Annotated in this window: 49 protein-coding genes and 1 tRNA gene (2 of these 50 only partly in view); 23 read left to right on the top strand and 27 right to left on the bottom strand. The window is 72.1% G+C overall.

Features of this window, described 5'->3' with window-relative positions; translation table 11 throughout:
- The 4 genes from AB0B29_RS13440 to AB0B29_RS13425 all read right to left on the bottom strand — a co-directional run.
- A protein-coding gene (locus AB0B29_RS13440) for an ABC transporter ATP-binding protein (protein WP_362238098.1) crosses the window boundary here: on the bottom strand, positions 1–483 show its 5' portion. The gene continues 372 nt to the left of window position 1, outside the view; the window shows 483 of its 855 coding nt (coding positions 1–483); it begins with the start codon at positions 481–483; the stop codon falls past the left edge of the window.
- Between the two features lie 39 nt (positions 484–522).
- The gene (locus tag AB0B29_RS13435) at positions 523–1,584 is read right to left on the bottom strand and encodes a FecCD family ABC transporter permease (RefSeq protein ID WP_362238096.1); all 1,062 of its coding nucleotides are present in this window, start codon (positions 1,582–1,584) and stop codon (positions 523–525) included.
- Positions 1,581–2,642, bottom strand: a complete 1,062-nt coding sequence (locus AB0B29_RS13430) for a FecCD family ABC transporter permease (protein WP_362238094.1) — start codon at positions 2,640–2,642, stop codon at positions 1,581–1,583. The genes AB0B29_RS13435 and AB0B29_RS13430 overlap by 4 nt, the downstream gene beginning before the upstream one ends.
- Positions 2,643–2,782: 140 nt before the next feature.
- Positions 2,783–4,138, bottom strand: a complete 1,356-nt coding sequence (locus AB0B29_RS13425) for a lysine N(6)-hydroxylase/L-ornithine N(5)-oxygenase family protein (RefSeq protein ID WP_362238092.1) — start codon at positions 4,136–4,138, stop codon at positions 2,783–2,785.
- A 250-nt stretch (positions 4,139–4,388) separates the two neighbouring features.
- Between AB0B29_RS13425 and AB0B29_RS13420 the strand changes: the two genes are divergently transcribed.
- Both AB0B29_RS13420 and AB0B29_RS13415 read left to right on the top strand, forming a co-directional pair.
- On the top strand, positions 4,389–5,336 hold the full coding sequence (locus tag AB0B29_RS13420; RefSeq protein ID WP_362238090.1) for a methionyl-tRNA formyltransferase: 948 nt from the start codon (positions 4,389–4,391) through the stop codon (positions 5,334–5,336).
- Between the two features lie 162 nt (positions 5,337–5,498).
- A complete protein-coding gene (locus AB0B29_RS13415; protein ID WP_362238087.1) occupies positions 5,499–5,750 on the top strand; it encodes a hypothetical protein in 252 nt (83 codons plus the stop codon).
- 4 nt (positions 5,751–5,754) lie between these two features.
- Here the strand turns inward: AB0B29_RS13415 and AB0B29_RS13410 are convergent, their stop codons facing one another.
- The 4 genes from AB0B29_RS13410 to AB0B29_RS13395 all read right to left on the bottom strand — a co-directional run bounded on the left by AB0B29_RS13410 (position 5,755) and on the right by AB0B29_RS13395 (position 10,699).
- Positions 5,755–6,456 (bottom strand): response regulator, encoded by a 702-nt coding sequence (locus AB0B29_RS13410; protein WP_362238084.1) that lies wholly within the window; start codon positions 6,454–6,456, stop codon positions 5,755–5,757.
- On the bottom strand, positions 6,453–8,081 hold the full coding sequence (locus tag AB0B29_RS13405) for a sensor histidine kinase (protein WP_362238081.1): 1,629 nt from the start codon (positions 8,079–8,081) through the stop codon (positions 6,453–6,455). Before AB0B29_RS13405 ends, AB0B29_RS13410 begins: the two co-directional genes overlap by 4 nt.
- Positions 8,082–8,196: 115 nt before the next feature.
- The gene (locus AB0B29_RS13400; protein WP_362238078.1) at positions 8,197–8,700 is read right to left on the bottom strand and encodes a hypothetical protein; all 504 of its coding nucleotides are present in this window, start codon (positions 8,698–8,700) and stop codon (positions 8,197–8,199) included.
- Between the two features lie 103 nt (positions 8,701–8,803).
- Positions 8,804–10,699, bottom strand: coding sequence for an ABC transporter ATP-binding protein (locus AB0B29_RS13395; protein ID WP_362238701.1), 1,896 nt, complete (start codon positions 10,697–10,699; stop codon positions 8,804–8,806).
- A 215-nt stretch (positions 10,700–10,914) separates the two neighbouring features.
- Here AB0B29_RS13395 and AB0B29_RS13390 point away from each other — a divergent pair, with 215 nt between their 5' ends.
- Together AB0B29_RS13390 and AB0B29_RS13385 are read left to right on the top strand one after the other, a co-directional pair.
- Positions 10,915–11,898: a lysylphosphatidylglycerol synthase transmembrane domain-containing protein gene (locus AB0B29_RS13390; protein ID WP_436845838.1), complete on the top strand. Its 984-nt coding sequence runs from the start codon at positions 10,915–10,917 to the stop codon at positions 11,896–11,898.
- Between the two features lie 241 nt (positions 11,899–12,139).
- Positions 12,140–13,237 carry a mechanosensitive ion channel family protein gene (locus tag AB0B29_RS13385; protein WP_362238076.1) on the top strand — a complete coding sequence of 366 codons (1,098 nt, stop codon included), beginning with the start codon at positions 12,140–12,142 and terminating at the stop codon, positions 13,235–13,237.
- Between the two features lie 106 nt (positions 13,238–13,343).
- Here AB0B29_RS13385 and AB0B29_RS13380 read toward each other — a convergent pair whose 3' ends face one another.
- Complete coding sequence (locus AB0B29_RS13380; RefSeq protein WP_362238073.1) at positions 13,344–14,888, bottom strand: M1 family metallopeptidase; 1,545 nt, start codon at positions 14,886–14,888, stop codon at positions 13,344–13,346.
- 187 nt (positions 14,889–15,075) lie between these two features.
- Here AB0B29_RS13380 and AB0B29_RS13375 point away from each other — a divergent pair, with 187 nt between their 5' ends.
- The 6 genes from AB0B29_RS13375 (at position 15,076) to AB0B29_RS13350 (ending at position 24,538) form a co-directional block, all read left to right on the top strand.
- Entirely contained in the window at positions 15,076–17,295 is a 2,220-nt protein-coding gene (locus tag AB0B29_RS13375) for an NADP-dependent isocitrate dehydrogenase (RefSeq protein ID WP_362238071.1), read from the top strand.
- Positions 17,296–17,440: 145 nt separating this feature from the next.
- On the top strand, positions 17,441–18,229 hold the full coding sequence (locus tag AB0B29_RS13370) for an N-formylglutamate amidohydrolase (RefSeq protein ID WP_362238068.1): 789 nt from the start codon (positions 17,441–17,443) through the stop codon (positions 18,227–18,229).
- Positions 18,230–18,767: 538 nt separating this feature from the next.
- Positions 18,768–20,021, top strand: coding sequence for a cation:proton antiporter (locus AB0B29_RS13365; RefSeq protein WP_362238065.1), 1,254 nt, complete (start codon positions 18,768–18,770; stop codon positions 20,019–20,021).
- Between the two features lie 55 nt (positions 20,022–20,076).
- Positions 20,077–21,108 carry a hypothetical protein gene (locus AB0B29_RS13360; RefSeq protein WP_362238063.1) on the top strand — a complete coding sequence of 344 codons (1,032 nt, stop codon included), beginning with the start codon at positions 20,077–20,079 and terminating at the stop codon, positions 21,106–21,108.
- Entirely contained in the window at positions 21,105–22,214 is a 1,110-nt protein-coding gene (locus AB0B29_RS13355; protein WP_362238060.1) for a hypothetical protein, read from the top strand. The genes AB0B29_RS13360 and AB0B29_RS13355 overlap by 4 nt, the downstream gene beginning before the upstream one ends.
- A 47-nt stretch (positions 22,215–22,261) precedes the next feature.
- Positions 22,262–24,538: a hypothetical protein gene (locus AB0B29_RS13350; protein WP_362238057.1), complete on the top strand. Its 2,277-nt coding sequence runs from the start codon at positions 22,262–22,264 to the stop codon at positions 24,536–24,538.
- On the opposite strand, the gene AB0B29_RS13345 is transcribed toward AB0B29_RS13350, so the two are convergent.
- The 3 genes from AB0B29_RS13345 to fxsA all read right to left on the bottom strand — a co-directional run bounded on the left by AB0B29_RS13345 (position 24,516) and on the right by fxsA (position 29,504).
- Positions 24,516–25,388: a hypothetical protein gene (locus tag AB0B29_RS13345; RefSeq protein ID WP_362238054.1), complete on the bottom strand. Its 873-nt coding sequence runs from the start codon at positions 25,386–25,388 to the stop codon at positions 24,516–24,518. The two genes, AB0B29_RS13350 and AB0B29_RS13345, sit on opposite strands and share 23 nt — an antisense overlap.
- 168 nt (positions 25,389–25,556) lie before the next feature.
- A complete protein-coding gene (fxsT, locus tag AB0B29_RS13340) occupies positions 25,557–29,183 on the bottom strand; it encodes an FxSxx-COOH system tetratricopeptide repeat protein (protein WP_362238051.1) in 3,627 nt (1,208 codons plus the stop codon).
- Between the two features lie 126 nt (positions 29,184–29,309).
- Positions 29,310–29,504: an FxSxx-COOH cyclophane-containing RiPP peptide gene (fxsA, locus tag AB0B29_RS13335; protein ID WP_104780466.1), complete on the bottom strand. Its 195-nt coding sequence runs from the start codon at positions 29,502–29,504 to the stop codon at positions 29,310–29,312.
- 257 nt (positions 29,505–29,761) lie between these two features.
- Here fxsA and AB0B29_RS13330 point away from each other — a divergent pair, with 257 nt between their 5' ends.
- The gene (locus AB0B29_RS13330; protein ID WP_362238048.1) at positions 29,762–30,985 is read left to right on the top strand and encodes an FxsB family cyclophane-forming radical SAM/SPASM peptide maturase; all 1,224 of its coding nucleotides are present in this window, start codon (positions 29,762–29,764) and stop codon (positions 30,983–30,985) included.
- Between the two features lie 8 nt (positions 30,986–30,993).
- Positions 30,994–32,349: an HEXXH motif domain-containing protein gene (locus AB0B29_RS13325; protein WP_362238046.1), complete on the top strand. Its 1,356-nt coding sequence runs from the start codon at positions 30,994–30,996 to the stop codon at positions 32,347–32,349.
- Positions 32,350–32,444: 95 nt separating this feature from the next.
- Here the strand turns inward: AB0B29_RS13325 and AB0B29_RS37755 are convergent, their stop codons facing one another.
- The 3 genes from AB0B29_RS37755 to AB0B29_RS13315 form a co-directional block, all read right to left on the bottom strand.
- The gene (locus AB0B29_RS37755) at positions 32,445–32,522 is read right to left on the bottom strand and encodes a 50S ribosomal protein bL37 (protein WP_370443954.1); all 78 of its coding nucleotides are present in this window, start codon (positions 32,520–32,522) and stop codon (positions 32,445–32,447) included.
- Positions 32,523–32,774: 252 nt separating this feature from the next.
- Positions 32,775–32,848 (bottom strand) — tRNA-Pro (locus AB0B29_RS13320).
- Positions 32,849–32,892: 44 nt separating this feature from the next.
- On the bottom strand, positions 32,893–33,198 hold the full coding sequence (locus AB0B29_RS13315) for a hypothetical protein (RefSeq protein ID WP_362238043.1): 306 nt from the start codon (positions 33,196–33,198) through the stop codon (positions 32,893–32,895).
- 274 nt (positions 33,199–33,472) lie between these two features.
- On the opposite strand from AB0B29_RS13315, the gene AB0B29_RS13310 reads away from it, so the two are divergent.
- The gene (locus AB0B29_RS13310; protein ID WP_030840645.1) at positions 33,473–33,817 is read left to right on the top strand and encodes a cupin domain-containing protein; all 345 of its coding nucleotides are present in this window, start codon (positions 33,473–33,475) and stop codon (positions 33,815–33,817) included.
- A 13-nt stretch (positions 33,818–33,830) separates the two neighbouring features.
- Here the strand turns inward: AB0B29_RS13310 and AB0B29_RS13305 are convergent, their stop codons facing one another.
- Complete coding sequence (locus AB0B29_RS13305) at positions 33,831–34,829, bottom strand: LacI family DNA-binding transcriptional regulator (protein ID WP_362238040.1); 999 nt, start codon at positions 34,827–34,829, stop codon at positions 33,831–33,833.
- A gap of 111 nt (positions 34,830–34,940) precedes the next feature.
- On the opposite strand from AB0B29_RS13305, the gene AB0B29_RS13300 reads away from it, so the two are divergent.
- Positions 34,941–36,104: a Gfo/Idh/MocA family protein gene (locus tag AB0B29_RS13300; RefSeq protein WP_362238037.1), complete on the top strand. Its 1,164-nt coding sequence runs from the start codon at positions 34,941–34,943 to the stop codon at positions 36,102–36,104.
- Between the two features lie 35 nt (positions 36,105–36,139).
- On the opposite strand, the gene AB0B29_RS13295 is transcribed toward AB0B29_RS13300, so the two are convergent.
- Complete coding sequence (locus AB0B29_RS13295) at positions 36,140–36,751, bottom strand: TMEM175 family protein (RefSeq protein WP_362238034.1); 612 nt, start codon at positions 36,749–36,751, stop codon at positions 36,140–36,142.
- A 63-nt stretch (positions 36,752–36,814) separates the two neighbouring features.
- A complete protein-coding gene (locus AB0B29_RS13290) occupies positions 36,815–37,846 on the bottom strand; it encodes a LacI family DNA-binding transcriptional regulator (RefSeq protein ID WP_362238031.1) in 1,032 nt (343 codons plus the stop codon).
- A 108-nt stretch (positions 37,847–37,954) separates the two neighbouring features.
- On the opposite strand from AB0B29_RS13290, the gene AB0B29_RS13285 reads away from it, so the two are divergent.
- From AB0B29_RS13285 to AB0B29_RS13275, 3 genes are all read left to right on the top strand, one after another.
- Positions 37,955–39,112, top strand: a complete 1,158-nt coding sequence (locus AB0B29_RS13285) for a phytanoyl-CoA dioxygenase family protein (RefSeq protein ID WP_362238029.1) — start codon at positions 37,955–37,957, stop codon at positions 39,110–39,112.
- A 9-nt stretch (positions 39,113–39,121) separates the two neighbouring features.
- Positions 39,122–39,898: an SDR family oxidoreductase gene (locus AB0B29_RS13280; RefSeq protein WP_362238026.1), complete on the top strand. Its 777-nt coding sequence runs from the start codon at positions 39,122–39,124 to the stop codon at positions 39,896–39,898.
- Positions 39,899–40,044: 146 nt separating this feature from the next.
- Positions 40,045–41,049, top strand: a complete 1,005-nt coding sequence (locus tag AB0B29_RS13275) for a Gfo/Idh/MocA family protein (RefSeq protein WP_362238024.1) — start codon at positions 40,045–40,047, stop codon at positions 41,047–41,049.
- Between the two features lie 72 nt (positions 41,050–41,121).
- Here AB0B29_RS13275 and AB0B29_RS13270 read toward each other — a convergent pair whose 3' ends face one another.
- From AB0B29_RS13270 to AB0B29_RS13245, 6 genes are all read right to left on the bottom strand, one after another.
- Entirely contained in the window at positions 41,122–41,724 is a 603-nt protein-coding gene (locus tag AB0B29_RS13270; RefSeq protein WP_362238021.1) for a GOLPH3/VPS74 family protein, read from the bottom strand.
- 127 nt (positions 41,725–41,851) lie between these two features.
- Positions 41,852–42,874, bottom strand: a complete 1,023-nt coding sequence (locus tag AB0B29_RS13265; RefSeq protein WP_362238018.1) for a Gfo/Idh/MocA family protein — start codon at positions 42,872–42,874, stop codon at positions 41,852–41,854.
- Positions 42,875–42,892: 18 nt separating this feature from the next.
- Positions 42,893–43,795, bottom strand: a complete 903-nt coding sequence (locus AB0B29_RS13260; RefSeq protein WP_362238016.1) for a sugar phosphate isomerase/epimerase family protein — start codon at positions 43,793–43,795, stop codon at positions 42,893–42,895.
- Position 43,796: 1 nt separating this feature from the next.
- The gene (locus AB0B29_RS13255; RefSeq protein WP_362238013.1) at positions 43,797–44,708 is read right to left on the bottom strand and encodes an ATP-binding cassette domain-containing protein; all 912 of its coding nucleotides are present in this window, start codon (positions 44,706–44,708) and stop codon (positions 43,797–43,799) included.
- A gap of 5 nt (positions 44,709–44,713) precedes the next feature.
- Positions 44,714–45,790, bottom strand: a complete 1,077-nt coding sequence (locus tag AB0B29_RS13250) for an ABC transporter permease (RefSeq protein ID WP_362238010.1) — start codon at positions 45,788–45,790, stop codon at positions 44,714–44,716.
- Positions 45,790–46,809, bottom strand: a complete 1,020-nt coding sequence (locus AB0B29_RS13245; RefSeq protein WP_362238007.1) for a sugar ABC transporter substrate-binding protein — start codon at positions 46,807–46,809, stop codon at positions 45,790–45,792. The genes AB0B29_RS13250 and AB0B29_RS13245 overlap by 1 nt, the downstream gene beginning before the upstream one ends.
- Positions 46,810–47,131: 322 nt before the next feature.
- On the opposite strand from AB0B29_RS13245, the gene iolC reads away from it, so the two are divergent.
- From iolC to AB0B29_RS13215, 6 genes are all read left to right on the top strand, one after another.
- Positions 47,132–48,109, top strand: a complete 978-nt coding sequence (gene iolC / locus AB0B29_RS13240; RefSeq protein WP_362238005.1) for a 5-dehydro-2-deoxygluconokinase — start codon at positions 47,132–47,134, stop codon at positions 48,107–48,109.
- A gap of 65 nt (positions 48,110–48,174) precedes the next feature.
- Positions 48,175–49,053 (top strand): Cgl0159 family (beta/alpha)8-fold protein, encoded by an 879-nt coding sequence (locus AB0B29_RS13235; protein WP_362238002.1) that lies wholly within the window; start codon positions 48,175–48,177, stop codon positions 49,051–49,053.
- 43 nt (positions 49,054–49,096) lie between these two features.
- Complete coding sequence (gene iolB, locus AB0B29_RS13230) at positions 49,097–49,990, top strand: 5-deoxy-glucuronate isomerase (RefSeq protein ID WP_362238000.1); 894 nt, start codon at positions 49,097–49,099, stop codon at positions 49,988–49,990.
- Complete coding sequence (gene iolD / locus AB0B29_RS13225; RefSeq protein WP_362237997.1) at positions 49,987–51,858, top strand: 3D-(3,5/4)-trihydroxycyclohexane-1,2-dione acylhydrolase (decyclizing); 1,872 nt, start codon at positions 49,987–49,989, stop codon at positions 51,856–51,858. The genes iolB and iolD overlap by 4 nt, the downstream gene beginning before the upstream one ends.
- Positions 51,859–51,901: 43 nt before the next feature.
- Positions 51,902–53,395: a CoA-acylating methylmalonate-semialdehyde dehydrogenase gene (locus AB0B29_RS13220; protein WP_362238696.1), complete on the top strand. Its 1,494-nt coding sequence runs from the start codon at positions 51,902–51,904 to the stop codon at positions 53,393–53,395.
- A gap of 21 nt (positions 53,396–53,416) precedes the next feature.
- On the top strand, positions 53,417–54,202 hold the full coding sequence (locus AB0B29_RS13215; RefSeq protein ID WP_362237994.1) for a GntR family transcriptional regulator: 786 nt from the start codon (positions 53,417–53,419) through the stop codon (positions 54,200–54,202).
- A 72-nt stretch (positions 54,203–54,274) separates the two neighbouring features.
- Here AB0B29_RS13215 and AB0B29_RS13210 read toward each other — a convergent pair whose 3' ends face one another.
- The 3 genes from AB0B29_RS13210 to AB0B29_RS13200 form a co-directional block, all read right to left on the bottom strand.
- Positions 54,275–55,099 carry a DUF427 domain-containing protein gene (locus AB0B29_RS13210; protein ID WP_362237991.1) on the bottom strand — a complete coding sequence of 275 codons (825 nt, stop codon included), beginning with the start codon at positions 55,097–55,099 and terminating at the stop codon, positions 54,275–54,277.
- Between the two features lie 200 nt (positions 55,100–55,299).
- Positions 55,300–56,487: an ABC transporter ATP-binding protein gene (locus tag AB0B29_RS13205; protein WP_362237988.1), complete on the bottom strand. Its 1,188-nt coding sequence runs from the start codon at positions 56,485–56,487 to the stop codon at positions 55,300–55,302.
- 26 nt (positions 56,488–56,513) lie between these two features.
- Positions 56,514–56,651 carry the 3' end of a carbohydrate ABC transporter permease gene (locus tag AB0B29_RS13200; RefSeq protein WP_362237985.1) on the bottom strand. 696 nt of this gene lie beyond the right edge of the window, so 138 of the gene's 834 nt are visible here — the last part of the coding sequence; its start codon lies off the right edge, out of view; it ends in the stop codon at positions 56,514–56,516.

The raw sequence follows: 56,651 nt of genomic DNA, 5'->3' as shown, positions 1-56,651 counted from the left end.
GACGCGCTGGCGCTGCCCGCCGGACAGCGCGTCGACCGGGCGGTCGGCGAGGTCGGACACCCCGGTCATGGCCAGGGCGCGCGCCACCACGTCGGCGTCGTCGGACGACCACTGCCGCAGCCAGCTCTGGTGGGGGTGACGGCCCCTGGCGACCAGGTCGGCCACCGTCAGCCCCTCCGGCGCGACGGGCGCCTGCGGCAGCAGCCCCAGCTTCTTCGCCACGTCCCGGGTCCGGAGCCCGCCGATGTCCTCGCCGTCCAGGACGACCGTCCCGCCGGCCGGCTTGAGCAGCCGTGACAACGTGCGCAACAGGGTCGATTTACCGCAGCCGTTGGGGCCGATGATCGTGGTGATCACGCCCGGCGGTATCGCCACGTCGAGCTTGTCGATGACGACCCGGCCGCCGTAGCCGACCGTGACACCTCGGGCTGCGAGCCGCGAAGCGCCGTCGGCCGCGGCCTCGGTGACGGACTGTGCGACCACGGGTCCCCCCTTGTTCGGGTTCAGCTGACTCTTGTACATCTACCGCAGGTTCGCCCGTACCAGCAGATAGACGAGGAAGGGCCCGCCGATCGCGGCGGTGACCACGCCGACCGGGAGCGAAACGGGCAGCGCCGTGCGCGCGACGAGGTCCGAGCCGGTCAGCAGCAGCGCGCCCGTCAGGCCCGAGGCCACCATCGGCGGTGTGGGGCAGCGCGCCAGACGCATCGCCACCTGCGGTGCCACCAGCGCGACGAACGGCACGGGGCCCGCCGCGCTCACCGCCACACCGGCCAGCAGCACCGCGCACAGCAGCAGGACCGCCCGCACCCTCGCGTAGCGCACGCCCAGGCCCGCGGCGATCTCGTCGCCGAAGTGCATCGGCCCGAACTGGAAGGCGACGCAGGAGACGACGGCCAGGAGGACGAGCCCGCACCACAGGGCCGTCCAGACCTCGCCCCAGGAGCGGTCCTCCAGGGAGCCGACCAGCCACGCCTGGGCCCGGGCCACGTCCCTGATGTCGGCCGTGACCAGCAGCCAGGCCGTGATCGCCTCCATCACGGCGCTCACCGAGATGCCGATGAGAATGAGCCGGAAGCCGTCCACCCCGCGCCGCCAGGCCAGGAAGTACACCAGCAGGCCCGTGCCGAGCCCGCCCGCGAGCGCCGCGGCCGACAGTCCCACGGAGTTGGCGATCGCCGCGGCGGTCCCGCCCGAGACCGTCACCAGGAACACCGCCACGGCACTGGCACCCGAGGTGATGCCCAGGACGTCCGGGCTTGCGAGCGGGTTGCGGGCGATGGACTGCGTGAGCGCCCCGGACACCCCGAGGGCGACGCCCACGACGAGTCCGGCCAGGGCGCGCGGCATCCGCAGGTCCATGATGACGAACTCGTCGACCCGCTCGCCCCGCCCGAAGAGTGTGGCGATCACCTGCGGGAGGCCTACGGGGAAGTCCCCGACGCCGATGGACACGCAGAACGCCAGGAAGGCCGCCGCCGCGAGCAGCAGCGTGACGCACAGCAGCCAGGGCCGCCAGACGAACGACACCCGGCCGAGCCGCACGCCCGGCGGCAGGGACGGCTTCACCCCGGTCACGTTCATGCTTTCCTGAGCTTTCCGCGCCACACGAGGACCGCGAAGAAGGGGGCGCCGAGCAGCGCCACGAGAACACCGGCGTCCAACTCGCCCGGCCGCACGACCAGTCGGCCGACGATGTCGCACAGCAGCAGCACGACGGCCCCGAGCAGACCGGCGTACGGCACGAGCCAGCGGTAGTCCGGGCCGGTCAGGTACCGGGCCACGTGGGCGACCATGAGGCCGAGGAAGGCGATGGGGCCGCACGCGGCCGTCGCCGCGCCGGCCAGCAGGGTGATGGCGGTGATGCCGACGGTCCGGTTCAGCGCGATGTTCACGCCCAGGCCCCTGGCCACGTCGTCGCCGAGGTTGAGCAGGTTGAGGGAGGGCAGCGTGGTCAGGGCCAGCAAGAGCCCGGCACCGATGAAGGCGGTCACCGGCCGGATGACGTCGAATCCGGCACCGGCGAGGGAGCCGGCGTTCCAGAACCGCAGGGCGTTCAGCGCCGCCTTGTCCGACAGCGCGACGGCGGTGGTCATCGCCGCGAGGAACACCGTGACGCCCTGGCCGGCCAGGGCGAGGGTCAGCGGGTTGCCGGCCCCGCGCCCGATGCTCGCGAGAGCGAACACCACGACACCGGCGACGGCCGCCCCGGCGAAGGCGAACCAGACGTACTGGAAGGGGTTGCCGAGCCCGAACACGGAGATCGCCACCACCACCGCGAACGAGGCGCCGGAGTTCACGCCCAGCAGGCCGGTGTCGGCGATCGGGTTGCGGGTGAACCCCTGCATCAGCGCCCCGCCGACGCCGAGGGCGACGCCCGCCACGACCCCGAGGACCGTGCGGGGTACGCGTACGGTCTCGACGATGAGCCTGATCTCCGTGAGCCGCCGGTCGGGGTCCGGGGCGCCGAACAGTCCGTGCCACACCTCGGCGGGGCTCAACGCGCGTGCCCCGACGGCCAGCGACAGGACGCCGGCGATCACGAGGACCGTCAGAAGGGTGCCGAGACCCACGACCCGCCGGTGACGGGTCGCTGTCGAGCCCTTGACCGGGGGCCGCTCCACTGCAGCAGTCGTGCCCATGTCGACGTACGTTATCCCTTGCGTAATGGGCGAGTTGACCGGATGGCGCCTGCGACTCCCCCAAGGAACCGGGGAGAGGGCGCGACCGGTCATGGCGGCGCCGGCGCCGATCCTTGGCACCGGCACCCGCAGCGAAGCGCCTAGCGGGCGGCGCTGCCCGTGCCGTCGGCGACCGTGTGCGTCCGGTCGGCGGCGGGCTCGGCCCTGCGGCCGAGGAGGGAGTCCAGGATCTCGCCCACCCTGATGGCGGTGTTGGAGAGCAGCGACGAGGTGATGCCGTGCGTGTGCTCCGTGCCGCCCTGGAGGTAGATGCCGCAGCGCAGGGCGGGGTCGGCCGCGATGCGCCAGTCGCGCTCGACGCGGACGCGGCCCTCGTCGTCGCGCAGGCAGCGGTCGGCGACCTCCCCGAGCAGGCTCGTGGGGTCGACGGGGCTGTAGCCGGTGGCGAAGACCACGACGTCCGCGTCGAGATCGGTTTCCTCGCCGGTGACCAGGGACGTCACCGTGGCGCGGACGCTCGACGGGGTCTCCTTGACGCCGGTGAGCCGGGAGACGTTGAGGAACCGCAGCCGCTCGGTGCCGAGCACCTTCTCCTGGTACGACTGCCGGTAGAGGTCGTCGATGAGGTCGATGTCCACCACGGAGTAGTTGGTGTTGCCGTGGTAGTCCATCAGCCGGCGCTTGACGTCCGCGGGGGCGGCGAAGTACGCGTCGACGGCCTGCGGGTCGAAGATCCGGTTGGCGAAGCTGCTGTCGTCGGCGGGGCTGTAGCCGTAGCGGGAGAAGACGGCGCAGACCTCGGCCTCGGGGAAGCGGCGGTGCAGGTAGGCGACGTTCTCGGCGGCGCTCTGGCCGGCGCCCACGACGACGAAGCGGGAGGGCGAGGTTCCCCTCAACTCGTCTACTTTCGCGAGCAGTTCGGAGTTGTGCCAGACCCGTTCGCCGCGCTCCACACCCTCGGGCACGAGCGGACGCAGTCCGGTGCCGATGACGAGGTTGCGGGCCCGGTGGACCTCGAGGCCGCCGCCGGAGCGGACGGTCACCTCCAGGTGGTCCACGACACCGTCCCGGGTCACGGGCGCGACGCCGACGACCTCGTGGCCGTAGGAGACCATGTCCTCGACCTGCGCCGCGGCCCACTCGAAGTAGTCGTGGAACTCCACCCGCAGCGGGAACAGGTTCTTGTGGTTGATGAAGTCGATCAGCCGGCCCTTGCTCTGCAGGTAGCACAGGAAGCTGTACTGGCTGGCCGGGTTCCGCAGCGTCACCAGGTCCTTGAGGAAGGAGACCTGCATGGTGGCGTCGTCGATGAGCATGCCGCGGTGCCAGCCGAAGCGGGGCTGCTGCTCGAAGAAGTGAGCGGCGATCGCCTCCTGCCCGCCGACGCGGGTGTTGTGCTCGCGGAGCGCGATCGCCATGGCCACGTTGGACGGCCCGAAGCCGATACCGATCAGGTCGTGGACCGGCGATGCGCCATCGGGAAGAACCTGCGACATGTCACTCCCATCGTGCGGGGCAGCCGCGCGTGTCAGGTGTGGAGGGAACGGGAGACGGGCATGCCGACGACGCAGCACGCCAACGAACTTAGGTGAGCCTAAGCTAAACCCGCAGAGGTGTCGACAGGGCAAAACGGACACGGATCGAAGGTGAGTCTCGCCAACTCACCGACCGCGCACACCCGTTGCGCACTAAGGTAAGCCTTGCTTTACTTGCGTCGGCCAACACCTTGCTCTGAGGAGGAACCCCATGCGGGTCGTCATGTTCGGTTACCAGACCTGGGGGCACCGCACCCTGCAAGCCCTCCTGGAGTCCGAGCACGACGTGGTGCTGGTCGTGACCCACCCCAAGAGCGAGCACGCCTACGAGAAGATCTGGAGCGACTCGGTCGCCGACCTCGCCGAGGAGCACGGCGTCCCGGTGCTGATCCGCAACCGCCCCGACGACGAGGAGCTGTTCGAGCGCCTCAAGGAGGCCGACCCGGACATCATCGTGGCCAACAACTGGCGCACCTGGATCCCCCCGCGCATCTTCGGACTGCCCCGCCACGGCACGCTGAACGTGCACGACTCGCTGCTGCCGAAGTACGCCGGCTTCTCACCGCTGATCTGGGCACTCATCAACGGCGAGTCCGAAGTGGGCGTCACGGCGCACATGATGAACGACGAACTCGACGCCGGCGACATCGTGCGGCAGGAGGCGGTGCCGGTCGGCCCGGCGGACACCGCGACCGACCTCTTCCACAAGACCGTCGACCTCATCGCCCCGGTCACCATCGGCGCACTCGGCCTGATCGCCTCGGGGCAGACCGAGTTCACCCGGCAGGACCGCTCCCAGGCGTCCTTCTTCCACAAGCGGGCCGACGAGGACAGCCGCATCGACTGGAGCTGGCCCGCGGAGGACCTGGAGCGCCTGGTGCGCGCCCAGTCGGAGCCGTACCCGAGCGCCTACACCTTCCACCGGGGCAAGCGGCTCGACGTCCTGGCCTCGTTCGTGTCCGAGGGGCGCTACGGCGGCACCCCCGGCCGGATCTTCTACCGCGAGGGCGACGGTGTGGTGATCGTCGCGGGCGCCGACGCCCGCAGGGGACGCAACCACGGCCTGGCCATCACCCGCGTACGCACCGAGGACGGCCGGGAGTTGCCCGCCGCCGAGTACTTCACCTCCATGGGCGGCTACCTCACCGGCCGCCCCTGACCTGCCGCCCCGGTACGGTCCCGGGGCCGGCACCGCAGCGCCGCCATGTGGGCCCGGTCCGCACGGCGGCGATCACGGACAAGCGCTGCTGCCTCAGGCGCCAAGTGCCCTATTTTTTGGACGGTGTTCACAGAGAAGGCACAGCCGGACCACCGTTCACGCATGACGCCGCCCAGCGTGCTGGACCTCAGCGCGTACCTGATGTACGCGACGGGAAAGACAGCCCGCCGCGTCGACGTCCGCATCACCCCGCAGGGCGGAACGGCCCGCGACCATCTCAACGCCGACATCGCCTCCGCCGACGACGACCTCCTGTCCCCGCTGAGCGATGCCGAACGGGAGCAACTGGCCTCACTGCTGCGGCGCGTGCACGCCCGCCACGAGGAACAGGGCCCCGCCTCCGGTCCCGGGTGACGACTCAGCCCCGCCAGCCGTAGCGGCGTTCCGGCCGGCCGGCGGCGCCGTAGCGCAGGGACACCTCCGCACTGCCCGTGCCGTGGAAGTACTCCAGGTAGCGGCGGGCGCTCACCCGGGACACGCCGGTGACGGCGGCGCACTCGGTGGCGGACAGGGTGCCGTCCGCCTCACGCAGGGCCCGCTCGACGAGTTCGGCGGTCTCCACGCTCATGCCCTTGGGCAGGGTGGGGGCCGGTGCCGGGCCGAACGCGCCGGCCAGGACACGGTCCACGTCCGCCTGACCGCGGACCACCGTCGTCAGCAGCCTGCCCCGCTGGGTGGCGTAGCGCTCCAGGCGCAGGCGCAGATCCTCGAAGTCGAAGGGTTTGAGGAGGTAGTCGACCACGCCGCGGCGGACGGCGCCGCGTACCGTCTCGGCCTCGGTGGCCGCGCTGATGACCATGACGTCGCAGTCGTGCCCGGCGGTCCGCAGCCGGGGGATGACGTCGAGCCCGAACAGGTCGGGGAGGTACAGGTCGAGCAGGACGAGGTCGGGGCGAAGCGTCTCGACCGCCTCGATGGCCTGTCCCCCGGTGTGGGCCGTGCCGACGACGCGGAACGGCTCGACGCGCTCGACGAACGCGCGGTGGACCCGTGCCACCATGAAGTCGTCGTCGACCACCAGGACGTCGATCGCGTCCGCCTTGTCGCTCGCCTCGGTCATGGGGCCGCTCCTTCCGCCACCGCGCCGTCGAGGTGGCTGACGGTCATGCGTGCGGTGAACACGGCCCCTTCAGGCGTGTTGGACACCGAGATCTCTCCCCCGTGCCGTTCGCAGACCAGCTTGGTCAGGGCCAGTCCGATGCCACGCTCGCCCTCCCGGGCGGCCTTGGTGGTGAATCCGTGGGAGAACACCTCGCGGGCCAGTTCCGGAGCCACGCCCGGCCCCGAGTCGCGGACCACGATCTCCACGCTGGCGGCGTCCTGCCGCAGCGCCACCTCCACCCAGGCGTCGTCCCGGGCGCCGGCGGCGTCGACGGCGTTGTCCACGAGGTTGCCGACCACGGTCGCCACATCGGCGGCGTCCTCAGGGGTCAGGCGCTCCAGCGCGGTGTCGTCCGAGATCCGCAGGCTGACCTTACGTTCCGCCGCGAGGGAGGCCTTCGCCATCAGCAGTGCGGCGACCGCGGTGTCCCCGACGCGGCGGCTGAGGGTGACGTCCAGGGACTGGCGGTGCCGGCTCAACGCACGGATGTAGGCCACGACTTCGTCCTGCTCACCGATCTGGATCAGTCCGGAGATGGTGTGCAGCTGGTTGGCGAACTCGTGCGCCTGTGCCCGCAGCAGTTCCGAGGAGCTGCGGAAGGAGCCGAGCTCCCGTTCCAGCCGGGCCAGTTCGGTGCGGTCGCGCAGGGTGGTGACCGAGCCGAGCGGCCGGCCGTCCTTGGTGACGGTCATCCGGTTCATCACCAGGACCCGGCCGTGCCGGACGACGACCTCGTCCCGCTCGCCGGCGGCGGTGCCCGACAGCACGTCGCGCAGCCTTCCGTCGATGCCGAGGCCTTCGAGGCTCTGGCCGACGCAGTCCTCGGGCAGGTCGAGCAGGCGGCGGCCCATGTCGTTGACGAGGGTGAGCCGGTGCTGCGGGTCCAGGGCGATCACGCCCTCCGCGATCCCGTACAGCATCGCCTCCCGGTGCTCCGCGAGCCCGGCGATCTCGCCCGGCTCCAGCCCGAGGGTCTGCCGTTTCACCCGCCGCGCGAGCAGCCAGGAGCCGGCGACGCCCAGTGCGCTGGCGATGCCCAGGTAGGCGAGCAGATAGGAGGACGCGCCGCTGAGCCGCTGCCACACCGTCGGATCGGCCTCGCCGATCATCACCGTGCCGAGGATCCGGCCCAGGTTCTCCTCACTCGCCCCGAGGACGGGCACCTGGGCGGCAAGTTCGCGGTCGCCGTCCAGGGTCAGCTGCCCGGACCAGCCGCGGCCTTGGGCGGTGCCCGGCCCCAGCCGCATCCGCTCCCCGACGACGGTGGGGTCCGTGGAGCTGACGATCCGCCCGGCCGCGTCCGCCACCGACACCGAGGTCACCCCCGACTGCGCCTGGGTGGCGAGCACCAACGGGGCGAGCGCTTCCCCCGGCGCGGGACGCGTCAGCTGGCTGCGCACCAGGGGGTTGGCGGCCAGCTGTTCGGCGAGCGCGCCCACCCGGCGCCCTTCGACGCGGTTGAAGGTGGCCTGGGACTGGGCGAGGGAGACCCCGGCGACGGCCAGCAGCACCACCACGACGATGGCGAGCTGGAGCACCAGCATCTCGCCCGCGAGCGAGTGGCGACGAAAGGTGGCGACCACGACGGACTCAATCTGCGATGCCGCCGCGAGCGGGGCGGCTCATGTGCCGAGCCGCACCATCATGACGCCCACCAGCACCGACGACAAGAAGCAGGCGTGGCCGGAGCTCCTGCGGTCACTTCGGGCCGGGCTTGGGGCCGATGCCCCGCAGCTCCCTGATCGTGCCGCCGAGCTTCGCGCGGAAGGACTCCAGCAGCGCCGGCTTCACGCTGACCACCCAGCGCGTCCCGACGAGGTACTTGCCTCCGTAGACGCGCGCCTCCTCCAGCCAGGTCTCCTTGAACCTCTCCTCGGGGAAGGTAGTGATGAGGTAGTCGGCTTTCTCGGTATGGCACAGGCCCTGGCGCAGTTCGTCGGCGTCGATGCGGATCTTCGCCTTGCAGCCGGTGAGCCCGGCGATCACCTCCACCCTGGCCGGTGCGACGACCCCGGCGGCCGGAGCGGCGGTCACGCTCGGCGCCGCCTTGCCGCCGCCCGCGCCCTCGGCGTCGTCGCCACCGTCGCACGCGGTGACGAGGGGAAGGACGAGCAGGGCACCGGTCGCCGTGACGGCACGCAGCCGGAGGGCGCGCGAGGGGCTTCGGCGGGTGGACGGTACGGGCGCTTGCTGCTGGGACACGTCGCCTCTCCGGGTGTGGCTGTCGGCCTGGCTTCAGGAGCACTCGCTGTCCTCAGGAGGGCTCGAAGAGGAGTACGCACAGGTCCTGACGGGTGTTCACGCGCTAGGCGGCCTCCTCCACCGTCTCCCCGCGCGCCTCGTCGGCCGGTCCGCCGAACTGGGTGCGGTACAGCTCCGCGTACCGCTGCCCCGCCGCCAGGAGTTCCTCGTGGGTGCCCCGTTCCACGATCCGGCCGGCCTCGACGACCAGGATCTGGTCAGCCGCCCGGACGGTGGAGAGACGGTGGGCGATCACGATGGCCGTGCGGCCTTCGAGTGCTTCGGCGAGGGCTTCCTGGACGGCGGCCTCGGAGGTGTTGTCGAGGTGGGCCGTGGCCTCGTCGAGGATGACGACGCGCTGGCGGGCCAGCAGCAGCCGGGCGATGGTCATGCGCTGGCGTTCACCGCCGGACAGGCGGTAGCCGCGCTCGCCGACCACGGTGTCGAGCCCGTCGGGCAGGGACCGTACGAGGTCGTCGAGACGGGCCCGGCGCAGGGCGTCCCACAGGTCGCTCTCGGTGGCCTCGGGCCGGGCGAGCAGCAGGTTGGCGCGGACGGTGTCGTGGAAGAGGTGGCCGTCCTGGGTGACCATGCCCAGGGTCTGCCGCAGCGAGTGCGCCGTGAGGTCGCGGACGTCGACGCCGCCGATGCGCACGGCCCCCTCGTCGGTGTCGTACAGGCGCGGCATCAGCTGCGCGATGGTCGACTTGCCCGCCCCCGAGGAGCCCACGAGCGCCACGGTCTGACCGGGTTCGGCGCGGAAGGACAGGCCGTGCAGCACCTCGTCGCCGCCTCGGCCGTCCAGGGACGCGACCTCCTCCAGGGAGGCCAGGGAGACCTTGTCGGCGGCCGGGTAGCCGAAGCGGACCTGCTCGAACTCGACCGACACGGGCCCGTCGGGCACCGGGCGCGCGTCCGGCTTCTCCTCGATGAGGGGCCTCAGGTCGAGCACCTCGAAGACCCGCTCGAAGCTGACCAGGGCGCTCATCACCTCGACGCGCGCCCCCGCGAGTGCCGTCAGCGGTGCGTACAGCCGGGTCAGGAGCAGCGCCAGCGACACGACGGCGCCGGGTTCCAGGGCGCCGCGCAGGGCGAACCAGCCGCCGAGGCCGTAGACCAGGGCCAGGGCGAGTGCCGAGACCAGGGTGAGCGCGGTGATGAAGGCCGCCTGGGCGGTCGCGGTCCGGATCCCGATGTCGGCCACGCGGCGGGCTCGTTCGGCGAATTCCCGCGACTCCTCCTCGGGACGTCCGAAGAGCTTGACCAGGGTGGCGCCGGGGGCGGAGAACCGCTCGGTCATGCGGGTTCCCATCGCGGCGTTCAGCGTCGCCGCCTCCCGCTGCATCCGGGCCATGCGGCTGCCCATGCGCCGGGCCGGGACCACGAACACCGGCAGCAGCACGAGCGCCAGCAGGGTGATCTGCCAGGACAGCGTGAGCATCACCGCGAGGGTGAGCAGCAGCGTGACGAGGTTGCTGACCACTCCGGACAGGGTGTTGCTGAACGCGCGCTGGGCGCCGATGACGTCGTTGTTGAGCCGGGAGACGAGGGCGCCCGTACGTGTGCGTGTGAAGAACGCGACCGGCATGCGCTGCACATGGTCGAAGACGGCGGTCCGCAGATCGAGGATGAGGTGCTCCCCGAGCGTCGCGGACAGTCTCCGGCCGAGAATGCCCAGGGCCGCCTCCGCCACCGCGATCAGCGCGATGAGCAGGGCCAGGCGTACGACCCTGCGCTCGTCCCCGTGGGACACGATCGTGTCCACGACCCACCCGGCCAGGACCGGCGTCGCCACGGCGAGCAGGGCGGTGCCCACGCCCAGCAGAACAAAAAGGGCGATACGGCGCCGGTGCGGGCGGGCGAACGCGCCGATACGGCGCAGGGTGGCCAAGGCGAAGGGCCGGCGCTCCCGTTCGGCGTTCATGACGCTGTGCAGTTGTGTCCAGGCTGTCGTCTCCATACTCATGGGAGCGACCGTAGAACCTCAAGCAATCTTGAGGTCAAGGAGCTCGCACATCGCCACGACATCCCGCACAATCAGCCCGATCCCCCTCTTCCCCGTCCCTTCACGCAAAGGCCCCTATGACGCTCCCCACCCAGCCGCTCCCCACGCGCAATCCCCAGTCCCCGCTCCCGCAACCCGCAGTTGGCACGGCCTGGACAGCCTCTACAGACGTGACAGCGGTACAACTCCCCGAACTCCGACCCGGACGACTCCCCCGCCGCGTCCCGGTCCGCCGTCTGCGGCAGATCCTGTGCCTGCTCCCGCTCCTGCTCGTCACCGTGGTCGCGGTGCGGCACCGGTCGGTGCTTTCGGACGGTTTCGCACACCTGGGCACCGCCGAGTGGCCCTGGCTGCTGGCCGCCGTCGGCGCGACCTGCCTGACCTGGGTCGCGGCCTCCTGCACCCGGCAGGGCGCGGTCGTCGAACGGCTGCCCCGACGACGGCTGCTGGCCACGCAGTTCGCGGCCGGCGCGGCCAACCACCTGCTGCCGACCGGGCTGGGCGCGAGCGCGGTCAACCTGCGGTTCATGACGGTGTGCGGACTGCCACTCGCCCGCTCCTCCGCCGCCCTCGGCCTGTACCTGCTCGCCGAGAGCACCGGCCGGATCCTGCTGCTGGGGGCCCTGCTCGTCGCGTTCCCCGACGCGCTGCGGCTCGGCACGCTGGTACCGGAGACGGCGTTCGGCCCGCTGCTGGCCGGCGTCGGGGTGGTGCTGGTGATCGCCGCGACCGTGCTCGTCCTCGTACGGCGGCTGCGCTCGGCCCTGGTGTCCTTCCTGCGGACGGCGCTCGGCGAGGCGCGCTCGGTGCACACCCGGCCCGCCCGGGCGCTCGCGCTCTGGGGCGGGTCCTTCGCCTTCCCGGCGCTGCAGGCGTCGGTCCTGGTGCTGGTGGGACGGGCGTTGGGGCTGGACGTCCCGGCCGCGCACATGGCGGTGGCCTACCTGGCGGCCACGGTGGCCGTCGCGCTGGTGCCCACGCCGGGCGGGATCGGCTCGGTGGAGGCGGCGCTGGTCGTGGCACTGGTCGCGGCGGGCGGCCCGGCCGCGGTGGCCACCGCCGTGGTCCTGGCCTTCCGGGTCATCACCGTCTGGCTGCCGCTGGTGCCGGGTGCGCTCACGCTGGCGGCGCTGGTGCGGCTGAAGGTCATCTGACCGGGACGGAACCGTACGTGACGAGATGTCATGTGCAGTAGCTCACCCTTCGCTCACCCCCGTCTGCGGTACGGACCCCCGTACGGAATGCGGCAGGATGAACGATCGTGCCGACTGCTGGTCAGGGTGGTCGGGCACCTTCGGACACTCCGGAAAAACGAGCAGGTGACGACGTGACGAGACTTCACATCCGACCGCCGGTGGCGGGCTTCACGGCGGTTCCCCGCCCCGGGGGTGACCGATGAACCGGGCGCTCACCGTGGACGACCTGCTGTTCGCCGGCATCGCCCTCGGCTCGGGCCTGCTGGCGGCGTTCGCGCTGCGCGTCCTGCTGCGCTGGCTGGGCAGACACGCCGACCGCACCCGCTGGAGCGGGGACGACGTCATCGTGCACGCGCTGCGCGCCGTGGTGCCCTGGGCCGCCGTCGTGGGCGGTGTGGCGGGCGCGGCGGCGGTGCTGCCGCTGACCCGGACGGTGCAGCACACCACCAACCAGGTGCTCACCGTACTGCTGATCTTCGTCGCGACGGTGTCGGTGGCCCGGGTGGTGACCGGGCTGGTGCGCAGCGTCACCCAGTCCCGCTCCGGGGTCGCCGGATCGGCCACGATCTTCGTCAACATCACCCGGATCCTGGTCCTGGCGATCGGCTTCCTGGTGGTGCTCCAGACCCTGGGCATCTCCATAGCCCCGCTGCTCACCGCCCTCGGTGTCGGCGGCCTGGCGGTCGCGCTGGCGCTGCAGGACACCCTCGCCAACCTCTTCGCGGGCATCCACATCCTCGCCTCCAAGACCGTCCAGCCCGGTGACTACATCCGTCTCAGCAGCGGTGAGGAGGGCTACGTCGAGGACATCAACTGGCGGCAGACGACGATCCGCAACCTGTCCAACAACCTCGTCGTGATCCCCAACGGCCAGCTCGCCAAGGCGAACATGACCAACTTCATGCGCCCGGAGGAGCAGCTGACCGTCCTGGTCCAGGTCGGGGTGGCCTACGACAGCGATCTGGAGCACGTGGAGCGGGTGACCAACGAGGTCATCGCCGAGACGATGGCCGAGGTCGAGGGCGCCGTGGCGGACCACGAGCCGATCATCCGGTTCCACACCTTCGGCGACTCCCGCATCGGCTTCACCGTCATCCTCGGCGTCGGCGAGTTCAGCGACCAGTACCGGATCAAGCACGAGTTCATCAAGCGCCTGCACAAGCGCTACCGCGCGGAGGGCATCCGCATCCCCGCCCCGGCGCGCACGGTGGCGCTCCAGCAGGGCGGGGTCGTCATCCCGCAGCAGCGGACCGGCGAGATCGAGCCGGGCGGACTGAGCTCCGCCCGGCTCGACTGAGGCGCGCCGCCGCCTGAGGAGCGCGCCTCGGCCCGCACGCGCGTGTCCGGCCCGGACGCGCGGGCTCGGCCGGGACGCGCGGGCTCGGCCGGGACGCGGCGGCTCGTTACAGCGTCGCGGAGTTCTCGTGGTGGCGGCTGTCCCTCCGGTCGCGCGGCGCCGAGAGGGACGCCTTCACCGGCGTCACGGTCCAGTCCGGGTGCCCGGGCATCCGGGGCGTCTTCGTGCCGTAGAGCCAGTCCCGCAGGAAGCCGCCGAGGTCCTGCCCGGAGACCTCCGAGGCGACGGCGATGTAGTCCTCGGTGGAGGCGGTGGAATCGCGGTAGCGCTCCAGGAACGTGCGCTCCAGGGCCGTGAAGGCCTCCTCCCCGACCTGCTGCCGCAGCGCGTACAGCACGAGCACGCCGCCCACGTAGCGCTGGGCGTCGAACAGAGTGGCCGCGTTGGGCGCCGCCACCGGCCCGGAGTCGCGGCGCCACTGGTCGCCCAGGGCGTAGGTGTACTTCATGCGCGCTTCTAGCGTGGTCATGCCAAGCGAATCGGCCCAGCCGCGCTCGTAGCGGTACAGCAGGCCGTAGAAGTCGGCGTGGCCCTCGTTCAGCCACAGGTCGGCCCAGGTGGCGGGGCTGACACTGTTGCCGAAGTAGGAGTGGACCAGCTCGTGCATCATGTGCGAGCCGATCTTGCTCTCCTCCTGGAGGAGGTAGTTCGGCTTGTAGAGCGTGAGGGTCTGGGTCTCCAGGCCGGTGAAGTCGAAGGCGTCCGAGGCGTCGTTGTTGCAGGGCAGCAGGCCGTACGTCTCGAAGGGGTACGCTCCGAGCCGCTGCTCGACCCACGCCACCAGGGCCGGTGTGAGCGCCAGGGCCGGTTCCAGGGCCGCGGCCCGGGCGACGGGGACGACGTCGCGCAGCGGCAGGCCGTGCGGGCCCTGCCGGTCCTTGATCACATAGTCGCCGACGGTGATCTGCACCACCTCGGTGGCGATCGGCGAGCGGGAGCGGTAGGTGTACGCGGTCCGGTCGCCGGACAGCTGCTCGGTGCGCACCAGCCGGCCGCTGGCGACGCCCCGCAGCCCGGCCGGCACGGTGAGCCGGAAGGTGAAGTCGGCCTTGTCGGAGGGGTGGTCGTTGCAGGGGAAGACGGTGTGCGCCACGTCCGGCTGGCCGCACACCGCGAATCCGTCCGGGGTGGCCACCCAGCCCCCGGCGGGCGGCGGGGTCCGGCGCGGGTCGGCGCCGTAGGCCACGCACACCGTGGCCCGGGACTTCGCCGCGAGCGGACGGGCGGGGGTGATCCGCAGTTTCCCGGCCACCTGCTCGGAGGCGGCCGTGCGGCCGTCGACGCGGACGGAGCGTATGTCCAGGCCGCGCGCGTCCAGCGAGAAGCGGCTCAGGGCCTGGGTGGTGCGGATGGTCAGGGTCGCGGTGGCCTCGACGAGCTTGGTCGTGGCGTCGTAGGCGAAGTCGAGGTGGTAGGCCGAGACGCGGTATCCGTCGTTGCCGAGGGCGGGGTAGACGGGGTCACCGAGGGTCTCGGCGCCCGGGGTGGCTCCGGTGCCGGGGGCCGCCTGGGCCGGGACCCCCGTGGTCAGTGCCGCCGCCGTGCCGATCAGGGCGGCCGCGGGGGCCGTCACTCTGGTGCGATATCTCATGGTCAGCCTTCGCTCGGGCGGCCGGGTGGTCAGATCCGGCCGTGGCTTGGAGTGAGTGATCTCTCTCCAGGACATGGGAACGGAGCGATCGGTTGCACCAAACTGGTCGCGGACCCCTGTCGAGACGAGGTCGCTCACGAGATATCTTGATGTCGAGCAATGTTGCAGACGTGGAGCGGAGCACCCGGTGACTGACTCGACCATCATCTATACGCACACTGACGAGGCCCCCGCACTGGCGACGTATTCCTTCCTGCCGGTGGTCCGGGCGTACGCCTCGCAGGCGGGTGTCGCTGTGGAGACCCGCGACATCTCGCTGGCCGGGCGCATCATCGCCGTGTTCCCGGAGTACCTCACCGAGGACCAGCGCATCCCGGACGCCCTCGCGGAGCTCGGCGAGCTGGCCAAGACGCCCGCCGCCAACATCATCAAGCTGCCGAACATCTCGGCGTCCATCCCCCAGCTCAAGGCCGCCGTCGCCGAGCTGCAGGGCCAGGGCTACGCGCTGCCGGACTACCCGGACGACCCGAAGACCGACGAGGACCGCGAGATCCGCGCCCGCTACGACAAGGTCAAGGGCTCCGCCGTGAACCCGGTCCTGCGTGAGGGCAACTCCGACCGGCGCGCCCCCGCCTCGGTCAAGAACTACGCCAAGTCCCACCCGCACCGCATGGGTGCCTGGACCCCCGAGTCCAAGACCAACGTGGCGACCATGGGCCAGAACGACTTCCGCTCCACCGAGAAGTCCGTCGTGATCGCCGAGGACGGCGCGCTGCGCATCGAACTCGTCGGCGACGACGGCACCACCACGGTGCTGCGCGAGTCCGTACCCGTCCTCGCCGGTGAGGTCGTCGACGCCTCCGTGATGCGCGTCGCCGCACTGCGCGAGTTCCTGACCGCGCAGGTCGCCAGGGCCAAGGCCGAGGGCGTGCTGTTCTCGGTGCACCTGAAGGCCACGATGATGAAGGTCTCCGACCCGATCGTCTTCGGCCACGTGGTGCGCGCCTTCTTCCCGAAGACGTTCGCGCAGTTCGGCGACAAGCTCGCCGCGGCCGGCCTCACCCCGAACGACGGCCTGGGCGGCATCTGGAAGGGCCTGGACGCCCTGCCGGAGGGCGCCGAGATCAAGGCCTCCTTCGACGCCGAGCTCGCCGAGGGCCCGGAGCTGGCGATGGTCGACTCCGACAAGGGGATCACCAACCTGCACGTGCCGTCGGACGTCATCATCGACGCCTCGATGCCGGCCATGATCCGCACCTCCGGCCACATGTGGGGCCCGGACGGGCAGGAGCACGACGCCCTCGCGGTCATCCCGGACTCCTCCTACGCGGGCGTCTACCAGGCCGTGATCGAGGACTGCCGGGCCAACGGCGCCTTCGACCCGTCCACCATGGGCACGGTGCCGAACGTCGGCCTCATGGCGCAGAAGGCCGAGGAGTACGGCAGCCACGACAAGACGTTCGAGATCGCCACCACGGGCACGGTCCGCCTGGTCGACGCGAACGGCACCGCGCTCATCGAGCAGGCCGTCTCGGCCGGTGACATCTTCCGCGCCTGCCAGACCAAGGACGCGCCGATCAAGGACTGGGTGAAGCTGGCCGTCACCCGCGCCCGTGCCACCGGCGACCCGGCGGTGTTCTGGCTGGACGAGACCCGCGCGCACGACGCCAACCTGATCGCGAAGGTCAACACCTACCTCGCCGAGCACGACACCGAGGGCCTGGACATCCGGATCCTCAACCCGGTCGAGGCGACGAAGCTGTCGGTGGAGCGCATCCGCCGCGGCGAGAACACGATCTCGGTCACCGGCAACGTCCTGCGCGACTACCTGACCGACCTGTTCCCGATCCTGGAGCTGGGCACCAGCGCCAAGATGCTGTCGGTCGTCCCGCTGATGGCGGGCGGCGGCCTGTTCGAGACGGGTGCGGGCGGTTCGGCGCCGAAGCACGTGCAGCAGCTGGTCAAGGAGAACTACCTGCGCTGGGACTCCCTGGGTGAGTTCTTCGCCCTGGTTCCGTCCTTCGAGCAGCTGGCGAAGGTGGCGGGCAACGCCCGCGCCCAGGTCCTGGCCGACACGCTGGACCGCGCCACGGCGACGTTCCTCGAGGAGGACAAGTCCCCGACCCGTCGCGTCGGCGGCATCGACAACCGCGGCAGCCACTTCTACCTGTCCCTGTACTGGGCGCAGGAGCTGGCCCGGCAGACCGACGACGCGGACCTGGCGAAGGCCTTCTCCCCGCTCGCCGAGACGCTCGCCGCGAACGAGCAGAAGATCGTCGACGAGCTGGTCGGCGCCCAGGGCAAGCCGGTCGACATCGGCGGCTACTACCAGCCCGACCCGGCGAAGGCCGCGGAGGCCATGCGCCCGTCCACCACGTGGAACGAGGCCCTGGCGTCCCTGAGCTGACGCCCCGGGCGCGACGGCCCACCCCCTCCGCCCCGTCCGGCACGACGTCCGGCCGGGGCGGAGTCATACGCGGCCCTCGCCCCGGCCCCGTGTGGCACCTTGGTCTCCTCGGACACCACTGGACCAACGCCCCTGGAGCCGCCTCGTGAACGCCGCCCCGGACTCCTTCGAGCTGCTGCCGGGCGACGGGCGGTCACCCGTGATCCTCCATGTGCCGCACTCCGCGCGGGAGATACCGGACGCCGTGCGGGCGGGGATCGTGCTCGGCGACGAGGAGACGGCACACGAGCTGGACCTCATCACGGACGCGCACACGGACCGGATCGCCGAGGTGGCGGCCGGCCTGGCGGGCGTCACCCCGTGGCGGTTCGTCAATCGGCTGTCGCGGCTGGTCGTCGATCCGGAGCGGTTTCCGGACGAGCGGGAGGAGATGCTCGCTGTCGGGATGGGGGCGGTCTACACGCGGACCACGCACGGCGACGCGCTGCGGCCCGAGGGCGTCGATGCCGGGCCGCTCGTCGAGCGGTACTTCGAGCCGTACGCGCGGGCGATGGCCGAGGCCGTGACGGGACGGCTGGAGTCCACCGGGCGCGCCGTGATCATCGACGTGCACTCCTACCCGAGCCGGAGGCTGCCTTACGAACTGCACGGGCAGGGACCGCGCCCGCCGGTCTGCCTCGGCACCGACTCCTTCCACACACCCCCCGCGCTGCTGGACGCGGCACGGGAGGCGTTCGGGGAGACGCGGCTCGACACCCCGTTCGGCGGGACCTACGTCCCGCTGGAGTTCTACGGGAAACGCCCCGAGGTGAGCGCGCTCATGGTGGAGATCCGCCGCGACACCTACATGACGGAGCCGGGCGGCCCCGCCGGACCCGGGCTGGAACGGCTCGGCGGGGCGCTGGCCCGGCTGGTCGACGCCGCATCACGCTGACATCGCCCGCACCGACACCTTCAGGCCCGCAGCCACTCCGTCACCACCACGTCCCCGCCGCTCCGATGCGCCGTCTCCCATGGGGGTGGAGGACGTCCTCGACCACGTCATGTGCCGGGGCCACCGGCTCGCGGGCGCGGGCCACGGGCTCGTGGATGCCGGGGCCACCGGCTCGTGCGCTCCGGGTTCGGCCCACCAGCGCGTGCGCCGCCGTCCGCTCGTTCACGCCGATGTCCGGCCGGGGCGGGGGGCGCGTGCTCCGGGGAAGTGACGCCGTGCCGGGTCCCGGCGAGGGCGGCGGGGCGGACGCGGGGCGCACCGGCCGGGTGCCGTGGATCCACCCCAGGGGTGAAGAGCGTTCAGCGGCGGTCGCCACCGGGCATCGTGCAGAGGAACGGCCGCAAATGGTGTTACGCCGTCCGAGTGCTCGCATCTACGCTTGATTGCTCTCGCGGTTGCACGTCCGTATCGATAAGCGCACGAGGTGCCAACGGCCCGACTACGCTCTCGGCGTGACACCGGGGGATGGGGGGAGCAGGTGGAGAGGTCCCGACGCGACCGTGGCCGGCGGCGGATGCTGCCGGCGGTTCCGGCCGTTCTGCTCGGAGCGCTGGGCGCGCTGATGCTGGGGACGTCGATCGGCCTGGCGGCGGACCCGACGCGCCTCGTCGGCACCACCGGGTACGTCGTCGCCACCGGGCTGCTGCTGGCCGTGGGGCTGTACGGCAGCACGTACGGCATCGACCTCGCGGATCTGCGTCGTGACCTGCGGGGCGTGGTGGCGGCCGTGACGCTGGGGGTCGTTCTCAAGGCGGCGATGATCTCGGGCGTCATGGTCTGGGCCTTCGACCGCCCGGAGTACCTGGTCCTCGGCATCGTCGTCGCGCAGATCGACCCGCTGTCGGTGACCGCGCTCAGCAAGGATGGGCACACGTCGCAGCGTGCCCGCTCCCTGCTCACGGCGTGGGCCTCCTTCGACGACCCGATGACGGTGCTGCTGACGCTGTACGTCGCCGGGTACGCCTACACGGCCGCCGGGCACACGGGCGCCCCCTCCGTGGTGGGCGGCGGGGCCCAAGGGTACGCCCTCGGGCTGGCGCTCAACGCGCTGTTGCTGGGCGGTGCCCTGCTGGCGTGGCGGGCGGGCGGCAGGGTGTGGCCGGCCCGGGAGGCCCGGCAGCGGCTCGCGCACCCCCGGCGCCCGGCGACCGTGCTCGCCGTCCTCCTGGTCGTGGTCATGCTGGTGCTCGCCGCGGCGAACATGCTCATGCTGGCCGTGGCGGTGGCCGGACTGTTTCTGCGGGCGCCGGCGTTCGCCCGCCCTCTCGCGCGGGCGGTGACCAGTGCCTTCCTGCTCGCCACCGCCCTGCTGGGCCTGTTCGTCGCCCAAGGGGTGTCGGTCAAGCCCGGTCTGCTGCTGGGGGGTTCGGCGTTCCTCGCACAGGCGGTGGTGGCCGTGCTGCTGATGCCGCTCTTCGTCCGCGGCCTGTCCGGAAGGGACCGCATCCTGCTCGGAATCGGCCAGCAGAACGGGCTCACGGCGGTGCTGCTCGCCCTCACCCTGGAACGCGACTTCCCCAAGACGGTCGGCATCGTCGCCCCGGCCGTGGTGACGGTGAATCTGCTGCACTACGGCGCGCAGATCGCGTTCGGCTGCTGGTCGCACCATCGGGCCGGAAAGGGCCGGCAACCCGAGGCCGGGCAGAAGCGTCTCCCCCGGCATCCGGCGCCCGGCGACGGCACGCCGGGCGGGGCACCGGCCACGGCCGACGGACTGCGGTCCTCCGCATAGCCGAAGGGTGTGCGGCGTCCCGAACGGGTCGCGGCCAGGGGAACGGGGAGGCCGGATGGACGAGCGGGGAGTGAGCGGCGGGGGACGTCCCCGCCGCCGCGGACGCGTCCGCGGCTTCCGAAGCCGCGACGGCTTCCTAGACCTTCACCGCTTCCCGAATCGCTACGGCGCCCTGCGCCCTCTCCTCGGCCGCACCCGCCACGGCGCCCGGCACCTCTCCCCCGCCCCGCGCCGGAAGGCCGCTCCGCACGTGAAGTCCGTCCTGCTCGGCACCCTGCTGCTCCTGTCCGCCACCGCCGGGCAGGCCGTCGCCGACACCGGCAGGAGCGATGTCCGCCTGGTGTACTGCCTGGCCGACGAGCACCGGGACGAACTCCGGGACGCCGCGCTGCAACTGGATGTGGTGCGGCGCCCCTCGGGACCGGCCGGCGGTACGGACGCCGTCCGGGTGCCCGGCCCCGAGGGCGGCGTGATGTCGCTCGACGACTGGGCCGACAAGCACCGGGGGGACTTCGAGCGGGTCTGTGACGCGGTCCTGGCCGCGGCGGGCGATCCGCCGGGGGCGTCCGCGGACCAGGGCGGCTCCGGCGGCCTGGGCGGTTTCCTCGACGGGGTGTACCTGCTGGTGGCCGGCGCGGCCCTGACGCTGGTCGGACAGATGACGGAACGGATCTCGGCCGAGCGGCGCAACCGCGACCGGCAACTGGCGGTGGCCGTGCAGGAATTCCGGAGGATCGCATGGCTGTATCTCACGGCGTACGAACAGGATCCCGAGACGGACCACGCCGAGGCGTTACGGGCCCGGGAGGCGCTCTCCGGCCTCCTCGCCCAGGTGCCCGGCCCTGCCCCGCGCCGCGAGGCGGCCCGCCGGCTGGCCGACTCCCTTCCCCTGACGAACAGACTGCCGGGCAGCAGGGACGGGCAACCCCTGCTGCCGCGCCAGAGAAAGAGCGAGGCGGACGCCGTGCGCACGACCCTGGACCTGCAGACCCGCGAGGTGGCGGATCTGCGACGCCCGGCGCCCCTGTGGTGGCTGCCCGGAGCACGCGGCAACCGTCCCACCGGCGCCGCAGGACCGCACGCATGACCGGCTCCGACTGGGCCAACCCCTACGGAGTGCGCAAACCGTACGGAGCGAACGGCGCGGACCACGGCGTTCACGGGGGCAAGGCCCGTGCGGTGCTCAGCGCCGACCATCCCCTCGTGCCGTGGAAGCAGCCGGACCACCTGCAGCAGTGGGTGGACGTGGATCACTCGCGCGAGGAGCTGGACCGCTTCAGCACCAGCTGGCCCCCTCTCGGCGAACTCCTCGACGGGAGCTCGGGGCACGGCCGCGTGGTGATCGTCAGCGGACCTCCCGGCATGGGCAAGACCAGTCTCATCCACCGGTGCATCCACGAGGTGCGGCAGCGGGTGACAGAGGCGGCGGCCTGGTCGGGCGACCCGCTCCCCGTCTGCGTGCCCACCGCGGGCCTGGCGAACGACGGTCGCCGCATCAGCGTCGACCCGGACGGGGCGTTCGCTCCGACCAGTCTGATCAACGCCCGCATACGCCGGGAGATCGCGAAGAGTCTGCGACTGCACGACTTCCCCGAATCCCGTGTGCAGTCGATCGTCGCGGAAGAGGATCCGTTCCAGGCCTACAGCGACATGAGCGAACTGCTGGTGCAGCACAATGCACTGCTCCTCGCGGTGATTCCGCACATACGCTGGAACGACGCCGATCTCCGGGCGAGGTTTCTGAGCACCTGCCTGAGCAATGCGCACACCCGGATCGTACTGTTCGTCGAAGTGAGCCACGGTGCGGCGGAGACGGCGAGGGAAGTGGCCGCCACGCTGAGCGACTCCGCGGCGGTCACCCATCTCGCGCTGCGCGAACTCAACTCCGAGGACATCTGGCGGTTCAGCCACAGCGCCCGGGCGTCGGACGACGGCCGCACGCGGGCACCGGACGACGGCACGAACGGCCTGGTCAAGCCGGACAGGAGCTCCCTGATGGCGGCACACTCCGAATGGCGGCCGTCCGACGTACGCGAACTGCGGACGGTGTTCCACTCGGCGGCGGACGCGCTGCGCAGCGCGCCGCACCCCTGGCAGATCGACGCCGACGCGCTCAGACCCCACTGGGAGCGGCGGCGAGCCGGCCGCGACGCCCTGCTCCGTGCTCCCATCCCGCCCCGCTCCGGCGGCTGACGCCCACCCCCGACCGCGCCCTCACAGGACCCGCAAGGAGTGCCATCGTGGCCGCAAGCAGTGCAGACACCTGGTACAGCAACCCCTTTCCCCTGGTGCCGGTCGTGCGGCTCGGCCCGTCGGCGGACCTCGGCGAGGCCCCGGTGGAGGCCGCGGACTCGGGCAACGCCCATGTCCCGACCCAGATCCTGGGCGAGCTCCAGGGCCTGGTGCGCGACTACCTCCGGGACCGGCCCCGGGGCGGGCGACGCGGCCGGGCGATCGCCGTGGTGGGAGAGTTCGGCCTGGGCAAGTCCCATGCGGCCCGCGAGGTGTGCAACGCGCTGGCCCGCCCGGACGGCCCGGCCCTGTGGATCGTCGACGAACCTGCGCAGGACTTCGGCCGGATGTACCGCGACCGGCTGCGGGGCCCCGCGGACAGCCCGGAGGGGCGTGCCGCGTTCGAGGAACTCGTCCGGGACTACTACGCCTACGTGACGGCGGTGCGGGTCGGTGAGCAGAGCTCCGATCCGCGTCCCGGCCGGCCGGACGACATCCCGCTGGGTGACATCGCCCTCGACGACATCGCCACGGGGCTGCGCGACCGGGTCCTCGACCCGGACAAGGTGGTGTCCGCCCTGCGTTACGACCCCGAGGTGATGCACGCCGATCTGCGCGTCACCCTTGGCGAGGTGACGGAGCACCGGCGTTTCGCCACCGCGCTCGCCCTGCTCCAGGACCCCCGGTTCACATCGATGGTGTGGGCGTGGCTGAGCGGCGACGAGCCGGCGCAGCAGTTGCGGGAACGCGGCATCAAGGACGCGGTCTCGGGCATCGACCCGGTCTTCGACGCGCTGGCCGTCCAGGGCTTCCTGCACGGCCGGGTCGGCAAACCGTACGTCCTGCTGATCGACTCGCTGGAGAAGGTCCTGGACTGGCCGGAGGATTCCCGGCGCACATTCGTGGACGCCTTCGAGCGGCTGGTCAACGTGTATGTGAGCCGGGGCGGTCTGCTGGTGTTCTGCACCTCGCCGCGCGGGCTGAACGCGTTCCGGCCGAGCCTGCACGAGCGGGTGGTGCAGCTGTGGCCGACCCGGTTCGGCGCGGAACTCACCGCGCGGCTGGTCGCCGAGTACGTCGGTTCGGGTGCCCGGCCGGAGGTGGCCGAGGGGTCGGAGGCGGTCGAGCGGTGGCCCGCGCCGTTCGGGTCCGAGTCGGTCGGGATCCTCCAGGAGCTCACCGGCGGGGTGCCCCGGCAGATCCTCAAGACCTGCCACCACGCCTGGCAGTTGAGCGAGGACGGCGGCGGCGCGGTCCGGGAGGTGAGTGCCGCGACCGTGCTGCGGGCCGTTCGGGAGCTGCACGACAACGTGTCCGAGGACCAGGTGGTGTCCACGATCCACGACGCGCTGGCCGAGGGCCAGTGGCGCATCGCGTCGCACGACCCGGTCCCGGCGCGGGGCTCCGACGCCGACGGGCCGTTGGCGGTGGCGTACTGGCTGGAGCCGGTCCCGAACGCCTACATCGCGATCGTCGTCACCCCGTCGGTGCTGGTCGCCGACGACGAGGAACGCATCACCGCCCGCGTCCGGGCGCTGCGCGGCGCCCTGCACCCGGCGCAGGCCGAGGTGCTGCTCGTGGTGAACGGCCTGGTGTCTCGGACCATGCGGGACCGGCTGGCGCGGTCGCTGGGCTCACAGCCCCTGGCGTACCGTCCGGGCGACTTCACGCAGGCCGTGAACCAGGCCCTGGACCGGCTGCGCGCCCGTCTCACCCAGCTGCGCCAGGAGGCCGATCTCGCCGAGCTGACCACCGAGTTGCGCAGCGCCCTCGGTGAGCACGGTGCCCAACTGGGGCAGCTGCGGCGGACGGTGAGCGATCTGGCCCGCCGTGATCTGGTCGCGGTGGCGCCCGGTCCGGCGCGTTCGGCGCTGCCGGAGCCCGTCGAGGGGCGGTTCGAGGAGGTGTTCGCGCTGCTGGACGCGTCCGTGGAGCGACTGGCCGGGCTCCCGTCCGGCGGGTCCGCGGCCGGTGGTCCGGCCCTGCGGGCGGGGCCGTCCGATCTGGCGGCGCTGGGCTGCGCCGCGCTGGTGCGGCAGTTGACGGAGACGTTCCGTACGGGGGCCGACGCCTGGTTGCGCGCGGTCTCGGCCGGTGTGCCGACCGAGGATCAGTGGGCGCGGCTGCGCGAGGTCTGCCGGGAGTACGAGACGGCGGTGGAGGTGCTGCCCGTGCAGGCCCTCGGCGGGGCGGGCCCGGTGCACCGGCCGACCGTCGCGCGGGCGGTGGAGGCACTCGCCGACGAGGTGTGGGGCGCCCTGGTCAGTGCCGTGCGGTCCGCATGACGCCGCCCACGGCCTCCGCCAGGCGGTGCAGCCGGCTCTCGGCGTGGGCGACCTGCCGCTGGTCCAGCGTCACCCCGAGGACGTAGTCCCGCGGCGACAGCCAGATCACGTGCACGGCGCCCTCCTGGACGTCCAGGACCAGGCGGTCGGCGGGCGGCGGCACCACCAGCCGCAACGCGTCGGTCAGCCGGGCGAGATGACCGCGCAGGCTCCGGGCGAGGTCGCGGTAGGAGGTGCGGCGGGAGCGCACGCTGGTCTCCAGGAAGCGCGGGCCGAGTTCGGGACTCTCGAAGACGTCGCCCGCGCAGACGAGCTTCCAGTCCCGGTAGTAGGCGGCGTACTGCAGGTCCAGGGTGTTGACGTGGGCGCCCCACAGGGCCCGCAGTCGCATCTCGGAGGGACCGTCGTGCTCGGCCGCCGCCGTCCCGAAGTCGATCCGCAGCCGCCCCTTGTCCTCCGGCAGGGGTTCCATGGTGTCCGTGAGGCCGCCGGGCAGCTCGTCGGGCAGATGGTGCACCTGGGTGCGGATGGCGGAGACGAGGGCGTTCATGGCCGCGTCGACGGCGGGCATCCCGCCGTCCGTGTCGGTGTGCGCGGACAGGTACTCCCCCGTCTTGACGCGGCCGCCCCACAGGCCGCCGTGTGCGTTGGCCACCACGACGCGCATCAGCTGCCCCGTGCCCAGCGGCCGCATGAGCGCGCCCAGGTCCTGGGTGCACAGCAGCAGCCGGCTGCCGGGCAGCGCCTCGTTGGCGATGTCCTCGCCGCCCACGGTGACCAGGCTGCTCAGCGGCGGGCAGTCGCCGCGGCGGACCACGAAGTCGATGATTCCGTTGCTGTAGTGGGACACCGCCCTGAGGGCGGGGACGCCTGCGAAAGCCTCCTGGCACATCGCTGTTATCCGGCCGTGGCCCTCCGGGGACCAGTGGGACTCCGTGTAGAGCTCGGTCTCCGGGTGCGGGGCTGTCGCCACCTGCGCTCACCTTCCGTCGGGGAACCGCCCGGGCGAGGGCGCCCCCTAGATTCCGGGCAGTTCCAGATCGATGTCGAAGTCCCTGGCCGGTGCGGTGGGGCCGGTGGCCCGGGAGGTGAGCCAGGCCTGGTGCGCCCCCACGCGCCGCCCGTCGGGGCGATGCCCCATGTCCAGGTCCCGCAAACGACGCAGGGCGCTCTCGACGAGGCGGGTCGCCTCTGCGGGCCGCCCGGCCGCCGCGAGGGTGGCCGCGAGGGAGTTCTCCGCGGCGGACACCCAGGCGTGGCTGTCGCCGAGCCGGTCGGTCAGGAGGTTCAGCGCGGCCCGGCCGGTGGCCTCCGCGTCCTCGACGGCACCGCAGGCCCGCAGGTACACCGCGTGCCGGACGCCGGCCAGGGCGGCGTACGGGTGCCAGGCCCCCAGGGAGTCCTCCAGCGCCCGGCCGCACAGGCGGGCCTCGTGTTCGGCCTCGTCGTGCTTGCCGAGTGCGTGCAGGTCGGCGGCGAGGCTGAAGCGGCAGCGCAGGGTGTCCAGATGGCCGGCGCCGAACCGGCCGGTGGACTCGGCGAGCACCCGCCGGTCCCGTTCGAGGGCCTTCTCGTAGCCGTAGACCCTCTCGTGGGGGCGGGCGGAGTTGTAGGTGATGCGCCGTTCGCTGACGGCCAGGCCGAGTTCGATGTTGAGCCGGGTGCCGGTGGCGATGTCGCCGTGCCGGTGCAGCCACTGCCTCAGCAGGTCCTGGGACTCCGCGTCGCGGCCCAGGGACCGGTAGACCCAGGCGAGCAGGTCGGCGGACCGCCAGACGGCCGGGTCGTCCTCACCGCCGACGGACTGGCGGTAGCGGAACCGGGCGAGGAGCCGGGCCAGGGCGTCGGGGGCCCGTCCGCTCAGGGCCTCCGTGAAGGCCAGGTTGTGCTCGGCCTGCACGGTCGCGGCGTGCTGCGGCCCGAGCAGCAGCGTCAGGCCCTCCAGGACCGGCCGGGCCTGGAACAGCGCGTCGGAGAACCTGCCGAGGGAGCGCAGGTTGGCGCCGTAGGAGTCGGCGGACAGCAGGGTCCTCGGGTGCAGGGGGCCGAGCAGCCGGCGGTGGCCGCGCAGGGCCTGCTCGGACAGCCGGCGGGCCGGTTCGTAGGAGCCGGTGAGGCGGTGGGCACGGGCGGTGAGGTTGAGCAGGCGCAGGTACTCCGGTGACGGGTCGTCGTCGTCCGCCGGGGCCCAGGAGGCCTGCGCGCGCTCGGAGATGTCGAGCAGGCGGGCGAGGTCGGCACTCTCGCCGCGCTGGCTGAGGGCGTTGAGGTGGCGCAGCAGGGAGCGCCGGACACGGGGGCGGTGGTCCTCCCACAGGCGCAGGGAGTACACCTCGCGGGCCCAGTCGGCGCTCAGGCCGCGGTTCTCGTCCGGTGTGTACTCGGCGAGGGTGCCGCGCAGCACCTGCTCGATGTGGGCGCGCTCGGCCGGTTCCATGCCGGCGCGCAGGGCGTCCCGTACGGCGTGGTGCTGGCCGAGGGGCTGGTCGGGCCGGTCGAAGTCGACCTCCAGGAGCCCGACCCGGGACAGGGCCCACAGGGCGACGCTCACCATGTGTTCGTCGGGCATCCGCGTGTCGGCGGGGATCCGGCGGGCCGGCGCACCGTCCGCGCTGTCGTCACGGGCCAGTTCGGAGAGGATGCGCCGTGAGCGCAGCAGCTCCAGGCCCATGCCCCGGCCGGTGAGCAGGGAGGCGGCGTTCAGCAGCCAGCCCAGGGCGTCGCTCGTCCGGCTCTCGGCGCGCCAGGCGGCGGCGCCGGGGGTGTGCAGCACGGTCTGCCGCGCCACCCGCACCATGACCGTCACCGGCGGGGCGGTGCCGTCCTGTTCGAGCAGGGCCTGCTGGGCGGTGCGGTACTCGGCGAGGAGGTGGGCGACGGCGGCCCGGGCCGCGGCCTGGTCGGCCATGCTGTCGTCGCGCCGGTGGGCCGCGGCGCGTTCGGCGAGGCAGAGGGCGGCGATGCGCAGGGCGAGCGGGACGAAACCCAGGACCTGGCCGACCCGCAGCGCCTGCTCCTCGTCGATCTCGGCGAGCCGTTCGCCGAGGACGGCCCGGCATTCGGCCGGTGACATGGGCGGCAGGGAGAAGGCCGCCATGCCGGGCGTGGCCGGGGCGCTGCGGCTGGTGATCAGTACGTGCCCGCGGGAGTGCGGGGTGGGCAGCAACTCCTGCAGTCCGTCGGGGGAATCGGCCCCGTCGTAGACGAGCAGCCAGCTCTGTGTGTCGGTGCGGGAGAGGTGCTCGAACAGGGCCGGGGAGGCGCCGTCGCCGGTCGTGACCAGGTCGAGGCGGCCGGCGAGCCGGGTCAGGCCCCGGCGGGCGCGGGGGATCTCCCAGGAGCGCACCCACCACACGACGTCGTAGGCGGAGCCGAAGCGGTGGCACAGTTCCCGGACGATCTCGCTCTTGCCCCAGCCGCTCGCGGCGTGCACGACGAGCGGGGTGCGGTCCCGGCCCGCCTTGTGCAGTTCGTCCCAGAGAGAGCCGAGAACGTCGTCCCGGCCGACGAAGCCGCTGTAGCGGGGGGCCACGTTGGTGACGGCGGGCAGCCGGGGGAAGCGGGCGCCGGGCGTGCCGTCCGTCGAGGGCGGCGCGCCGAGGCCGAGCCCCGCGTACAGCCGCCGTACGGCCTCGTCCTCGTCGGTGCCGCGCAGGTCGATGCGCTCGTGGTGGGCGGCGCCCGGGTCGGGGAAGGGCTCGTCGGCCAGGACGATCCGGACGTCGGGGTGGGACAGGGCGGCGAGCTGGGCGAGGGCGGCGTGGTCCATGTCCGCCGGGGAGAGGAAGAGCAGCGCGGTGCCGGGGGCGGGACGGTCTCCGGCGTAGGAGTCCAGAGCGCGCAGTTCGGTGCGGATGCCGCCGCGCCGGAACTGGTCCTCCAGCCAGGCCGCCCAGGGCGCGTGGCGCTGGGAGTGGACGAGGGTGACGCGGCTCAGCGGCAGCGGGCGCCGGTTGCGGAGCCAGTCGGCGATCCGCTCGTAGTAGGGGCGCAGCCCGGTCACGGAGCCTTCCGGCTCGCTCTCGACGGCGAGTTGCCGGGTGTCGAGGTAGAGCGGGTGGTACGGGATCTCCAGGAAGGCGACCTCGGAGGTGCGGGAGGCCCGCGAGAGGGGGCCGAACTTGCGGCGTACCCGTTCGCGCGCGCCGCGCAGCCGGTCGTGCGACTCGACGTTGCTCTTCAGGCCCAGGGCCAGCAGCCGCACGGGCCGGTCGGACCGGCCGCCGCTCATCTGCTCGGCCAGGGCGGCGGCGCCGTCGATGGACCAGGCGGTCATGGCGAAGCAGAGCACGAGGGAGTCGGCCAGGGAGCCGAGCCTGCCCTCGGCCGGTGCGCCGATCGCGTCGGGCAGCGGGGCTTCGACGAGGACGTGGTCGTGGGCGAGGGCCCGGGGGTCGGAGGTGAGGGCGAGGAGGGACTCGGCGTCCGGGCGGGCGGCGGAGTGGATGCGCCCGGGGTCGGGTTCGGGCAGCGGGGCACCGCCCGGCGTGCCGGTCGCCCGGCCGTCCACGATCAGGACGCTGCGGTTGCCCGCGGCCAGCAGGTCCGCGACGTTGCGCAGCGTCGTGCTGACGCCGAGGTTCTCCGCGGTGGAGCAGAAGAGGGCGAACCGTCCCGAGCGGTCGGCTGCGTGGATGTCGGGCATGGCCACTCCGCTTCGGACGGCAGGTGCTGGACGGTGGGGCACGACAGTCAGGGACGGTCAGTATAGGACGGGTTGCCCCTGATCAGACGGTTTCGCGTGAGGGCCGCGTCGGCGCCGGGGGCCCGGTCATTGGCTCTCGTTGTGGCCGGTGACGAAGGGTTCGTCCGGGTCGCCGCCGGTGCGCAGCCGGCGCAGGGTCTCGCCCAGCGCGGAGGGCGGCAGCGCGGCGAGGTCGTCGAGCGGCACGCCGGTGAGGTCCAGCACGACGGATTCCAGTGCGCCCTCGTCCCGCTCGGCACCCGCTTCCTCGAGCTCTGCCATGGCCCATCCTCCGCGGTGCCCGACGGACCGCCGTCGTGGCGGCTCTCCACGCCCGGCGCCTGCGTGTCCCGGGACTCGGTGTCCAGTGTTGACGTCCCCACGGGGTGCCGCGGGAAAACGGCGACTTTCGGGCGGTGGCGGCCCGGACGACGGATTCTCGATGTTGACGGTGTGTCACCGGCCCCGAATACTGGGCTCGATGGCGTGGACCGGCCGGGCGGGCACGGGCCGGTCGGCATGCGAACCGGGGGGTGCGTATGAATCGGCTGCGCCATGCGGAGCCGCCGTGGCCGGTCGCGGCCGACGTCGTGGCCCGGGAGGCGGCCGGCTGGGTGCCCGCGCCGCTGCACTCCTTCGTCCTGAAGGTCCACAGCCGCTGCGACCTGGCCTGCCAGTACTGCTACATGTACCGGGCACAGGACCGGAGTTGGCGTGAGCAGCCGCGCACCATGGCGCCGGAGACGGTGGACCGCACGGCCGGTCGCATCGCCGAGCACCTCGCGGCGCACGGGTTGCGCGAGGCCGGTGTGGTGCTGCACGGGGGTGAGCCGCTGCTGGCGGGTGAGGCCGCTCTGCGGCGCACGGCCTCGGTCCTGCGTGCCGCTGCCGGACCCGGCGTACAACTGCACCTCGCGCTCCAGACCAACGGGGTACGGCTGACCGAGCGCTGGCTCGACCTGTGCGCCGAGCACGGCATCCGCGTCTCGGTGAGCCTGGACGGGGACCGCGCGGCGCACGACCGGCACCGCCGTGGCGCGGACGGCCGCGGCAGCCACGCCCGGGTCGCAGGCGCGGTGGGCCGGCTGTCCGACGGGCCCCATCGCCCTTTGTTCGCGGGCCTGTTGTGCACCATCGACCTGCGCAACGATCCGGTGCGCTGCTACGAGCACTTGCTGACGTACCGCCCGCCCGCCGTGGACTTCCTGCTGCCGCAGGGCAATTGGCACACTCCCCCGCCCGGGCTGGGCCCGGGGACGCCGTACGCGGACTGGCTGTGGCGGGTGTTCGAGCGCTGGTACGGGGCGGGACAGCGGGAGACCCGGGTGCGGCTGCTCGAGGACATGATGGCGCTGCTGCTCGGCGGTACCCCGGAGACGGAGGCGCTGGGAGTGGCCCCGGTGCGGTACGCGGTGGTCGAGACGGACGGTTCGCTCGCCCAGGACGACACGCTGCGCACCGCGTACCACGGCGCCGCCCGGACGGGCCTGCACGTACGGCGCGACTCCTTCGACGCGCTGCTGCGTCATCCGGGCGTGGCGGCCCGGCAGTGGGGCGTCGACGGCCTCTCGGCGCAGTGCCGTGGCTGCCGGCTGCAACGGGTGTGCGGGGGCGGGCACTACGCCCACCGCTACCGCGCGGCCACCGGGTTCGCGAACCCCAGTGTCTACTGTGCGGACCTGGCCGCTCTGATCACCAGGGTCAGGGGACGGCTGGCCGCGGACCTGGACCGGCTGCGCGCCGCCGCGGCGGAAGCGGCATGAGGGGGCCCGTGCCGCTTCGTGTGCCCGGCAGGCTCTTCACCGCGCTCGCGACGGGCGGCGGCGGGGCCGACGCCCTGCGCCTGCTGGCCCGCGCCGAGCACAGCCGCCGGCTGGCCTGCGCCCTGGCGGTGACGCGGGCCGCCGGTGCGGTCGGCGGGGACGTGGCCGACGCGGCCGCGCGAGCCTGGCACCTGCTCGAGGCCGCCCATCGGGCCGATCCCGCAGCCGTGGCCACGGTGCTGTCCCATCCCTCGGCGGGCACCGCCCTGACGGGCCTGCTGGCCCGGCTGGACCGGTTCGCCGAGGCGGGGACCGGCGTCGCGTGCGCGCCACCCGTCCACTGGTTCAGTGCCCTGGCCGCGGCCGCCGCGGTCCGCGCGGGCGTGCCCGGACGGGTGTGGTGGCCGATGACGACGGACCAGGTGTTCCTGCCCTCGCTCGGCGGGGCGCGCTTCCCGGGCGCCCGGCCCGGCGACCTGGCCGAGGTGGTGGTCGACGCCGGGGGCGCGGCCCGCATCTCAGTGGCGGGGCCCGGTTCCCGGCCCGGTCCGGTCGAGGTTCCCCAGGTCCCGTCCGGGCCGTCCGGCCGGTGGCGGGCGGCGCACCGGCTCGTGGTGCCGCACACCGGCGGGCCACTGCTGCTGGACGACGCCGACCCGCTGCGCTTCCCCGGCGTCCCGGAACGGCCGCTGGGACTGACCCCGGGCGACCTGCGCTGGTGGGAGGCCACGGCACGGGAGGCCTGCCGTCTGCTGCGGGACCACCACCCGGGGACGTACGCCGAGCTCGTCGCCGGTCCGCGCACGCTGATCCCGGTCGACCGCCCGGACAGCTTCAGCGGCAGCAGCGCGGAGGCGTTCGGTGCCATGGCACTGTCCCGGCCGCGCTCCGCGCGGGGTCTGGCACTGTCCATGGCCCACGAGATGCAGCACGGCAAGTTCGCCGCGGTGCTGCACCTGTTCGACCTCTTCGAGCCGGACGGTGAGGAGCTGTACTACGCGCCCTGGCGCTCCGATCCGCGCCCCCTGCTCGGCCTCTTCCACGGGGCGTACGCACACCTGGGCGTGGCGGAGTTCTGGAACCGGCTCCGGGACGTGGAGCAGAACTCCGAGGAACTCGCCCTGGCCGAGGCCCAGTTCACCCGCTGGCGGACGGGCGCCCGGGAGGCCACGGAGGTTCTGCTGGCCTCCGGCCGCCTGACCGCCCTCGGGCAGCACTTCGCGCAGACGATGCTGGGCACGCTCGACGCCCTGTGCAGGCTCCCGGTCCCTGCCGAGGCCCGCCGCCGCGGCATGGCCCTGGCCGCCGAGCACCGCGCACAGTGGGTCCGCAGGAACGGGGTGCCGGAGGCGCAGCTGATCTGACCTGCTCCCAGCTCGTCCCCTTGACGCGCCTGCGAACGCAAACGGGTGGGTGGCAGATGCCACCCACCCGTTTGCGTTCCGCGCCCACCGACCTCTCAGGACTGCGGACGGCTGCCGTGGTTCGCGCCGTTCTTGCGGCGGGCCTTCTTCTTGCGACGTCGCTTCGAGGACATCGAACCTCCTCTTTTCCGGCTCTCGGTCACCATCCACCGGACTGCCGCGTCCGGTGGTTACTGAGCCACTTTCCGGACGACGCGAACGCAAACATTGACGATGCGGATGCACGCGGGTGGCCTATGTCACGACCGTCGGAGCGGCAGCACTGCCCGCACACCTGCACAGGGAACAGGCGGGTGCACCGGGAAATGCGCGAGGGCTGTTTTCGGATGCCTCCGAAAACAGCCCTGATGTGCGACTCAAACGAGTCGGGACGACAGGATTTGAACCTGCGACCCCTTGACCCCCAGTCAAGTGCGCTACCAAGCTGCGCCACGTCCCGATGCGACTCGCGCGGGTGGAACCGCGTGATCACGCAGGTCAACCCTACCGCATGGGGACCCGTTCCCCGACCCGCTCCCCCGCTGTTCCCCCGGCCCGCCCACCGATCGGTTTCCCGACCCGCTCACCCGTCCGGCCCCCGGCTCCTTCCCCGGCCCGAGCCGCCGGCCGGTCCGGGCGCCGGGTCCACCCCGCGAGACCCACCGTCGAGACGGCTACGGCGAGAACGGCCCACCAGGGGAGCCCCGCCTGGGTGGCAAGGCCCGCGAAGGCCGCGAAGGCCAGCAGGGGCGTGACCACGCCTCCGGCCAGTTCCGCCCCCCGGGCGGATCGTCGCCGCGTCTCATCCACGTTCTGCTCCCCCTTCGCCCGCAGGCCCGCACGCCCCGGCCGCCACAACGGCAGTGCATATGCCGCAAACAATACGCGAATCGACGGGAACTCCCGACCAGGGCATAGGGGTTGAGACGGACAACGGGGCCGGGGCCGGTGCGGTACCGCCCGGTGTCCGGTGGTGAGCCCCCCGAAGGGCGCGAGCCGGAGCGACGAAGTGTCCGCCCGGCCCGGCCGGCACCGCACACACTGTCGAGGCCGTACCCCCGCCGACCAGGGCTAGGGTCGCCGCATGACGCACAGCTTCGTACTCCACATCCCCGACGCCGAACTCGAACCCGAGCCCCTCGCGCCCGAACAGATCGTCTCGGGGACGCCCGAGGTGACCGGGAAGGTGGTCTGGGAGTCGGAGGACGGACGTCAGGTGCGGGGCGTCTGGCAGATCACGCCCGGCGTGGTCACCGACACCGAGGCCGACGAGCTGTTCGTCGTGATCAGCGGGTCGGCGACGATCGAGGTCGAGGGCGGGCCGACCCTCACGGTGGGGCCGGGCGACATGGCCGTACTGCGCGAGGGCGACCGCACGACGTGGACGGTGCACGAGACCCTGCGCAAGGCGTACGCGATCAACCTCTGAGTCAGGTGCGCTGTCAGGGAGCCGTTGCCGTCGTCCCCCGGATCTCCAGGGTCGGTGTGGTGAGTTGGACCCGGCCCGCGCCGCCCACGCCCTCGAAGCACTCCAGGAGGCAGCGGGCCGCGCGGCGGCCGATGTCGTGGCTCGTGTTGTCGACCGTCGTGAGCCACACGTGCCGCAGGCGGGCGATGCTCGTGTTGTCGTAGCCGGCGACGGACAGGTCGTGCGGGACGCGCAGGCCGAGTTCCTCGGCCGCCGAGAGCGCGCCGATGGCGGCGATGTCGTTGACGGCGAAGACGGCTGTGGGGCGGTCGGGGCGGCTGAGCAGCCGGACGGTCGTGCGGTAGCCGCCCTCCTCGGTCATGTCGCTCGGCTCGACCACCGCCTCGTCCGCAAGGCCGTGCCGGCGCATCGTCGCCTCGAAGCTCCGGCGCCGCAGCCGGCCGACCGCGCCGTATCCGGCGATGTGCGCGATGCGGCGGTGCCCGAGGCCGATCAGGTGCTCGGCGACCAGCCGGGCGCCCCGCTCGTCGTCTCCCGCCACCACGTCGACACCCGGCGGCGCAGGTTCGCGCGAGCCGGCCAGGACGACCGGGACCCGGCCGGCGACGTCACCGAGGGCCGCCGGGTCGGGGAGCGTGCCCACCACGACCAGGCCGTCGACGCGCAGGTCCAGCAGCGGGTCGGCCGGGTCCTGGCCGGTACGGCGGTTGAGACGGGCGTCGGCCAGCAGCATGCGCAGGCCGTTGGCGTGCAGCAGGGAGTTGAGGCCGTCCAGGAGGTCCACGAACCAGGGGTTGCGCAGGTCGTTGAGGAGGACCCCGACCGTGCGGGTGCGCTGTTCGCTGAGGCTGCGGGCGGCGGCGTTGGGCCGGTAGCCGAGCTCCTGGGCAGCCCGGAGCACGGCGTCCCGCTTCTCGGGGCGGACCTGGTCCGAGCCGCGCAGCGCGAGGGAGACCAGCGACTTGGAGACACCGGCCCGCTCGGCCACGTCCCGGATCGTCGGCGGTCTCATGGGATGGACCGTTCCATGAGGCGGCGCGGCTTGTCAAAGGGTTGACACCGTCGGCGAACCCCGCTCAGGGTGGCCTGGACAGGTTCTGGAACGGTCCAAAGAGGGGCTCTCATGGTGGACACGCTCGGCGTCGCCGTCATCGGATTCGGCTGGATGGGGCGGGTTCACACCCAGGCGTACGCGCGGGTGCGCCACCACTATCCGCAGCTGCCCCTCGTCCCGGAGCTGGTCACGGTCGCGGAGGAGGTACCGGGCCGGGCGGAGGAGGCCGCCGCCCAGTTCGGGTTCGCCTCGACGACCCGGGACTGGCGCGAGGTGGCGGCCGATCCCCGGGTGCGGGCGGTCAGCATCACCGCACCCAACTTCCTGCACCGCGAGATCGGCGTCGCCATGGCCGAGGCGGGCAAACACATCTGGATCGAGAAGCCGGTGGGTCTGACCGCGGAGGACGCCGGCGCGGTGGCGGACGCGGTCGCCGAGGCTGGTGTGCAGGGCACGGTGGGCTTCAACTACCGCAATGCGCCCGCCGTCGAAACGGCCCGCGAGCTGATCGCCGGCGGGGAGATCGGCGCGGTCACGCACGTGCGCATCCGGCTGTTCAGCGATTACGCGGCACACCCCGAAGGCGCGCTGACGTGGCGTTACGAGCGGGAGCGGGGCGGCAGCGGGGTGCTGGGCGACCTGGCCTCGCACGGCGTGGACCTGGCCCGGCATCTGCTCGGTGACATCACGTCGCTGACGGCCGACACGGCGATCTTCCTCCCGGAGCGGGCCCGCCCGTCCGGCGCCACGGCCGGCCACAGCCGCGCCTCGGGCGGTGAGGCCGGCCCGGTCGAGAACGAGGACTACGTCAACTGTCTGCTGCGCTTCGCCTCCGGGGCGCGCGGTGTCCTGGAGGCCTGCCGGGTCTCGGTCGGCGAGCAGAACAACTACGGCTTCGAGGTGCACGGCACGAAGGGCGCGGTGTTCTGGGACTTCCGCCGCATGAACGAGCTGGGGGTCAGCCGCGGCACGACGTACCAGGACCAGTCCGTCACCACGGTGTACGCCGGCCCGGGCGACGGGGAGTTCGCCGCGTTTCAGCCGGGCGCTGCCAACGCCATGGGGTACGACGACCTGAAGGTCGTCGAGGCGTACCGCTTCCTGCGGTCGGTCGCCGAGGGCACTCCCTACGGGGCGACGCTCGCGGACGCCGTGCACAGTGCGTCCGCGCTGGACGCCATGGCACGCTCGGCGCAGAGCGGGAGCTGGGCGGAGGTGACCGTGCGGGCCTGACCCCCGCATGCCCGCACGGGCTCTGGCCTCCGCCCTCAGCTTGGGCTCTGCAGCCTTCGGCCCAGGTAGACCTTCACCGGGACGAGGACGAGCCACAGCCACATGATCCTGGGCCCCGCCACCAGGGCCAGCGGGATGGTGGCGAGGAAGACCACCACCGACGTGGCACTGTCGAGCAGGTAGAGCGTGGTCGCCGCCTCGGAGGGCGTGTCGTGGCGCAGCCAGGGACGCTTCGCCAGGACGGCGGCCACCCCCAGATGGCAGGCACCGAGCGCGGCGACGGCGCCCGAGTACACGGCGACCGACACCGGCTGGGCCCCGTACTCGGCGAGCAGCCGGGTCGGGAAGGGCACGAGGGCGGCCACACCGAGGCCGACCATCGAGATGACGATCACCTGGCCGTCGATCTCCCGGACGCCCCGGAAGATCCGCCGGTGATCGCGCCAGAAACTGCCCAGCACCGCGACGCTCAGCGCGTAGGCCCCGAGGTCCGGGAGCAGCTCGCGCAGGGCCTTGCGGTACGCGGCGGGATCGAGCTCCCGGGGCACGGACAGGTCCAGGACGAGCAGGGTGATGGCGATGGCGAACACGCCGTCGACCAGGGTCACCAACCGCTCGGGGCCGCCGTCGGGGCGCGAGGTCCACATGGGCCCGACGGTAGGGGCGGGGCCGGGTCTCCTCCCGTACCCACGCCCGGCGTCGCCCTCGGATCACACGGCCGCCTGCGGTGGCATGTTGTACGGCGTCACCACCTGGATCGCCGAGGGCAGGCTGGGTCCCGCCGGGGGCAGCGCGTGGTGGGCGCGCATGACGGTGTGGCAGGCCTCGCGTACGTCCTGGCGGAGGTCGTGGTGGAGCACGGCGGACAGGCGGTGCTCGCGCAGCAGGCGCGTGTTGTCGTGGTCGAGGTCGTGCGCGACGAACACGGCGCAGTCACGGCCGAGGTCGTCGAAGGCCCGCAGGGTGGCGATGTTGCCGCCGCCGATCGAGTACACCGCGCGGATGTCCGGGTCGCGTTCCAGGGCGGCCCGGACGAGGTCGTACTGGGTGGTGTCCAGCCCCTGTCCCTCGGCGATCTCGACCAGCGTCCGCTCGGGGTGCCGGGCGCGCATGGCACTGCGGAAGCCCATCTCGCGTTCCTCCTCGTTGCGGAAGAAGCCGCTGCTGAGACTGGTGAGGATGTTGCCCGGACGCTCCCCCAGCCACTGGCCCATCAGGTACGCGGCCGTCGCGCCGGCCGCCCGGTCGTCTATGCCGACGTAGGCCAGGCGGGCGCTGGCGGGCAGGTCGGTCACGAGCGTGACGACCGGGACGCCGGCGGCTTCGAGCCGGCCGACCGCGGCGGTCACCTCGGGGACGTCCGGGGCCTTGAGGATCACGCCCTGCGAGCCGCGCCGGGCGATCCGGTCCAGGGTCCGCACCAGCTCCGCGGCCGGGCCGGTCTCGCGGAAGTGGAAGCGGGAGCGCAGCACCGCCGGACGCAGGGACGGCAGCTCGGCCTCCAGGGCGGCGCGGATCGCCGTGGTGAAGCGCTCGGGCGCCTGCATCACGATGTCGACCATGAACGTCCGGCCGACGAGCCGCACCTGGGTGCGCTGCCGGTCGAGATCGGCGATGGCCTGGCGGACCTCCCGTGCGGTGCTCTCGCGCACCCCGCCCCTGCCGTTCAGCACCCGGTCGACGGTCGCCTCGCTCAGGCCCGCCTGACGGGCGATCTCCCGGATCGGGAACGGGTGTCCCATACGCCGGCTCCTTGAGGGGTTTTTGATGGCTCACTGCTGGTTGTTCGAGGGGTTTGTACTGACAAGAATGACAGGGCTGCGTCGCTCCGTGACCCCGAAGGGACGACGATGTCCTTCACTTCCGTACACCGCCGTGCCTGGCTGTCCGAGCAGGAGTGCGATCTCGACGCGTTCCGCGCACTGGTCGAGCAGACCACCGACCCCGCCGACCACCCGCACGCCTCCGCGATCGAGCACAACGTGCCCGTCTACGACTGCGGGCTGCTGGAAGGCGACCGGGTGGTCCAGGCCGAGCTGGTGCGGGCGCTCGCCGACGGGCCCGGCATCGTGGTCTTCCGCGGCGCCTTTCCCGACCTGCGGATCGTGGACCGGGCCACCGACGTCTTCGAGGCGCTGATCGCCGAGCAGCGCGCCTCGGGTGCGACGGCCGGTGACCACTTCGCCGCGCCGGGGGCCAACGACCGGGTGTGGAACGCGCTGGAGAAGGCGGCCCTGTACGACCCGGAGGCGTTCGCCGACTACTACGCCAACGACGTCCTGGCCCTGGTGGCCGGCGCCTGGCTCGGCCCCGGCTACCAGGTCACCTCCCAGCTCAACGTGGTCAACCCGGGTGGCGCCGCCCAGACCGCGCACCGCGACTACCACCTCGGCTTCCTCTCGAACGAGGTCGCCGCCGCCTATCCGGCGCACGTGCACCGCCTCTCCCCCGTACTGACGCTGCAGGGCGCGGTCGCGCACTGCGACATGCCGGTGGAGTCCGGGCCGACGATGTACCTGCCGCACTCGCAGAAGTACGAGCCGGGTTACCTGGCCTGGCGGCTCCCGGAGTTCCGGACGTACTTCGACGCGTACCGGGTGCAGCTGCCGCTCGCCAAGGGCGACGCCGTGTTCTTCAACCCGGCCGTCTTCCACGCCGCCGGCACCAACCGGTCGGCGGACATCCGGCGCATGGCCAACCTGCTCCAGGTGTCGTCCGCGTTCGGCCGTGCGATGGAGACGGTGGACCGGGAGGCGGTGGCGAACGCGGTGTACCCGGTGCTCCTCGCGCGCAAGGCCGAAGGCGCCGACCCGGCGTGGCTGGACCAGGTGATCGCGGCGAGCGCCGAGGGCTACCCCTTCCCCACCAACCTCGACGGCGACCCGCCGGTCGACGGCCTGGCCCCGCCCTCACAGGCGGACCTGGTGCGGCGGGCACTGCGCGAGGCATGGACACCCGAGGTGCTCCGGGCGGAGCTGCGGGCCGCTGCCGAACGGCGAGAGAGCTGAGGACATTCGATGGGACTTCTCGACGACAAGGTCGTCCTGGTCAACGGCGGCAGCCAGGGGGTCGGTGCGGCCATCGCCCGGGCCGCGGTCCGCGAGGGGGCGGTCGTCGCCGTCACCGGCCGGCGCCCCGAGCCTGGCGAGGCCCTGGCGGCGGAGCTGACCGCCGCGGGCGGCAAGGCCCTGTACGTCCGGGCCGATCTGTCGGACGCCGAACAGGCGAAGGCCTCCGTGGCGCAGGTCGTCCAGACGTACGGCCGCGTGGACTGCCTGGTGAACTCCGCCGGTCTGACGTCCCGGGGGACGCTGCTGGACACCACGCCCGAGCTGTTCGACCAGCACATCGGGATCAACCTCAAGGGCCCGTTCTTCGCGATGCAGGCGGCGGTGGCGGACATGGTGGGGCGGGAGGCACCCGGCACGATCGTCAACATCATCACGTCGTCGGCGCACGGCGGGCAGCCGTTCCTCGCGCCGTACGTCGCCGCCAAGGCCGGTCTGATCGGGCTGACCCGCAACGCCGCGCACGCGCACCGGTGGGACCGGGTGCGGATCAACGGCCTCAACATCGGCTGGACCGCGACGGAAGGCGAGGACGCCACGCAGAAGGTCTTTCACGGGGCGGGGGACGGCTGGCGTGAGGAGGCCGCCGCCAAGCTCCCCATGGGGAAGCTCGGCCAGCCGGACGAGATCGCCGACTTTGTCGTGTTCCTGCTGTCGGAGCGGTCCGGGGTGGTCACCGGGTCTGTCATCGACTGGGATCAGAACGTGTTGGGGGGACTCGACTAGGGATTTTCCGCGGATCGTCGTTGGTCGTGTGCGGCGCCGTCGTGGCTGCTCGCGCCCACGCGGCGGAGCCGCACATCGAAACAACCCCGCGTCCCCAAAAGCAAGGGCGCAGCACCACCCCCCGTTTACCTCCAGGAGCAACACCCATGCGTATCGGAATCCTCGGCCTCGGCCGTATCGGCGCCTTTCACGCCGAGACCCTCTCCGGACTCGACGTCGTCGACTCCCTCGTTCTGACCGACCCGTTCGCGGACGCCGCCAAGTCCGCCGCCGAGCGGTTCGGGGCCGATGTCGTGGACTCGCCGGAGGCGCTGCTGGCCGCCGGTGTGGACGGCATCGTCGTCGCCGCCGCCACGGACGCCCACCCGGCGCTGATCCTTGCCGGGGTCGAGGCGGGTGTCCCCGTCTTCTGCGAGAAGCCCGTCGCCAGGACGATGACCGAGGGCGTCGAGGTGCTCAAGGCCGTGGCCGGCCGGGGCGTGCCCATCCAGATCGGCTACAACCGGCGTTTCGACACCGGGTTCGTCAACGCCCGCGCCGCCGTGCAGAGCGGTGAACTCGGGAAGCTGCACACGGTCCGCTCCACGACGCTGGACCCGGCGCCCCCGCCGGCCGCGTACATCGCCGCCTCCGGCGGCATCTTCCGCGACTGCTCGGTGCACGACTTCGACATCATCCGCTGGGTGACGGGCCGCGAGGTGCGGGAGGTGTACGCCGTCGGAGGCAACCGGGGCGCCGAGTACATCAAGGAGGCCGGTGACGCCGACACCACCGGCGCGATCCTCACCCTCGACGACGGCACGATCGCGGTCGTGTCCAACTCCCGCCACAACGCCCGCGGTTACGACGTCCGCATGGAGATCCACGGCTTCGACGACTCCATCGCGGTCGGCTTGGAGGACAAGCTGCCGCTGCGCTCGGTGGAGCCCGGGGTGAACTTCCCGGCGGGCACCCCGCACGACTTCTTCATGGACCGCTTCACCGAGGCCTACCGCGCCGAACTGACCGCGTTCACCGAGGTCGTGGCGGGCGCGCGCCCGTCGCCCTGCACGATCGAGGACGCCCTGGAGGCGGGCTGGATCGCCGACGCGTGCACGCTGTCGCTGCACGAGCACCGCCCCGTGACCATCGAGGAGGTCCGGACGGTCTGACGTTTCGTCCCGGACGGGGGCGGGCCGTGCCGGCCCCGTCCCCGTCGTCGCTCCGGCGTGCCTGCGCTCAGCTCACGCACCACGCCAGATGTTGGCGAACGCCGCGTCCTCGACGGCCCGGCGGCGACGGACGGCGTCGAGCTCCGTCACGGCGCCGACCACCGCGGTCAGCACGGCCTGGGGCGCGTCGCCGGGCGCGGGGAGGTCGTCGGGCACCTCGTCGCGCAAGCCGACAGCCGCCGCGAGTGTGGCGAGCAGCGGCTCGTCGGTCGCCCAGCGGTGCCTGGCCCGCTGCCGGGCCGGGGACTCGACCGGCGCCGGCCAGTCGCGCCGCAGGGGGATCCAGGGGGAACGGGGCAGTGAGACGAGCCCCTCCTCCTCGAAGGCGGTCAGGTACTCCCGGGCCAGTCCACGGCCCCTGCGCCACAGCCAGTCGTCGAGCGACTCGTACGGCTTGTCGCGCACGAGCGCCGTGGCGGTCTGCTCGAGCAGAGGGTCCTCGAAGTGCGGCGCCAGGCGCGGCACGATGCGGTCGCCGTCCAGCGCCACCGCCTCCGCACCGAGAAGGTCGATCATCTCGGCTCCGGCCAGTCCGAGCGACAGGTCGCCCTGCTGCACCGGCCGGCTCGACGCCAGGTCCATGGCCACGATCATCAGGTCGCGTGCTGTGCCCATCGCTGCTCCCCTCGAAGGCACTGATCACGCTACGCCGCCACCGCCCGCGGGGCGACCAGAACGAAACCCCCTCACCGACGGGACACCCGCCCCCTGGGCGCCCGGCGCCCAGCTTGAGCGGACGCCGTCAGGAGTCGTACAGCGTGGGCCGCTCCAGCAGCTCGACCTCCACCCGGGCCCCGTCCTCCAGCGCCCTGACCCCCGCCTCGCACACCGCCGCCGCGGCGTAGCCGTCCCAGGTGCTCGGGCCGGTGACCTCGCCGCGGCGGGTGGCGTCGACCCAGGCCTGGATCTCCTGGTCGTAGGCCGTCTCGAAGCGTTCGGTGAAGTCCTGGACGATGGTGCCGCCCCAGCGGCCGGCCATGTTGGTGACCAGGGCGTGGCCGTCGCCGATGCGGGCCGTGCCTCGTTCGCAGACCACCTCGGCCTGGACCTGGTAGCCGAAGCCGCAGTTGACGAAGATCTCGACGTCGCTGAGAACGCCGCCGTCGGTCTCGAAGACGACGAACTGGGGGTCCTGCAGGGTGTCCGGGGCGTTGGCGGAGGGGGTGGGGCGCAGCACCGTGACGGCGGTGATCTCGTGGCCCAGCAGCCAGCGGGTCGCGTCGGCCTCGTGGGCGACGGAGTCGCTGATGAGCATGGAGCTGGTGAAGAAGGGCGGGCTGGCCGCGTTGCGGTGCCGGTTGTGCAGCATGAGCGGGCGGCCCAGCTGGCCCGTGGCCAGCAGGGCTTTCAGCTTCGCGTACTCGGGGTCGTAGCGGCGCATGAAGCCGACCTGGACCCGGCGGTGGCCGAGGCGCAGTTCGGCGTCGAGGACGCGCAGGGCGGAGGCCGCGTCGGGGGTGAGCGGCTTCTCGCACAGGACGGGCAGATCGTGCTCGAAGGCGGCGAGGAGGGTGGCCTCGTGGGCCGGGCCCGGGGAGGCGATCAGGACGGCGTCGACGTCGGACGCGGCCATCGCGGCGTCCGGATCGGTGTGAGCGGTGCAGCCGTCGACACGGGCGGCGACGGCCTTCGCGCGCTCCGCGTCGACGTCCACGACGGCGGTCACCCGTGCTCCGCTGGTGACGTCGTGGATGCGGCGCACGTGGTCGGCGCCCATCCTTCCGGTACCGATGACTGCGATTCCCAGCGGGGCACGCTCCGTCATGGCCGTCCTTTCGGGTCGTCAGGCGCCGCAGGACCTCAGGAACTTGCGGGTGCGCACCGCGATCGGCAGCGGCTTGTCCGGCTCGCAGGGGTACATGTCCTGCTCGACGATGGCGAACAGGTCCACGCCCAGCTTCTGGGCGGCCGTGAGGACGGGGCCCAGCTCGGGGACGCCCGCGGGCGGTTCGCACATCACACCGCGCGCGACGGCCGGGCCGAACGGCACCTCGTTCTTCACCACGTCGGCCAGGATCTCCGGATCGACCTGCTTGAGGTGCAGGTAGCCGATGCGCTCGCCGTACGTCTCGATCAGCTTGACGCTGTCGCCGCCGCAGTAGGCGTAGTGCCCGGTGTCCAGGCAGAGGTTGACGGCGTCGGAGTCGGTCGAGTCGAGGAACTGCTCGACGTGCTCCTCGGTGTCGATGTGGGTGTCGGCGTGCGGGTGGACGACGATGTCCAGGCCGTAGGTGTCCTTCACCTCGCGGCCGAGGCGCTCCATGCCCGTGGTGAGGTTGTGCCACTGCTCGGTGGTGAGCTCCGGGGCCTCCAGGATCTCTGCGGTCTTGTCGTCACGCCAGAAGGACGGGATGACGACCAGGTGCTTGGCATCCATGGCCTGGGTGAGGGCGGCGACCCGGCTGACCTGCTCCCAGGTGGAGTCCCACTCGGAGGGGCCGCGGTGCAGGCCGCAGAAGATGGTTCCGGCGGAGACCTTGAGGTTCCGCTTGGTCACCTCGTCGGTGAGCCGGGCCGGGTCGGTGGGCAGGTAGCCGTACGGGCCGAGTTCGATCCAGGAGTAGCCGGCCTCGGCGACCTCGTCGAGGAAGCGTTCCCAGGGCACCTGCTGGGGGTCGTCGGGGAACCAGACGCCCCAGGAGTCGGGGGCGGAGCCGACCCGGATGCGGTCGAGCGCGAGGGCCATGTCAGGACTTTCCTTCCGAAGAGGTGGCTACGGGCGCGGTGAGGTCTCCCTCTTCGGGGAGCTCTTCGACGTCGACGCCGTGGACCTGCGACAACTCATGCTTGAGGGAGGCCAGTTCGGCGCCGCCGGCCATGTGGTTGGTCAGTTCCTCGAGGGAGACGTCGCTGCGGGAGGCGGACAGTTCCAGGGTCCCGAGGCGCAGCACGCTGAAGTGGTCGCCGACCATGTAGGCGTGGTGCGGGTTGTGGGTGATGAAGATGACGCCGAGGCCCTTCTCGCGGGCGGCGGCGATGTACTTCAGCACCACACCGGACTGCTTGACGCCGAGGGCGGCAGTCGGCTCGTCCAGGATGAGGACGCGAGCGCCGAAGTAGACGGCGCGGGCGATGGCGACGCACTGGCGCTGGCCGCCGGAGAGCGTGCCGATGGGCTGTTCCAGGTCGTCCAGGACGATGCCCATGTTGCGCAGCTCTTCGTCCGCGGTCTTCTTCATCCGCTCGATGTCGAGACGGCGCAGCGGCCAGGGGCCCTTGGTCATCTCGGAGCCGAGGAAGAAGTTGCGCCACACCGGCATCAGCGGGACGACCGCGAGGTCCTGGTAGACCGTGGCGATGCCCTTGTCGAGGGCCTCGCGCGGGGTGGAGAAGCGCACCGGTTCGCCGTCGACGAGGAACTCGCCCTCGGTGTGCTGGTGCAGCCCCGAGATGATTTTGATGAGGGTGGACTTGCCGGCGCCGTTGTCGCCGAGGACGCAGGTCACCTTGCCGGGGTGGACTTCGAGGCTCACGCCGTGCAGGGCGCGGACGTTGCCGTAGGACTTGCCGGCGCCGCGCAGCGCGACGAGGGGACGCTCGTCGGCGGGCGGGGTGTCCTTCAGGACGGCACCGTGGGTGCCCGTTTCTTTGCTGGTCATCGCGGTCACCTCCGGGTCGCCGTGCGCTGGACCCACAGATTGATGAGGACGGCTCCGAGGAGCATCACGCCGAGGAATGCCTTGAACCAGTCGGGGTTCCAGCCGGCGTAGACGATGCCCTGCTGCACCATGCCGAACATGAAGGCGCCGAAGACCGTGCCGATCGCGGAGCCGTAGCCACCGGTCAGCAGGCAGCCGCCGATGACGGCAGCGGCGATGTAGATGAGCTCCTGGCCCACGCCCTCGCCGGACTGCACGGTGTTGAAGGAGAACAGCTGGTGCATGCCGACGAACCAGGCGCCGAAGCCGACCAGCATGAACAGCGAGATCTTGGTGAAGGTCACGGGGACGCCGACGGCCCGGGCGGAGTGCTTGTTGCCGCCGACGGCGAAGATCCAGTTGCCGTACTTGGTGCGCAGCAGCACCCAGGTGGCCAGGGCCGCGAAGACCAGCCACCACACCACGGTGATCTTGACGTTGACCCCGCCGACCTCGAACGTCGAGGCGAAGAGCTTCTGCGCCTGGGCGAAGCCGTCCATGTCGCTGATGTCGTCGGTGGCGACGTTGCCGGTGACCAGCTTGGTCACCGCGAGGTTGACGCCCTGGAGGATCAGGAACGTGCCGAGGGTGACCAGGAAGCTCGGCAGGCCGGTCTTGACCAGCAGCCAGCCGTTGAAGGCGCCGATCGCGAGCGACACGAGCAGGGCGACGATCACGCCGACCCAGACGTTCAGGGTCAGCTGGTAGCTGAGCATGGACGCGGTCAGCGCCGAGGTGACCACGGCGACACCGGCCGACAGGTCGAACTCGCCGCCGATCATCAGCAGGGCCACGGGCAGCGCCATGATCCCGATGGTGGACGACTGGTAGAGGATGTTGGCCATCGAGCTGCCGTCGCGCACCGGCGGTGCCGCGAACAGGAAGAACACGAGCACGGCCACGGCACCGAGGAACACGCCGACCTCGGGCCGGGCGAGCAGCCGCAGCGCCAGGGGGCGCTGCCGGGTTCGGCCGTCGGTCTGCTTGGGGCCGGGGGCCGGCGGTGTGTCCACCGCCGGCTCAGCCTGCTGGGTCATGCTCATCACCGGGTGCCCTTCGCGGCGAACTCCCCGATCTTGTCGACGTTGGACTTGTCGACGAAGGCCGGTCCGGTCAGCACGGGCTGCTCACCGCCGCCGCTGTAGTTGCCGTTGTTCTTGTAGAGCCACAGTCCGTCGACGGCGAGGTAGCCCTGGAGGTACGGCTGCTGGTCGACGGCGAACTGGATGTCGCCGCCCTTGATGGCCTTGATGAGGTCCTTGTTGAGGTCGAAGGTGGCGACCTTCGCCTTGCTGCCGGCGTCCGAGACCGACTGCACCGCGGTCAGCGCGAAGGGGGCGCCGAGCGTGACGACGTAGTCGATGGACGGGTCCTGCTTCAGCTTGGCCGTGATGGTCGACTTCACGGACGGCATGTCGGTGCCGTTGACGTTCTGCGGGTCGACCTTGCCGTCGAAGGTCTTCGCGACGCCGTCGCAGCGCTGGGTGAGGCCGACGTTGCCCTGCTCCTGCATGACGCAGAGGACCTTCTTGGCGCCGACCTCGTTGAGCTTCTTGCCGAAGGCCTCGCCCGCGACGGACTCGTCCTGGCCGAAGAACTCCAGCAGGTTGAGGTTCTTCCAGTCGCTCAGGCCGGAGTTGAGTCCGACCACCGGTATGCCGGACTTCTCGGCCTTGCCTATGACGCCCTTGAGGGCGTCGGGCTTGGCGAGGGTGACGGCGATGCCGTCGACCTTCTGGTCGATCGCGTTCTGGACCAGGTTGGCCTGGTTGCCGGCGTTCGGGTCGGCCGAGTAGATGAGCTTGATGTTGTCCTTGGCGGCCGCGGCCTCGGCGCCCTTGCGGACGGTGTCCCAGAAGGTGTCGCCGGGCGCCTGGTGGGTGACGAGGGCGACGGTCATGCGCGGCGTGGTGGCCTTGCCGGCCGAGGCGTTCGCGGCGCCTTCCTCGGACTTCTTGCCTCCGGAACTGCTGGAGCAGCCGGCGAGGGTCAGGGCCGCTGCCGCGGCCACGGCGACGACGGGCGCGAACCTGCGAGAGCGGGGGTGGGAAGAGCGGTCCATCTTTCCTGGCACCTCACTGTGCTACTGCGGGGGAAAGGGAAGGGATCACGAAGGGATCCGTGGTCCCGGAGCCTTACGGAGTCCGGATCATGATGCCGCAAGCGGACTGTCGTGATGCCACGGGATACAAGTCCCTGCCGCGCTCGCTGTCAATACTTTGTTAAGACATCATTTCACGAGCAGGTCCGAATGTAAGTACAAACTATTGACAGGGCCGCCCTCCGGGACCTACACCTGGTGGGCGGCAGGTCCCGTGGATCCACGCCCCACCGTGTCAGGGCGCCCCAGGACCCGCATCCCCAGCTTCCCGAGGAGGTCGCGCATGGCCGAGCCAGCCCAGTATTTCGATGTGATCACGATGGGCCGCATCGGGGTCGACCTCTACCCCCTGCAGACCGGCGTCCCCTTGGAGAAAGTGGAGACGTTCGGGAAGTTCCTGGGAGGTTCCGCGGCCAATGTGGCGGTCGCCGCCGCCCGCCTCGGACGCCGTACGGCGGTGATCACGCGCACCGGCGACGACCCCTTCGGAACGTATCTGCACGAGGAGCTGAAGGGCTTCGGCGTGGACGACCGCTGGGTCACCCCGGTCGGTGCGTACCCGACGCCGGTCACGTTCTGCGAGATCTTCCCGCCCGACGACTTCCCGCTGTACTTCTACCGCCGCCCCAAGGCGCCGGACCTGGAGATCCACACCGACGAGCTGGACTTCTTCGCCATCCGCGGGGCCCGTATTTTCTGGATCACCGGCACCGGCCTGAGCGAGGAGCCGAGCCGCTCCGCCACGCTCGCCGCCCTCAAGGCCCGCGACAAGGCCGGCACCACCGTCTTCGACCTCGACTGGCGCCCCATGTTCTGGCGCGACCCCGAGGAGGCCCGCCCCTACTACCGCGAGGCCCTGCGGCACGCCACGGTCGCGGTCGGCAATCTGGACGAGTGCGAGATCGCCACCGGCGTGCGTGAGCCGCAGGCCTGCGCGGACGCGCTGCTGGAGGCGGGCGTGCAGCTGGCCGTCGTCAAGCAGGGCCCCAAGGGCGTCCTGGCCGTGCACCGCGACGGCACCCGGGCCGAGGTACCGCCGGTGCCGGTGGAGGTGGTCAACGGCCTCGGCGCGGGCGACGCCTTCGGCGGCTCGCTCTGCCACGGTCTGCTCGCCGGCTGGGACCTGGAGCGGACCATGCGCCACGCCAACGCCGCCGGCGCCCTCGTCGCCTCCCGCCTCGCCTGCTCCTCCGCGATGCCCACCGAGTCCGAGGTCGCCGACCTCCTCGCCGGGGTGCCGTCGCCGAGCACGAGCCACTGATGCCGTCGCCGAGCACGAGCCACTGATGCCGTCGCCGAGCACGAGCCACTGAAACGGAGCCTTCCTTGAACATCGGCATCCCGGACCTCACCACGGTCCGAGCCCGCAACCCCGAGGCCGTCGCCGAAGCGGCGGCCCGCCGGGTGCGCCGGCCGCTGATCGGCGACAGCGGCCGCCTCATGATCGTGGCCGCCGACCACCCGGCCCGCGGCGCCCTCGGGGTCGGCGACCGGCGCCTGGCCATGGCCAACCGCGCGGACCTGCTCCAGCGGCTGTGCACCGCGCTGTCGCGGCCCGGCGTCGACGGGGTGCTCGCCACCGCCGACATCCTGGAGGATCTGCTGCTACTCGGCGCCCTCGACGACAAGGTTGTCATGGGCTCCATGAACCGCGGCGGCCTGGCCGGAGCCTCGTTCGAGATGGACGACCGCTTCACCGGCCACCGCGCCGAGGACATCGCCCGGCTCCGCTTCGACGCGGGCAAGCTCCTGGTCCGCATCGACTACGACGACCCGGGCTCGCTGACCACGCTGGAGTCCACCGCGCGGGCGGTCGACGCCATGGCGGCCCAGCGGCTGCCCCTGTTCGTCGAGCCGTTCATCTCCCGGCGGGCCGACGGCCGGGTCCGCAACGACCTGTCCGCCGAAGCCGTCACCAAGTCGATCGCCATCGCCTCGGGCCTGGGCGGCACCTCCGCCTACACCTGGCTGAAGCTGCCCGTCACCGACGACCCGGACGACATGGCCGAGGTCCTTCAGACCTCCACGCTGCCCGTCGTCCTGCTCGGCGGCGAGGTGGGCGACGACCAGGAGGGCGCCTACGAACGCTGGCGCAAGGCCCTGCGGCTGCCCACCGTCCAGGGCATGGTGGTCGGACGGTCGCTGCTCTACCCGGCCGGGGGCAGCGTGGAAGAGGCGGTGGACACCGCCGTCGGCCTGTTGTGAACCGGTCCGTTGAGTCGCTCCGCTGTGATCCGAAAGGCGCACGATGACGCATCACCTCCCCGCGGGTAAGGCCCTCGGCGGCCCCTACACCGTGGACATCACTCCCGAGAAGGCCGGCTGGGGCCACGCCGGCCTGCGCGTCCTGGAGCTGCCGCCGGGCGGCGCGCACTCCTTCGAAACCGGCGACAGCGAGTGGATCGTCGTCCCGCTGAGCGGCGGGTGCACGGTCGCCGCGGCGGACGACTTCGGCCAGGACACCTTCGAACTGCAGGGCCGGGCCGATGTGTTCAGCGGTGTCAGCGACTTCGCGTACGTGCCGCGTGACGCCCGTGCGACCGTGACGTCCGCCGCGGGCGGCCGGTTCGCGCTGACCGGCGCGCGCTGCACCCGCCGGCTGCCCGCCCGCTACGGCCCGGCCTCCGAGGTGCCCGTGGAGCTGCGGGGCACCGGGAACTGCTCCCGGCAGGTGAACAACTTCGGCGCGGCCGGGGTCTTCGAGTGCGACAAGCTCATCGCGGTCGAGGTGATCACCCCGGGCGGCAACTGGTCGTCGTTCCCGCCGCACAAGCACGACGAGCACCGGCCCGGCGAGGAGTCCGTGCTGGAGGAGATCTACTACTTCGAGTTCGCCGGGCACGACGGCACCCCAGGCCTCGGCTACCAGCGCGTCTCCCCGTCCGGCCCGGGCCGGGACACCGACGTGCTGGCGGAGGTCCGTGACGGCGACGTCGTCCTCATCCCGGACGGCTGGCACGGTCCGTCGATGGCCACGCCGGGCCACCACATGTACTACCTGAACGTCATGGCGGGCCCTGAGGACGAGCGCGCCTGGCTGATCTGCGACCACCCCGACCACGCCTGGGTCCGCGGCACCTGGCCGGACCAGCCGGTCGATCCCCGGCTCCCCCTCTACACCGCCCCGGAGACCTCCGCATGAGCGCCCCCACCCGCCGACTGACGACCGCCCAGGCGCTGGTGCGGTTCCTGTCCGCCCAGTACACCGAGCGGGACGGCGTGCGCCGCCGGCTGATCGCCGGGACCTGGGGCATCTTCGGCCACGGCAACGTTGCCGGCATCGGCCAGGCGCTGGTCGAGTACGCCGATGTGATGCCCTACCACCAGGGCCGCAACGAGCAGTCCATGGTGCACGCGGCCGTCGGCTACGCCCGGCAGCTGGACCGCCTGTCCGCGCAGGCGGTGACGACCTCGATCGGCCCGGGCGCCACCAACCTGGTCACCGGCGCGGCCCTGGCGACGATCAACCGGCTGCCGGTGCTGCTCCTGCCCGGCGACTACTTCGCCTCGCACGCCCCCGACCCGCTGCTCCAGCAGCTGGAGCACCCCGTCGAGGCCGATGTGTCGGTCAACGACACGCTGCGCCCGGTGTCGAGGTACTTCGACCGGATCACCCGCCCCGAGGCGCTGATCCCCTCGGCGCTCCAGGCGATGCGGGTGCTGGCCGACCCGGCCGAGACCGGTGCCGTCACCCTCGCCCTGCCCCAGGACGTGCAGGCGGAGGCGTACGACTGGCCGGAGGAGTTCTTCGCCGAGCGCGTCTGGTACGTACGGCGACCCGCGCCGGACCCGGTCGAGCTGAGCGCCGCGATCGAGGCGATCCGGTCGGCCGAGCGGCCGCTGATCGTGGCGGGCGGCGGCGTCCACCACAGCCGGGCGGAAGAGGCCCTGAAGGCGTTCGTGGAGGCCACCGGCATCCCCGTCGCCTCCACCCAGGCCGGCAAGGGCTCGCTGCGCCACGACCACCCCGCCGACCTCGGCGGCATCGGACACACCGGCACCGCGGTCAGCGACGCACTCGCCCGTACCGCCGACCTCGTGATCGGTGTCGGCACCCGCTACACCGACTTCACCACCGCCTCGGGCACCCTGTTCCAGAACCCGGACGTGCGGTTCCTCAACCTCAACATCACCGGTTTCGACGCGCACAAGCTGGCCGCGCGGACGCTGGTGTGCGACGCCCGGTCGGGTCTGGAGAGGCTGGCCGAGGGGCTGGCCGGGCACCGGGTGCCGGAGGCGTACGAGGCCGAGTACCGCGCCGGCAAGGACCGCTGGGACGAGGTCGTCGCGGCCGCCTACCGGGCCGACGACGACAGCGCGGTGCCGACCCAGACGCAGGTCCTCGGCGCGCTGGACGCGACCGTCGGCGACGACGACGTGGTGATCAACGCGGCCGGTTCGCTCCCCGGCGACCTGCACAAGCTGTGGCGCTCGCGCAGCCCGCGCCAGTACCACCTGGAGTACGGCTACTCCTGCATGGGCTACGAGATCCCGGCCGGCATCGGCGTCCAGCAGGCCGCCCCCGGCACGCCGGTGTGGGCGCTGGTCGGTGACGGCACCTACCTGATGATGCCGACGGAGATCGTCACCGCCGTCCAGGAGGGCCTGCCGGTCAACATCGTCCTGCTGCAGAATCACGGCTACGCCTCCATCGGCGGGCTGTCGCAGGAGACGGGCGGTGAGCGGTTCGGCACCGCCTACCGCTTCCGGGCCGCCGACGGCACCTTCACCGGCGCACCGCTGCCCGTCGACCTGGCCGCCAACGCGGCCAGCCTCGGCATGGACGTGCTGCGCGCCAAGACCGTGCGCGAGCTGCGCGAGGCGCTCGCCGCGGCGCGTGCCTCCGACCGGCCGACGTGCGTCTACGTCGAGACCGACCCGGCGGCCACCGCTCCCCCGGCCGAGGCCTGGTGGGACGTGCCGGTGGCCGAGACCGCCACCCGGGAGGCCGCCGTCGAGGCCCGCGAGCGCTACGACCGTCACGTGGTGGACCGTCGCCACCACCTCTGAAACTCCCCCTGAACCCAGGCTCCACGAAAGGCCCTTGCGCACCATGAAGACCATCACCCACTGGATCGACGGCAAGCCCGTCGAGGGCACCTCCGGCCGGTTCGGCCCCGTCTACAACCCGGCGACCGGCGCCCAGGAGAAGCAGGTCGCGTTCGCGTCCGTCGACGAGGTCGACGCCGCGGTCGCCTCCGCGAAGGCCGCCTTCGACAGCTGGGGTGAGTCCTCCCTGGCCAAGCGCACGGCCGTCCTGTTCAAGTACCGCGAGCTGCTGGACGCGCACCGCGACGAGATCGCCGAGCTGATCACCGCCGAGCACGGCAAGGTGCACTCCGACGCGCTCGGCGAGGTCGCGCGCGGTATGGAGATCGTGGAGCTGGCGTGCGGCATCTCCGTCCAGCTCAAGGGCGAGTTGTCGACGCAGGTCTCCACCCGGGTGGACGTGGCCTCCATCCGCCAGCCCCTGGGCGTGGTCGCGGGCATCACGCCCTTCAACTTCCCGGCGATGGTGCCGATGTGGATGTTCCCGCTGGCGATCGCCTGCGGCAACACCTTCGTGCTGAAGCCGTCGGAGAAGGACCCGTCGGCCTCCCTGCGCCTGGCGGAGCTGGCCACCGAGGCGGGCCTGCCGGAGGGCGTCCTGAACATCGTGCAGGGCGACAAGACGGCCGTGGACCGCCTCCTGGAGCACCCGGACATCGAGGCGGTGTCCTTCGTCGGCTCGACGCCGATCGCCAAGTACATCCAGATGAAGGCAGTCGAGCACGGCAAGCGGGTGCAGGCGCTCGGCGGCGCCAAGAACCACATGCTGGTGCTGCCCGACGCCGATCTGGAGCTGGCCGCGGACCAGGCGATCAACGCCGCGTACGGCTCGGCGGGCGAGCGCTGCATGGCCGTGTCGGTGGTCGTGGCCGTGGGCGACATCGGCGACGAGCTGGTCGGCAAGATCGCCGAGCGGGCGAAGAAGCTGAGGATCGGCCCCGGTGACGACCCGGCCTCGGAGATGGGTCCGCTGATCACCCGCGAGCACCGCGACAAGGTGGCGTCCTACGTCTCCTCGGCCGCCGAGCAGGGCGCCGAGGTCGTCGTCGACGGCACCGGCTTCACGGTGGAGGGCCACGAGGACGGCTTCTTCCTCGGCGTCTCCCTGCTGGACCGGGTGCCGCTGACGGCGGACGCGTACAGGGACGAGATCTTCGGCCCGGTGCTCGCGGTCGTCCGTGCGGAGACCTACGAAGAGGCCATCCAGCTGATCAACTCCTCGCGCTGGGGCAACGGCACGGCGATCTTCACCCGGGACGGCGGCGCGGCCCGCCGCTTCCAACTGGAGGTCAAGGCGGGCATGGTCGGCGTCAACGTGCCGATCCCGGTCCCCGTCGGCTACCACTCCTTCGGCGGCTGGAAGGACTCCCTCTTCGGCGACCTGCACATCTACGGCAACGACGGCATCGCCTTCTACACCCAGGGCAAGGTCATCACCACCCGCTGGCCCGACCCGTCCGACGGCGGCATCAACCTCGGCTTCCCGAGCAACTCCTGACACCCGTAAGGGGGTTCATCCATGGCGAAGTCCGGTGACCGGGCCCGCACCACGGCCGCCCCGGCGCTCGGCGCACTGGACTTCGCCCTGGACCGGAGCAGCCCGGTACCGCTCTACCACCAGCTCGCGCAGCAGCTGGAGGCGGCGATCGAGCACAGGGTCCTCGCCCCGGGGAACCTCCTGGGCAACGAGGTGGACCTGTCGGTCCGCCTCGGCCTGTCCCGCCCCACCGTCCGCCAGGCCATCCAGTCCCTCGTCGACAAGGGGCTGCTGGTCCGGCGGCGCGGCGTGGGTACGCAGGTGGTGCACAGCCAGGTCAAACGCCCGCTGGAACTGAGCAGCCTCTACGACGACCTGGAGGCGGCCGGGCAGGGGCCGACCACCGAGGTCGTGCGCAACGAGACCATCCCGGCCGCCTGCGACGTGGCCGCCGCGCTCGGCGTGCCGGAGGGCGGCGAGGTGACCGTCCTGGACCGGCTGCGCCGCACCCACGGCCGGCCGGTGGCGCTGCTGCGCAACTACCTTCCGGCGTCCCTGCTGGACCTCGACAGCGCCCGCCTGGAGTCGACCGGCCTGTACCGCGTGATGCGCTCGGCGGGCATCACCCTGCACAGCGCCCGCCAGACCGTCGGCGCCCGCGCGGCCACGGCGGACGAGGCGGCCCGCCTGGACGAGAGGGAGGGGGCGGCGCTGCTCACGATGCGGCGCACGGCGTACGACGACAGCGGACGCCCGGTCGAGTACGGAACGCACATCTACCGGGCCTCGCACTACTCGTTCGACTTCCAGTTGCTGGTGCGGCCCTGATTCCGCCCCGGAGCCGGGTGCGGGGCGGCCCGCAGGGCCTCGCGGCCGGTCCGGACGCCCCGCTCGACAGGTTCACGAGCGGCGCCCCCTGCGCAGCATCCGGCTGAACGGCGTGTCCGGCCGCTCCAGGCGTTCTCCGTCCACAGTGATGTCGACGACCTCGTTGAAGAAGGCGACGCGCCCCCGGATCGCGGCCACGGCGGGCAACGGCTCGGGATAGGTCCACACGAGGTTCGGCGGCACGTCGGCCTCGCCGCTCCAGGACCAGTAGGAGGCGGTGCCCTTGTAGGGGCATCCGGTGTGGTGGTCGGTGGTGTCGAACAGGTCGAGGCGGACGTCCTCGCGGGGGAGGTAGTACCGGGTGGGCAGGGACGTCTCGAAGAGCAGGACGGGAGCGTGGCTGTCGGCGACGACCTGCCCGTCGATCTCGACCTGCACGTGTCGGCTGCTCGGCAGCGCGTCGACGCGTTTGTGCGGGTCACGGGGGTGGACGAAGATCTCCTCGTCCTCCTCGTACCAGTGGTCGAGGCCCGTGTCGGTGCGCAGGAACCACTCGAAGGCGATGTGGCCGGCCAGGTCGTCGGCGGGGAACGTCCAGGCCGCGTTCTCGCGCACCTCGCCGTCGGACTCGAGGTCGTAGAAGACCCGGGAGCCGGTGTGGGCGCCCGTGGGCGGGCTCGCGGCCGGGCGGAGCAGGTCGGTGCGGACGTCCTCCTTCGGGAAGGCGTACTGCGGCACGGGCAGGTGGGGCTCCCAGACCAGCACCGGGTGCCGGCTGTCGACGACGGTGACGTCGCCCTTGCGGCCGCGCACCCAGCGCTCGCTGGGCTCCCACACGAGGCCTTCGGGGGTGGTCCTGATCGAGCGGGCGGCGGGGTGGGCCGGGTGGGTGGTCATGGCCGGTGCTCCTTCCGGAGGTCCGGATGCCGTTCCCCTCCACGGTCCACGGTGTCGGTGCACCGCGTCCAGTCGGGCGCGCTGCCCGGGGCTCGGCTCCAGGTCCGCCGCGGCCAGGTTCTCCTCCTCGGGCCGGGTGCCCGAGGGGACCCGGGCCGGCCGCCTGGCGTACTCCCGAGGTCAGGGGTGCGTGCGCGAGGTCAGTCCGCCCTCACCGGATGCGTGAGGTTCGCTCCGGTCGCCGGGTCGAACACGTGAGCCTTGGCCATGTCGACCTGCAGCTCCACGGGTTCGCCCTCGCGGGCATGCGTGGCGGCGTCCAGGCGGGCCACGAGCTGACGGGTGTCGGCGCCGGTGTCGCGCAGGCCCGAGTCCTTGGCGAGTTCCTCCAGTTCGGTGCTCGTCGCGGGTCCGCCCTCCGCGCCGAAGTACACATACGCGTCGGAGCCCAGCGACTCCAGTACCTCCACGGTGACGGTGAAGACCGGGCGCGCCCGGTCCCGGTCGTGCGACAGCGCCACGTCCTCGAATGCCTCCGGCCGCAGCCCGACGATGACCTCACGCGGCGCGTTCTGGCGTTCCAGCGACTGCCTCGTACGGTCGTCGAGGGGCAGGTCGCCCAGCGACGAGCGCAGGGCACCGCCCTCCAGGGTGGCGTTCAGGAAGTTCATCGCCGGGGAGCCGATGAAGCCTGCGACGAAGAGGTTGCGCGGGAGGTCGTACAGCTCGGCAGGGGTGCCGATCTGCTGGACGAGCCCCTGTCTCATGACGACGACGCGGTCGCCCAGCGTCATCGCCTCGGTCTGGTCGTGGGTGACGTACACGGTGGTCGTGCCGAGGCTCCGCTGCAGCCGGGAGATCTGGGTGCGCATCTGTACCCGGAGTTTGGCGTCGAGGTTGGACAGCGGCTCGTCCATCAGGAACGCCTTGGGATCACGGACGATGGCCCGCCCCATGGCCACCCGCTGGCGCTGGCCGCCCGAGAGGTTGGCGGGCTTGCGGTCGAGGTGCTCGGTGAGGTCGAGGATCCGGGCGGCGCGCGTCACCTTGGCGTCGATGGTGTCCTTGTCCACCTTGGCCAGGCGCAGCGGGAAGCCCATGTTGTCCCGGACGCTCATGTGCGGGTACAGGGCGTAGCTCTGGAACACCATGGCGACGTCGCGTTCCTTGGGAGCCAGGTCGTTGACGACGCGGTCTCCGATGCGCAGGGTGCCCTCCGTGATGTCCTCGAGTCCGGCGATCATGTTGAGGGTGGTGGACTTGCCGCATCCCGACGGACCGACCAGGATCACGAACTCGCCGTCGGCGATCTCGAGGTCCACGTCCTTCACGGCGAGGGCCCCGTCAGGAAAGCGCTTGGTGACTCTCTCGAGGATGATCTCGGCCATGGATGGTGCCTCCTTGCCTTGCCCGTTCAGCCCTTGACGGCCCCGGAGGTCAGTCCGGCGACGATGCGCCGCTGGAAGAGCAGGACGAAAACGATGATCGGGATGGTGATGACCACAGCGGCGGCGGCGATCGACCCCGTGGGCTGTTGGAACTGGGAGCTCCC

This window comes from Streptomyces tibetensis, assembly GCF_040647715.1.
In the GTDB taxonomy this organism is placed as follows: domain Bacteria; phylum Actinomycetota; class Actinomycetes; order Streptomycetales; family Streptomycetaceae; genus Streptomyces; species Streptomyces tibetensis_A.
Note: the sequence above shows the minus strand (reverse complement) of the source record. Positions and strands in the feature narration are given on the sequence as shown.

Excerpts from the sequence above, each read along its gene's own strand:
- AB0B29_RS13260 (WP_362238016.1), bottom strand. The coding sequence starts at position 43,795 with ATGGCCCTCGCGCTCGACCGCATCCGGGTCGGCTCCGCCCCCGACTCC.
- AB0B29_RS13310 (WP_030840645.1), top strand. The coding sequence starts at position 33,473 with ATGACGCACAGCTTCGTACTCCACATCCCCGACGCCGAACTCGAACCC.
- AB0B29_RS13250 (WP_362238010.1), bottom strand. The coding sequence starts at position 45,790 with ATGAGCATGACCCAGCAGGCTGAGCCGGCGGTGGACACACCGCCGGCC.
- AB0B29_RS13280 (WP_362238026.1), top strand. The coding sequence starts at position 39,122 with ATGGGACTTCTCGACGACAAGGTCGTCCTGGTCAACGGCGGCAGCCAG.
- AB0B29_RS13255 (WP_362238013.1), bottom strand. The coding sequence starts at position 44,708 with ATGACCAGCAAAGAAACGGGCACCCACGGTGCCGTCCTGAAGGACACC.
- AB0B29_RS13330 (WP_362238048.1), top strand. The coding sequence starts at position 29,762 with ATGAATCGGCTGCGCCATGCGGAGCCGCCGTGGCCGGTCGCGGCCGAC.
- iolC (WP_362238005.1), top strand. The coding sequence starts at position 47,132 with ATGGCCGAGCCAGCCCAGTATTTCGATGTGATCACGATGGGCCGCATC.
- AB0B29_RS37755 (WP_370443954.1), bottom strand. The coding sequence starts at position 32,522 with ATGTCCTCGAAGCGACGTCGCAAGAAGAAGGCCCGCCGCAAGAACGGC.
- AB0B29_RS13275 (WP_362238024.1), top strand. The coding sequence starts at position 40,045 with ATGCGTATCGGAATCCTCGGCCTCGGCCGTATCGGCGCCTTTCACGCC.
- iolB (WP_362238000.1), top strand. The coding sequence starts at position 49,097 with ATGACGCATCACCTCCCCGCGGGTAAGGCCCTCGGCGGCCCCTACACC.
- AB0B29_RS13265 (WP_362238018.1), bottom strand. The coding sequence starts at position 42,874 with ATGACGGAGCGTGCCCCGCTGGGAATCGCAGTCATCGGTACCGGAAGG.
- fxsA (WP_104780466.1), bottom strand. The coding sequence starts at position 29,504 with ATGGCAGAGCTCGAGGAAGCGGGTGCCGAGCGGGACGAGGGCGCACTG.
- AB0B29_RS13430 (WP_362238094.1), bottom strand. The coding sequence starts at position 2,642 with ATGGGCACGACTGCTGCAGTGGAGCGGCCCCCGGTCAAGGGCTCGACA.
- fxsT (WP_362238051.1), bottom strand. The coding sequence starts at position 29,183 with ATGCCCGACATCCACGCAGCCGACCGCTCGGGACGGTTCGCCCTCTTC.
- AB0B29_RS13295 (WP_362238034.1), bottom strand. The coding sequence starts at position 36,751 with ATGTGGACCTCGCGCCCCGACGGCGGCCCCGAGCGGTTGGTGACCCTG.
- AB0B29_RS13290 (WP_362238031.1), bottom strand. The coding sequence starts at position 37,846 with ATGGGACACCCGTTCCCGATCCGGGAGATCGCCCGTCAGGCGGGCCTG.
- AB0B29_RS13385 (WP_362238076.1), top strand. The coding sequence starts at position 12,140 with ATGAACCGGGCGCTCACCGTGGACGACCTGCTGTTCGCCGGCATCGCC.
- AB0B29_RS13425 (WP_362238092.1), bottom strand. The coding sequence starts at position 4,138 with ATGTCGCAGGTTCTTCCCGATGGCGCATCGCCGGTCCACGACCTGATC.
- AB0B29_RS13435 (WP_362238096.1), bottom strand. The coding sequence starts at position 1,584 with ATGAACGTGACCGGGGTGAAGCCGTCCCTGCCGCCGGGCGTGCGGCTC.
- AB0B29_RS13210 (WP_362237991.1), bottom strand. The coding sequence starts at position 55,099 with ATGACCACCCACCCGGCCCACCCCGCCGCCCGCTCGATCAGGACCACC.
- AB0B29_RS13300 (WP_362238037.1), top strand. The coding sequence starts at position 34,941 with ATGGTGGACACGCTCGGCGTCGCCGTCATCGGATTCGGCTGGATGGGG.
- AB0B29_RS13395 (WP_362238701.1), bottom strand. The coding sequence starts at position 10,699 with ATGGAGACGACAGCCTGGACACAACTGCACAGCGTCATGAACGCCGAA.
- AB0B29_RS13220 (WP_362238696.1), top strand. The coding sequence starts at position 51,902 with ATGAAGACCATCACCCACTGGATCGACGGCAAGCCCGTCGAGGGCACC.
- AB0B29_RS13205 (WP_362237988.1), bottom strand. The coding sequence starts at position 56,487 with ATGGCCGAGATCATCCTCGAGAGAGTCACCAAGCGCTTTCCTGACGGG.
- AB0B29_RS13285 (WP_362238029.1), top strand. The coding sequence starts at position 37,955 with ATGTCCTTCACTTCCGTACACCGCCGTGCCTGGCTGTCCGAGCAGGAG.
- AB0B29_RS13360 (WP_362238063.1), top strand. The coding sequence starts at position 20,077 with ATGGACGAGCGGGGAGTGAGCGGCGGGGGACGTCCCCGCCGCCGCGGA.
- AB0B29_RS13245 (WP_362238007.1), bottom strand. The coding sequence starts at position 46,809 with ATGGACCGCTCTTCCCACCCCCGCTCTCGCAGGTTCGCGCCCGTCGTC.
- AB0B29_RS13355 (WP_362238060.1), top strand. The coding sequence starts at position 21,105 with ATGACCGGCTCCGACTGGGCCAACCCCTACGGAGTGCGCAAACCGTAC.
- AB0B29_RS13380 (WP_362238073.1), bottom strand. The coding sequence starts at position 14,888 with ATGAGATATCGCACCAGAGTGACGGCCCCCGCGGCCGCCCTGATCGGC.
- iolD (WP_362237997.1), top strand. The coding sequence starts at position 49,987 with ATGAGCGCCCCCACCCGCCGACTGACGACCGCCCAGGCGCTGGTGCGG.
- AB0B29_RS13305 (WP_362238040.1), bottom strand. The coding sequence starts at position 34,829 with ATGAGACCGCCGACGATCCGGGACGTGGCCGAGCGGGCCGGTGTCTCC.
- AB0B29_RS13420 (WP_362238090.1), top strand. The coding sequence starts at position 4,389 with ATGCGGGTCGTCATGTTCGGTTACCAGACCTGGGGGCACCGCACCCTG.
- AB0B29_RS13215 (WP_362237994.1), top strand. The coding sequence starts at position 53,417 with ATGGCGAAGTCCGGTGACCGGGCCCGCACCACGGCCGCCCCGGCGCTC.
- AB0B29_RS13270 (WP_362238021.1), bottom strand. The coding sequence starts at position 41,724 with ATGGGCACAGCACGCGACCTGATGATCGTGGCCATGGACCTGGCGTCG.
- AB0B29_RS13415 (WP_362238087.1), top strand. The coding sequence starts at position 5,499 with ATGACGCCGCCCAGCGTGCTGGACCTCAGCGCGTACCTGATGTACGCG.
- AB0B29_RS13410 (WP_362238084.1), bottom strand. The coding sequence starts at position 6,456 with ATGACCGAGGCGAGCGACAAGGCGGACGCGATCGACGTCCTGGTGGTC.